Below are 57,671 nucleotides of genomic sequence, written 5' to 3'. Positions count from 1 at the left end.
TTCAAATGCTGGTATACAGTCTTTTTCTTCCTTTTCATTCCACTTTTATCATTGATATTAGCTTTTTCCTGCTTTTAATCAAACGTTTGATTAAAAAATAAAAACGTTTTCAGGCAAATAAAGAAAACTCGCCGATTGGCGAGCCTTGGAAAGGCGAAGACAGAGGCGTAGTTGAACTTATCGCTCTCATACATGCCACGTCCTGTGGCATTCGCCCGACTAGGACATCCTGCCCGTTGTACTTAATTCCTAAAATTGGCAACTGCGTCGAATCATCTTCTGCGCTGACAATTTATACTTAACGTGTAAAAAAGAAGCGAGACAACACATTATTTTTTTGAGAATATCTCGTATTTTCATGATCTCTTTATATTAAAAGAGGACTCCTACAAAGTAGAAATCCTCTCAACATTTTGTTTAATATTTCGCTTAGACTCTATTCCTTTTCACAATTCGGTTACCGACTAATTTCCACTGAAATGTTAGCCTGCATGTGGTTTAGATTTATTTCCATATTGTTTTGGTGTAATGAATCTATTTAATACTATATCAACAATTTTAGGTAAGAATAGTATTAGTAGAACAGCTAATACAATGAAAATAGACGATAAAATCATCGCGTGTGTACCATTTTCGGGTATATTCATCATAGATCCAGTTTTAGGAAGTTCCTGTCCGCCAATAATGATATTGAGACGTAAGAAGAAAACACCAATTAAACTTAAGAAGCTTGAAATACCCATAATTATTTTCGAATTGCTTATTAACAATAGGATTAACGGTAACACCATTCCAATTGCAATTTGAATGACTAAGAATGAAACCATTCTATCGCCTGTGGCTAAATGAGTGAATACCGCTTTGCCTGAATCTGAAACAAATAATGTAAGCAAATGTGCTCCTAATAAAGTCAATTCAAGTAGAATAAACCAAGTTTTAAGATGGTGCATTACCTCTTCCGAATTCTTGTCACTTAACCCGGTCAGCTTAGGGAAGAATACCGCACATACACTAATTATGCTTAATCCTGAGATCAATCCTGATACCAAGAATAGAACTGGTATAATCGCTGAATTCCATAACGGATGTGCGGGCGCTAATGCAATCAAAAATCCTGTATACAAACCTAATGCTATTGCAAACACAAGACCTGCGATTCCAAAATACTTAGCTTTCTTACTGTCTTTTTTCCATAAAAAGAAAATATAGAATAGAGTCAAAATCGAAAATATTGTTAAGATATAGGTTCCCCAGCTCATCGCAGAGCTTGGATTAAACCTGAACAATAAAGTATAGAATCTTAAAGGCTGACCTAAATCAACAATTAATGCAAGGACACCAGGTATAACTGCAGCTAACGCCATAACACTAGCTGGTTTTGCAAGGGGCTCCATTTTCTTTATTCCAAATACGGGACCGAGGGTTGAAAAAAAATATAGCCCTGCACTCATCCCTGCTATAAAAATATAGAAAACAATAACCATACCAAATGGAATTTGGTGTTGAATGTCTAGTATGATAGTTTCGTTCATTTTAATTGGCCTCCTTGTCTCTTAAGATTTGAAAATCTGGAGTTGCAAAGACTTTATCAAGGCCAATATAATATACTTTTGACTTCGTTCCATATTCCGGATTTAAGGTTTGAATCGAATTCTCACTCAATAATTTGCTTACTTCACTATTTGGATCATTTAAATCCCCGAATATACGTGAATGAGCAATACATGTACTAACACAGGCTGGCATTAATCCACTTTCTACTCTATCAAAACAGAAATCACATTTATCTGCTATACCTGTCTCTGGATCCAAATAGCGTGCGTCATACGGACAGGCAGCGATACAATAGCGACAGCCAATACACTTATCCTTATCAACAGTAACAATTCCGTTTTCATTCTTTTTCGTTGCCACAACAGGGCATACTGTTGCACAAGGTGCTTCATCACATTGATTACATAGTCTTGGCAATTTTGCTCTTGTTACATTCGGGTATACACCAACATCCGCCTCAACTACCCAAGAACGAAAATGCCCTTCTGGCACATCATTTTCCATTTTACATGTAATTGAACAAGCATGACATCCTACACATTTTCTTAAATCTATGACCATTGCATATCTTGGGTTTGTACTCATGATAACTCTCCTCTCTTTTGATTTGCCAATTCCTCTAAAATCTTAAGATCTTCTAAAACCACTTTGTGTGTTGCACTTGCGCACTTATGATAAAAGCCAGCTGAATTATTAGAAATAGCTAATGAGAAATTTCCAATCCACTCGCTGAGATGCTCAGATAGAAACTCGTATTCAAGCATCTGCCATTGAAAAGCTTTATCTTCCTCATTTCTGGAAGCAAACTCGTTTGCGCATAATACAGACATGAAGGCCAGTTCAAAACCAATATGGTCTGGGAACTTTACATCCTCTAATGGTTTGAAGATTTTCAATTTCCAAGGTTTAAAGCCAACAGCATCATAGCAAGATTGTACATGGATAGCATCATTGCTAAAAAGCTTCCCATACGGCTTCTTTTTCTTTGGCTGATAGTTTCTCAAAGCTGATTCAAAAGGAGGTACATATTGTCCTGAAGATGGGACAAAGAACAGGTCATAATATTCCTGAATTAAATCATCCACTTCTTCTGAGGACGTTATCAATACTTGATCCATATTATTTATTAAATCGTTTAGTTTTTGTTGAATTTCCTCGATATTTTCCTTTTCAGGTTCCTGTAAAAATAGGCTGGCAAGAAATCCATACGTATTTTGTCTTGCAAGGGTTTCTTGATCATTTGTCGTCAGATTCATGGCGCCACACCTACGCTTTCTCAATACGGTAGAGCCCGCCGTTACGGCTAACGCTACCTGTCATCATTTCACTTAAAGCAAATGGATATTCGAAAGTAGGATCCATTAAACTTATTTCAGTTAAATTCACTCCATCTCCAATATCCTTAACTCCACCAATCGTTTTATCCCCTAATTTGTGTTTTTTTGCACCATATTCCCAGTGTCCATAGCCAAATTCTACAGCTACAGTACCTTTTGAAACACCTTGACGAACAAGCAGCTCTCCTGTAACTTCTCCTCCGGTTGCAGCAATTAGCTTCACTTTGTCTCCAGTTTTTAGTCCTAATTTTTTTGCATCATCTGTATTTATTTCTAAATAGTTTGTTTTACTTAGATCCCTTAGTCTTGTGTTTGCTAACATAGTTACACTTCTGAATTTTGGCTTATAATTAGCTCCTCTAAACGGCCATTCTGTTTCAGAATATTTTTCTGTCAGAAGCGTTCCATCAGCAAAGGTTTCTGGATACCAGCCAGGTACCCCAGAATAATATTCACCTGTATAGCTGTCTTTTGCTGAGCCCGCTTCTTCAGCATAAATCTTGAAGCAGCCCTCAAACGGGTATTTGAAATTGCTTTTATCCTCTCCGACATACCCATTCTCAAGGTTTTCAAATCTTCCACCTCTGGAAATGACATAGGCTACTTTTCGAAGCTCTTCTTGTTTAAGACTTGATTTCCATTTTTCCATTTTAGATTTTAAGCCCTGTAGCTCAATCTCATGATCACTAATATCTGGTACAGGCTCTTCATCAAAAGCTACGTTTGCGATTACAGGAAGGAAAAAATCCTCTGGATTATTAACTGCATAGACATTACCATCTTTGTCTGAAAATGCTTTATCACCAAATCCAGGAATACCAACCTTTTTACATACATCGATAAGATAGTTTTCTATACAAGCATATCTGTTATCAGAGATTTTCGTTGTCATTGGCTCTACTACCGGCCAGCGGACTTTACTCAATTTCACAGGAATAGTACCCTCTGAAAAACCTATTCCCCAGTTCTCAAACTGAGTTGTGTCAGGAATAACATAATCTGCTATCGCTGTCATTTCGCCCATAAAAGCATCAGACGAAATAAACAAAGGAACGATATTTACATCGCACAGCTTCTCGATCACTTCTTTTCTAGCAGCAGAAGGTGTCGATAATAACGGGTTAAACATCCAGTTCATGACGATTTTTGCTTGATATGGATATTGATTAATAATCGAAAAAATGGCTTGGTTATCTGAAGCGCTTCCTACAGGATGCCACGGAAATTTTGACGGATAAGGGTTTTCACCGCGAGCAACTATATTTTTATATTCTGTAGTGTCCTCATATCGAACACCAGTACGACTTATGACGACACCTGATGTCTTAGTTGCTCCTTCAATCGTTTTCATGTTGTATCTCGGACCATCTACAAAACTGGCAAACATTTTCCGTCTATCCATCATTCCGCCTTTTTTATTATAGCTGCCAATTAAAGCTGGAAGGATTTGCATTGCGAATGCCAATTGAACACCGTTTGAAGCAGAAGTTCCGCCAAAACCACCCTCCGCTCCAACTTTAACTCCGTGGGAAGTAAATTTCTTCGCTATTTCCTCAATTGTTTGTACAGGAATGCCACATTCCTTCGAATATGTTTCCATATCATGTGCATAAGCGCTTTCCTTAAGGAAGTCTAAACTTGTGCGAACTGTTATTGTTTGCCCATCAATTGTTTTTATTTTTCCATTATAGAGAATCTCTGCTTCATCTACCGCTGTATGGAGCGCAGGTTGACCTGTTTTCTTATCAATCACGATGAATATTTCCTCTTCATCTGAAGCAGGCATCCCTAAATCAGCAGGGCGAAGCATTTTTCTATAATTAGGATGCTCCGGATCTGTTATGACAAGTTGACAACCATTTGTCCAACTGTTGTAGCCAAGAAGTCTGGCTTTGTCTAATGATGGTGCAGATAAAAATTCTTCATTATACTTTTTATTTTCAAATATCCATTGAATGAGTGCCATGACAAAGGCACCATCTGTAGTCGGCTTTATCGGAACCCACTTCGCTTTATCTCCTATAGGTCCAACAGCACCCCCACACATCACTGGGTCTACTACAGTAAACTTCAGTACTCCATCAGTAGTAGCACCTACAGCCCGTCGTGCTATCGTTTGCGTTGGCTTTCCACTATGACCTGGAAAAGCTCCAACATACAGAATATACTCAGCATGATTCATGTCAGGCTTAAGAATTGCTCCTTTATTGACCCCCGAACCGGGAGTTTTAGAACCTCCTCATGAATAGCCATGACCATAGTAGTTGACCGAACTAAATGCGTCGGAAAATCTGCTATAAATTTGATTCCGTCCATCGCCGCGCCCGCCAAATAGGACTAATTGATTGGATTTCGGACCAAATTCCGGCTGTTTTGGATCAATTAAAGTTTTAGTATCATACACTTGACGGAATCCTTCAATTTTCTGAGTTTCTCCTATATCAGAAAAAAGTTGTCCACCCTCGACAGTTTCAGTAACTGCCTCTTCCCACGTAATCGGTTTCCACTTTCCTTTTCCTCTTTTATCTGTACGTTTTAAGGGGACGAGTATCCGATCTGGATCGTAATGTGCATCTATTGTTGCATTCCCCCGTTGACAGACAGTAGCACGATTCTTATTGCCCATACCCTTATATTGGCTGAAAGCTAGATAAGCATTTTCTAATGGCTCGTCCATACCAAGTGGATATTCGGCATTTTCCGGGTTGTAAGGATTTCCCGTTACGCTAAGAATCTTGCCTTTACGATCTACCTTAATTCTGTTTCCACAGTTACCATAACAGGCCACACAATTACTATTCCTCATAAAAATGTTTGGGTTAACTTCTACTTTTCCTGTTTTAGTATCGATGATCGCTTCTAATTCTTTAACTTTAGATTTCTTAGGCTCAAATTTTGGTGGATCACCTGCAAAAGTGAACGATGAAGAAATCCCAAGTGGATCCACTGCTACTATCCCGGTAACCGCTGATAATTTCAAGAAAGCTCTACGCTTCATGCTGATACTTCCCTTCTTTTATTTTGGTCAAAGAGATTCTCTTGTTACAGATTTGTGAATAACTTCACAATAAATCCGAGAATTACTATAACAAAAATCCCCTTTCATAATTCATTCTATATTTAGTTGTACAAATCGCATATTGGAGACCTAAACAGTTTTAATCGTCCTCAAATTGTACTATTCTTCAAAACTTATAGAAGAGAAGTGACTAACTTATGAAAATTGATATTTGATTTCATTTAGGCAACAAATTTCTTAAGTTAATGAAATAATTGAGATACTGAATCTTGAATTCCACAAATATATGTATTTTCTTTGAATATAGGATAAAGATGGGTTTTATATAAACATAATTCAGCCAAACTGATTAAAAACATTCTACACATCCTTAAGAAAATAAAATAATCTTACAGCTATCTCTAGATTCATTGCATCATTTGTATCATTTAGTTGGAGTCCCGTTGTATCCTCAATCTTTTTTAAGCGGTACCGTATTGTGTTAGGATGGATGTATAAAATTTCAGAAAGTTCATTAATTCTTCTGTGATTTTGAAAATATACCTTTAATGTATAAAGATAGTCAGTTTCATTTTTCTGATTAGAGTCAATTAATGCGCCTAAATACCTTTCAATATAATCGTAAAGGAAGTCATTATCTAAATTGATAATAAGCTGAAGAATCCCTAGGTCTTGAATATGAATAACTTTCTTATTCTCAAACCAATTTTTCCCAAATCTCATAGCCATTTTTGCTTCCTGATAACTTTTATTTAAATAAGTAGAATCTTCATACAATTCCCCTATCCCAATATAAAATTCATAACCAGTCCAATTAGCTGATAGGGCCTCTTCTATTTGGTTTCCAATTTCTACAATATATCTTTTGATTTCTCCCTTTAACTGGGCTTCCATAGCTTCGACTAATACAACGATTTCACCTTGAAATGGAAATACGATTAATGATTCATTATGCTCCTTTATGAAAGACGAAATTACTTCCAACGAATTTACCTCTTTACAATCATCTAAAAGTTTCATATTTACTATTAATAAATAATGTGGCCTCTCTAAGTTCCAACCCCATATTTTTCCTTGTTTGATCATAAACGATCTCGATTCAAATTTACTATAAAGAAGTTCATAAACAAAAATATCTTGAATTTGCTCTTGCTGTGCCTGAAATAATTCTTCGATTTGCAATAAGAGAGCTGTTAAGCCTATGAATTTATCAATCATTTCTTTTTGCCAATCCACTAGATCTCCGGAGACAATTAAAGTTTGTTGGGATAAACCCCCTATATTAATAAAGTAGGGTTTAAAAAAATGCGCTTCTTCTTTTGATTTACCACTATCATTGGAGGGGGTATTCAAAGAAGTGTCATTTTTTAGATTTCTATAGAAAACATTTAACCAGCGATTAGCCTCCTTTAAACTATCTTCCTTTCCCTTCTGCCAAACTAACTGATCACGACTATCCAAATACAACATAGGTGTATCTAATGCCTTTACAAGTTCCGATGCAATATTCACAAAACCTTTTTGGATAAATCCACTTAATTCCAGACTTAATTGATTATGGTTATAAAGTTTTTCATCTACTTTCTGAAACAATGAAGATAAAGAAGGATCATATAGAATGATAATAGGTAATTGGAATTGTTGAAAAAGGGATTGCATTTGGGTTGGAATAAAAACTGGGTTATAAGAACATATCACTAGGCCAACAAAATTTGAATCCTGCATTAATGTATTGAATATTTTATATGTTCTAATCTCATTTAGACATTCGTGACATTTAATCATAAGTAAAGTTGGTTCCTGAAGCCAGCCATCAGGAACATCTTCTATAATTGTTTTATAATAAACCTTTTCCTTGGGTAAATGGGTAACAAAACTTAGCTGGTTGAGTGGAAGAGTAAGTAATATGTCTTGTAACGAATTTTTCATGGTGAGATTTCATCCTTTTTTTAAAAAATTTCATATGTATTTGTAATATTGTCCTACATAAAAACGGATGGTCGGAGAACATTTCGAAAGGGTAAAAGTTAAGGTATGTGTTGAGATTTAATTACTTATTAGAAAAACTTGGCGTTCGCCAAGTCCTTTTTGGTGAGTGCCTTAGTTTTCCTTATGCGATCTTATTAGAAGATATTTAATTGAACACACACTTTACTTTAGTACGTTAATAAACTTAAATTTTCCTATTAGCTAAAAAATTCCATACAAAATATCAGCATTCCCTTAGAAATGTCTTCCCGGTTTGTTTTTTTGTAACAAAAATTGATGGTTTTGTATAATCCTTAATAGGAATATCAGTGTTATTAAAAGCATAGTTGTTTATATCATCAGGGTTAACAACTATGATACCAAGAGCCTTAGTAATACAGTTTTCCACACAGACAGGCTTTAGACCTCTATCAATTCTTTCAACGCACAAGTTACATTTATCAGCCCTTTTTTTTCTTGGATTTAATTTAGGAGCATGAAAAGGACAAGCCTTTATACAACGCATGCAAGCACGGCAATTATCCGCGTGATGAACCACAATGCCATCTCTTCGTTTTTTAAAATTGTTCTCTGGACAAATTGAAACACACACAGGATTTGCACAATGATTGCAAGAAATAGACAAATGAACCCATTCTTTCTCTTCCGTTTTATAAGAAACTACATTTCTCCTGTGCATATCTGTCAAACCATGATATTCATTACAGGCCATCTCACATGTCTTGCAATTGATACATCTACTTAGATCTACAGAGAATATAACCTGACTTATCATCTAACATTCCTTCTCTCGTCTTATTGCAGATTCCTCATATTTCCATCTGTTTAACAATAGTTTATAATGAAAATATAATATTTCTTATACTTTTAGCGACAATCTTGTGAATGTTTTCACAGAATTTACACCTTAAACACTGACTTTTTAGGAGGAGAATCATCATGAATGGTTTCGGTTCTAAAACGTATAAAAACGTTTGTCCTGTCAACTGCCCAAGTTCTTGTACAATGATTTCTCATGTCGAAAATAACCATCTTGTTCACATAACTGGTGATCCTCGTAATCCATATTCAAAAGGGTATTTGTGTTCAAAAGGATTTTCTTATATTGAAAAAAACTATCATCGTGATCGGTTAAAATTTCCTTATTATCAAGAAGTAAAAGGTTCAGGTAATCTTAAACAAATTACTTGGAACAAAGCCTTTGAACTTATATTGAGTGAAATGATCAAAATAAATGAGTATTTCGGAAACTTTCTTCCTCTAGCATTATATAAAGGTTCGGGAAATACAGGTGTACATCATTATGTGACAGATAATTTTTTTTCAAGTATTGGTAAATCAACGAGAGTGAATGGTTCACCGTTCCCCACTACTGGGACAAAAGCAATGCAATATGATATGGGAGCAGTTCAAATGTCAGACCCTATTATGATTAGATTTGCTTCTATGATTATGATTTGGGGCTCCAATCCTGCTGCCACTAATAATCATCTCATTCCTAATTTAATGGAAGCAAAAGTAAAGGGGACCAAGATTATCGTTATCGATCCAATCTATACACAAACTGCTGAAATAGCTGATGTATATATTCAGATCGTTCCTGGTACAGATGGAGCATTTGCTAATGTACTAATGAAAGGAATAATAGAGGCGGATTTGATTGACCATGATTTTCTGGAAAATCACTCCTTTGGATTTGATGCGTTTGTAGAGTCAATGAGAAGTATAGATACAGAGGAATATTTACTAAAGTGTGGTGTTTCCAACGAAGCCATCAACTTAATGCTTAGCTATTTTAAAAATGCCAAATCTGTTTCACACATAATTGGTTGTGGCTTACAAAAACATTCCAATGGCGGACAAACGGTTCGAGCTATAGAGGCTTTAGCTGCGATTTGCGGAGACATAGGTAGGACTGGCGGTGGAATTTTTTTTAAACAGGGAGAATCATTGTTATTTAAAAATCAACAATCTGGAGATACGAAAAACCAAATAGTATCTTTAAATCAACTACAATTCTCAAACCTGCAGCCACCTATTGAAATGATGTGGATTTCCTGTGCAAATCCTATCACACAAGATCCAGATTCAAGATTTACTAAGCAGTTTATCAAAAATATTCCATTCGTTGTGACAGTTGATCAATTTTTAACCCCTACAGCACAAATGTCGAATCTAATTTTGCCTACTACGACACAGTTTGAGGAGCTTGATATTGTTACAAACTCCTGGCATAAGGCTATCGCATTAAATGAAAAGGCGATCTCTCCATACTACGAGAGTATCAGTGAATGGAATATAATGAACGAATTAGCCATACGACTTAATCAATATCGGGATGGAATCTGTTCTTTCCCTATTTTATCTTCAGAAGAAGAGTATCTAAATGCACAATTTAATGAACAGGTGTTTGAGCTATACAATATTCGGTCAATTGCTGATTTGACTGAAAAGCCAATAACAAAGTATAAGCCAAAAGTGGCCTGGATGGACCGAAAATTTGCCACTGAAACAGGCAAGTACCAATTTTACTCAACAGAAGCCGAACAAAACGGTCTTCCACCAATACCAATATACAAAAAAGGAGAAGCACCGTCGGCGGAATATCCTTTTTGGCTGATAACACCTCACCATCCCTATAGGCTAAATTCTCAATTCCATTATCTTGATTATTTTGAAGAAGAAGCATACATAGAAATTAATTCAGAAGTTGCAAAAACTCTGGGGATTCTTGATGGAGAAGTCATAAAAATCTTTAACGCTCAAGATACTATTGAAATTATGGCTGTATATAGTAATAAAGTACCAAAAGACGTTCTTTTGGTTTACCAAGGCTGGTATCCCCAATCCGAAGTTAATGTAAATCGATTGGTTCACATTTTAAGGACAGATATGGGGGAAAACAACGTTGCCTTTTATGATACGTTTGTGAATATAGGAAAGTGGTAGTAAGAACACAAGTGAATGTTCCCTTTCAGAAAAGTAGTCCAGAAAGTGTTTAGCAAATATAAATAACTGTATATATAACAAAAATATTATCTATATATCCTTAAGATATATAGATAATATTTCTAAAACTCCCCATCTACATTCTTTAATAATAAAAATTGATTAGAAATAACAATAATGAATAGTTACCGTGCCTAGGCTCGTCCTTACTTCCAGCCCCATTTTTGAAAGATTTGGTGAGATTTATCCGTTTTTAAATAATCTATGAATTGCTGTGCCTCTTTTTTCTGATCGGTGATTTTCGTCAGGGCGATCGGCGTTCCACGATAGAGCTTTTCTTCTTCGGGCAGTTCGACCAGGTCGGTCACATCCTGGAGCCGGTAATGCCACGATTCATAGGTAATCCAGGCATCCAGGCTGGAATTCGATTTCCATAGTTCAATGGCTTCGGCACTCGACTTTACAGAAAGGGTAATATTTTGGGAAATTCCTTCGATTAGCCCTTTTCTGCCTGCCATGTCTTCCCACAGGCCAAGCTGGCCAGCCCCATTCACATCGAGTATTTTCACTCCATTTTTCGTTAAATCCTCCAGGCTTTCAATCTTCTTAGGATTCCCTTTCCTCACCAATATTCCTGCAGCACGCGGGTAAAGCTCCGTTCGTGATTTCGTGTCAATCATTTCGGGGTGGTTAAAGATGAAGTCCTGCAGCATATACTCGGAGCCACCGAAAATAATATCTGCATCTTGCTTTGCCTGGTCGATCCATTTGCCCTCTGGTCCGGCTGTTACCTCCACCTTGATACCCGTTTCAGCTGAAAAATGTTCAGCAGCTTCCTTGATCGGTCCAAGTGGTCCGCCCGGTCCGTACACCCGGATGACATGATCACTTTGACTGGAAATTGTTGTTGCCTGGGACACCGGTTTACGGTCCATTTTTGCATAAGCTAAAAATCCGGCAGCCGTAATGACAAAGAGTAGTAGAGCTGATAGAAACACGATCTTCTTCATAATTCTTCCTCCATTTCATAATTGATTATTACCAGTACTATTAAAGGAAACGAAGGGAGGCTGTAAACGGTTTGAATATCATTGCAAAATAGTAATAAAGTTTCATAAATCTATTAAAGAAAGAAGTTGAAACATTTCTAAGGGTAAAAACGTACTTAAAATATGAGAACTGGGAGGTGAAATTGTATGTATGAATATAAGTTTGTAGAGACTTCTCTGGGGGGATTTTTTTCTTCTCCAACACATAGAGAAACCATTAATGCTTATGCATCCGAGGGTTGGAGATTAGTCCAGGTCTTGCCATTGGAATATAATGGACACGGAAAACCTATGTCTTATGAAATAATATTCGAAAGACTTATTAAAGACTAGTTTTATCATTAAAGAATTTTTGCTTTTTCTCATTTACGTGTAAAGGGTACAATCCTTCAAGTGTTATAAGACAAAAAAGTTACTGAACGGTATGAACCTCTTCAATAAGTTCATTATTTCTGGATATATAATATAGATATTTTATTTTCTGATTATTTTTCAATATTACAACACACATATACGCAGTTGGTCCCCTTTTAAATTTAGGATTATAATAAACCTCTATAAGTTTAATATCAGGTATCCCTATGCCTTTGTATTCCAAATGTTGGACGACCCTACGTTCTAAAATCTCCATTTTTTCTTTTTTTGGTATTTTTATAAACCAAAATGTCCAAAAAAAAATAAGAAATAAAGTTATTATTATTATTATTATACTTTTTTTCAAATTCATCTCTCCCTTGTCTTACTTTTCAAAGGTTTGTACTGATTGACTTGAAAAAAATAATCACACAAGTGTAATATTACACCATTATGAGATAATGGTAAATATATATAGTTTTTTTAATATTCTAATTTTTACAAAGGGTACACTTTAAATATCTGGATGACCTTATTATAAGTACAGGTGCGATACTTCAATAACGAAGATCGCTTTTTCTTGTTCAACTTAATGGCAGGTTAGTTTGCAAGTCGTGAGTTCAGAAATCCTAAATGGAAATTAAGGATAAAATTATGTATTATTTGTAAGAATTTCTATATAATAGATGCAAATAGGAGCACTACAGTGTATCTAGTGCTCTATTATTCTTAGATTAAAAGATGGAGGCGAAACATTGAATGTCCAATGAAAATGAAGTTTTATTAGAAAAAGGAAAACGAAATGATTTAAAAGTGAAAGAAGAAAGGAAAGAGGGAGAACCGACTTCAGCCTTCAAAGGGGCTTCTTGGGCAGCGCTATTAATAGGTGTTGCGTCTTATCTTATAGGTTTGTTTAACGCAAATATGCAATTGAACGAAAAAGGATATTACTTTGCAGTTTTAGTATTCGGACTTTATTCGGCGATATCTTTACAAAAAGCAGTTCGAGATAAAGATGAGGGAATACCAGTTACTCCTATTTATTATGGTATTAGTTGGTTCGCACTTATTGTATCTATTTCATTAATGGCCATCGGTTTATACAATGCAGGAAGTATTGTTTTAAGCGAAAAAGGATTTTATGGTATGGCATTTGTTCTTAGTTTATTTGCAGCTATAACGGTTCAGAAAAATATAAGAGATACACAGAGGGCAAGAGAAAAAAATTGAGTTAACGCAACAATCGGTCGCTTTAATTGAGCAGGGTCATAAATTATCAAACTTTTTTATAGAAGAATGTTTCAATTGAATATAGAAAAAGCGTGTTTTGATCAATCTTTTTTTAAAACACGCTTTTTCTTATGTTCAAACCTCATAAATTTCTAACACCAACAACCTCTCTTTTCATTCCCTTTCAAATTGAAAAATATCTTGATTAATTAGCTGACGGAAGTATCTATCCATTTCTTCTGCTGAAACACTTTTTCTATTCTGTAACCACCATGCGCTTAACGTTGCAATTACACCCGTATGGAATTCGATAATTAACTCATCTGGTATCGTATGATTTTTAAAGGATTGGTTATATGAAAAAGTTTAATATAGTTTTTAGCATAATATTAATAAGTGGAATAGGAATCTTCCCGCTTTTTCCATTCAAAAAAACCGAAGGATAACCAGGCATTTCACCCGATTTTCCTTCGATCTTGATCATACTTTTTTATCTAAGGACAATGTTTTTTAGGTGTGGACAAGTATAGCTGTAAAACTATCACTAAATCATGGAATCATGGAATGCTTTTCATTAATACTGTTTGTATCTTCCTTTCCATACAATACTTTCTTTGGATTTATAATGATGATTAAAACAGCTGCTGCGAAATAAAAAATTGCGCTATACATGATTAAATCGATTAAGTTTCCCTTTATGATGCCAATAAAGAAATTAAAGAATTGGTGGATGGTAATGGGGATGATTAAATTCTGATTTAAGTTATAAAATGCGGTCATGATGATCGTAGTGGATAGGATTGAAATCATAAAGAATAGAATATATTTGATTAAATCAATGCCCACATACCCTGTAGTAAACCATATAGGAAGATGCCACATCCCCCACCAAAATCCGATGATGATCGAAGTTTTTAATGGCGAATTCTTCTTTTGAAGCTCCATTAGAGCGAAACCTCTCCACCCTATTTCTTCTCCTAGTGGGCCTGACAGAAGATTTTTCAAAAAGAAATATATCAGCATTCCCCATGAAGATATCGTAAAAATTGAGTCTGCTTCACTGTTATTAGATACGAGAAACATAATTATCAAAAATATGAAAGCTTGAATCATACTTACCGTGAGAATCACAGAAAATTTAAGTTTATTCTTGAATTTATCTTTTACAAATTGTATAAAACGCTGCCCAGGATAGATTTTTTTAAATAACGCTGCAAAAGCAAAGGTTGAGGACCAAGCTGATATACAGTGCATAACATCAAAGACCCATGCAGGAAATCCTAACATCCTTGTGGCTCCTACAAGAAAAAAAAGTGGCAAAAAGATGATATTGGTTAGTAGAATAAAACTTGCTATTGGATTTTTAAGTTTCTTTTCTCTGTTCATGTATAATCCCCTCTTCAAACTAAGTATTTTGTAAATATAATAACGCTCATATTTACGAATACCTTCAGCTTAAACCTAGGGGTTACTCATAGGTCAATACGTATCTGCATTATTTTGTCCCGCATTAACGGGCAGTAAGACTCCCACCTTAAAGTTCAGCGAAAGCCAAGATGGTAGGTGGAAATCAACTGCCCGTAAAAGCCCGATTCGTTCAACTAATAATCAGCGGGGGATGACGCCGACTAAGATCGCCACGTCCTGTGGCAACGTCGGCACTAGCACATCCTGTGCGTCGAAAAATCCCCACTGATTAAAGTTTCACTTTATAGGTGCATACATTTCTAAAAATACACGTTCAAGTCCATCTTCATAAGTGGTAAGTAATAGATTTATATAAACTAGCCCCAAAAGTTCATACCCATTTTCTATTGCTGCTTTTCTTAAACTAGCTTCCACTTTATGGTCAGTGTTGTTTCCACCAGTTGACCATCTTCCATCTTCAATAACGGTATACATACATTTTGGATGAGATAGAATTTCACCTTCAATTTCTTTATGAAAGTCTTCTACTTTTCTTACAATGATAAACTTATCTTCTAGAATACCTTCGTCATTGAATCTTATGACTCTTCTTAAAGAGGTTAGAGTAACTGCTTTTTTCAAGCTGTCCGTGTTCTCTTTAAGAGTTTCATATTCATCATACGCAGTGAAATGCTCTATTTCTCCTTTTATTTCTAAAGGCTTCATTTCTTTTACTGTGTACTCTCCTAAGTATTGTTTAATTTTTTCGCAATCTTCTTTTACGATCTGAAGCTTTTTTAAAAGAAGCTTTTTATATTCTATTTCTTCTAAAACCTCTTGTTCTTTCTCTTCTAATAATGATTTTATTCCCTCTATACTCTTGCTTTTTCTTAATTCCTGGATTTTTTTTATTTCAATATCCATTTCTCTATAGAAATTTACTGTGGTTATATCATATATATCAAAACGATTATATTTTCTATACCCATTCTCAATATTTTGCTTAGGCTTAACTAATTCCTTTTCTTCATAAAATTTTAAGGTATCTCTAGATACACCTAAAAATTTAGCTACTTGTCCAATTGTGTACATTATACTCTCCTTTATCATTGATACATATTCTTTATGATATTTCATATTATCAGTACGTCGATAAATAATAATATATGTTTTATTATATTAACTAAGTTAGGTATCAAAAAAGTAGACAACTAACAAAATTATAAACGTCAACCTAAATATGTACATTTTTGATCGTTTTAAAATCCGATTTAAGGGAGAAAAATTCTTTCTTTTCGTGCTGCCTTAAGAATTTTTTCCTTCAAGCGAAAAAAACTATGAATCACATTCCAACTGAAATGTAATCCATAGTTCCCTACGAAAGAGCACTACCCCCTGTAAATTCTTCTAAAGCATGCATGGCAAACCTCGCGTTGGGATAAGTGATTGAGCCGCCACCAATCACAACAATTTTGAGGGTTTCCATGATTTCGTCGATGGTTTCCCCAGCATTTAAGCAGCCTTCCATGTGATAGCAAATGGATTCATCGCAGCGGCTGACTATTGATACGGCAAATCCCATAATGATGTCCTTACCCTAACTGGCGTTTAAATGTATTACTGGCGAAGAAGTAAGCGATGACCATGATGCCGACGCACCAGGCAAGCGCGATCCAGATATCGTTGCCAACAGACCCTTCATACAAGAGGGCACGAATCGCATTCACGATTGAAGTCACGGGCTGGTTCTCAGCGAACGCACGGACAATTTTAGGCATGGTTTCGGTTGGGACAAAGGCCGAACTGATAAACGGCAGGAAAATCAACGGGTACGAGTAAGCAGTCGCCCCTTCCATAGACTTAGCTGTCAATCCAGGAATGACCGCCAACCATGTCAGCGCCAGCGTAAACAGCACGAGTATCCCAGCTACCGCGAGCCAATCCAGGATATCAGCGCTGGAACGGAAGCCCATCAAGAGCGCGATAAGGATAACCACCACGACAGTAAGCACATTGGAAACAAGCGAGGTCAACACGTGAGCCCACAATACCGACGAGCGCTTGATGGGCATGGTAATGAAACGTGCCATCAGCCCGCTCTTTACATCGTTAAACAGCCGCAAGGAAGTGTAAGCGACGCCGGATGCGATAGCCATCAGCAAGATTCCCGGCAATAAATAATTGACGTAGTTGTCCGTGCCTGTCTCTATGGCGCCGCCAAATACGTAGACAAACAGCAGCATCATCATAATCGGCGTAATCGCCACCGTGATAATCGTATCCGGGCTACGCATGATGTTGCGCATTAAACGCCCTAGTAATACCCCTGTTTTGCTTTTCATTTACATCTCCTCCTTTTTGCCGATAATCGCGAGGAAAATTTCCTCCAATGTCGGCTGCTTCTCGATATACTCCACTTTCGCTGGCGGGAACATCTCTTTGAGTTCGGTAAGGGTACCGGTCGTGATGATTTTTCCACCATGCAGGATGGCGATACGGTCCGCCAGTTGTTCGGCCTCCTCCAGGTACTGGGTCGTCAGCAAGATGGTCGTGCCGCCGCCAGCAAGCTCCTTGACGGTATCCCAGACTTCAAGCCGCGCTTCAGGGTCAAGCCCTGTCGTCGGTTCGTCGAGAAAAATGACTGCTGGCGTCCCGATCAGGCTCATGGCGATGTCAAGCCGGCGCTTCATCCCGCCGGAATACTGATCCGCCCGGCGGTTAGCCGCATCAGTCAGGCTGAATCTTGCAAGCAGATTGTCGGCGACTTGAGCGGGATTGGAAACTCCCCGCAACTTGGCGATCATCATCAGATTTTCCCTTCCTGTGAGTATACCGTCTAATGCTGCGAACTGCCCTGTCAGGCTGATGCTCTGGCGAACATGATCCGGTTGACGCTGGACGTCAAAGCCGCAAATACCTACTTCGCCGCCATCGGGCTTCATCAGTGTCGAGAGGATGTTGACCGTCGTCGTCTTGCCCGCTCCATTTGAGCCCAGCAGTGCGAAAATTTCGCCAGGTCGCACCTCAAAATCCACCCCCTTTAAGACTTCCTTGTCTTTAAAGGATTTTTTTAACCCTTTTACAGAAATCGCTGCATTGCCCATACTTTTTTCCTCCTTATAAAACTATTTAGTCTGACTGATAATCTGTATTACTTATTACTAAGCTAAAAATATAACTGAATAGCAAAGGTGGCAATTCACATTTATAACCAGCTAATCAGTCGGTATTATCTATTGAATTTATTTTTTTCCCAATCGCTTCATGATACTCTTATTCAAATCTTCACGATACTTGGCGACATAGGTTTTAGCGTTTGCCACTAGTTCGTCGGCAAAGGACGCCACGTCTTCCCCAGTGATTTCCAGCACTTGTCTACCTTCCGCCGCACCTGCTTCGAACAACTCGATTAATTCATACTGCATGTGCAGCATATCCATCCCGCTGCCCCCTGCTGAGAAACTCCACATGTAGTTTTGAATTTTCTTAAATACAAACTGGTAGTCCTCTGGCAGGGCTTCAACCCGTGCCATCATCATTTTGTACTCTTTTTTATCACCAATCATTTTTTTAAACATTTCCAACATGTTATTTTTCCTCCTTTTTTATAAAGCTGAACAAGACACTTCAAAAATATCGTACGGAATATCTTATGAAGCTAGATTGACTTTAAGACGTTGATTTTTGATGATACAAAATCCCATTTTTTCCAAAACAATTCAAGTTCCTGGCGGCCAGCCTCATTAAGTGAGTAAAACTTGCGGGGCGGCCCCATATCTGACGGTTTCTTTTCAATGGTCACCAGTTTTTTCTTTTCTAATCGCACGAGAATGGTGTAGACCGTCCCTTCCACAACTTCGGTAAACCCAAGCTCGTTCAGGCGGCGGGTAATCTCGTAGCCATAGGTTTCATGACGGCTGATGATTTCCAACACGCAGCCTTCCAGCGAACCTTTCAGCATTTCAGTTAAATTTTCCATGTTCAGATTCTCCTTTACCTCCCTATTTTGTCTGACTTATATTCAGTATAACATAGTACTAAGGGAAATTTTTACTGAATAGCTTTTTGGAATCACGCTATTCAGTATTGCTTATTACATGTACATTGTAACACTGAGTAGTAGGGGTGTCAACTATTTTTCTTAAAAATATTTATGCAATCTCACTATTCAGTGGTGTTGGTATCCAGTGTGACCTACTACAAGTATATCGTAACACGTAGTAGAACGGACTGTCAACTGGATTTTCTAAATATTATTAAAATCAGCTATCCCCATTGGATACAGCCGATTTTCTTTATGGAGCTTTTATTGCTGCTGACGGGATTTACTTCCACGGGTGCGGCGTTCTACCCCGACTACCGTAATAATAAGATCATATAGAAAAAGGTCAACCAGAAATCTGGCTAACCTTATATTACGAAAGGGTGCTTTTGTTTAAGATGGAAATTAAATATTTCTAGTTAGTCAAAAGGAATGTCTCCAAAATCGAGACATTCCCTTTGATTTTCTAGAGTACAACTTACTTTCAATAAGACAAAATTGTGGATTTTAATATGAAATGACACAAAAATGCCCCAAAAAGGGGCATTTTTTTAATATAAAAGTGACATTATTTTTAACATCAAATGGCATAAAACCGGATATTTTTAATATCCAATGTCACTTTTCTCCTGAGACTGTACCAAGGTATTATGTTCCTTTCGCATTTCTGAAAAAAGATATGCAAGTTCCGGATGATTTCTCCAAACTATTGTCCTTCCAACCCCCAAGTAATTGTATAAATCACCGTTAAGAATTTTCTTCTTATCATTGCTTTTGAAAAAGGACTTAGCCCTTGAGTTTAATTCATTTTTTTGTTTCTCCAGACGACTCTCTTTTTGCATATTCTTATAAGTAGAAATTAATTCATTTCCTCCCCAAGACCGAATAGTTTCAGGGCTTACCTTGAGTTCACTACACACATTATTGATTGTAATATCTTTATCGTTAGTTAGGAATTGTTTTAAAGTATCCTCTACTGTTGTTAATTGATTGATTTTATTTGATTTTTCTACTGGAGCATCTTTTTGTTTTTTTACTTTACTTTTTTCAACTGCAAGAACAGCATGATGGTAACGATAAGATAAGAATTCTTGATAATTGTTCCAGATTGACCATTTTTTTATTACGTTAATATTAGTACCATCTTTTATTGCTGCTTCAAAAAGGTTTAGCAAACTTTCTTTACAAATGGCATGATTTATATTAATTTCAAAAACATTCCGCGTTGAAAAATATCCAATACACCTTTTTAATTGGTCTATTGACAAACCACTTTTGTATGAAATATCGTGGAAATTAACATGTTTTAAATCTTTTAGTGCATTGTAGCCCATTATAAAATTTGTCCGTTCCACAGTCTCTCCGTTAACATTAAGAGCATATTCACAGAAACAAGAAGGACAATACATATAGTACAGTAGGTCATTTGAATCTGCTCTTCTTTTAAAGTTAGTTACCAACTTTTCAAGACAACCAGTTTTTTCAAAATTACTACACCAAGGGGCAATACATGAAATCGAAGCTAACTTTATTTTTTTCTTCATTAATATTGATTGTTTAAATGTATCCGGAACTTGCAAAGTAATTAACTCATTAATATCAATTCTGTACTCACACAACACTTCTTTAATAAAAGAAAGGTGCAATGTCCGCTTATTAGATAAAGACCCCCGTGCATGTTGTAAAATTACAGGTATTTTGCCCGGATTTTTCAATTTTTTTAGTAATTGCTTTTTATCAAATTCACTATTTTTGTTTGATAAAATAAACAAAATCTTAATAGCCAGCTCATCTGGAAAGATAATATCACTTCTTGGTTTTCTTACTTCACTCCAAAATGTTGTTAGCCACTTGTCTTTGTCATTGGGAACTACTTTTTCAATGTCTGCATCAATTAAAGAATGGTAACAGTATGGGCAGCTACCGATTGCCTTAATATCCTTAAAGTGCATCTTTTTGAAACAACGTGGGCAGCTTTCTTGCAATTTAGTGGAATGTTCCATACAAACATTTATTTCATCAATCTTCCATAATAAGTTATAATACCTTTTCTCCTTCAAGCAACAAGGACAATAACTTAAGAAACTACGAAAAACTCCAGACATTAACCTTGCCCGTTCAAGATTATCACTATCGGAAAACAAATTTAAACTATGAAAAAATGTATTACTTAATAGAATTTCTTTATTTAAATTTGTCAAATACGCTAATTTATCAATATCAATATTATTCACTGGGGTTAAATCAAGTAAATTGAATTCAGACATTTGAAAATATCCCTTTTTAACCCTTAAGTAATTTAGTAAGGATAAAAGTGCAATTTCGTTACAATTAGATAACCTTATTAAATAACTTGTTAACGACTCACAAGAATTTGGTTTTATTCTTATAGTTAATTTAGGTTGCTCCATAAAAAAACCTCCTTCAAAATTTTCGCCAAAATATGAAGGAGACATACATTATCTTATTCCGATTCTAATTCATCAATAGTAGTTCTTATTAACTCACCTATACCTTTAAAGACTCCTCTATATGACGATATATACCAAACTGATACATTCATATAGAGAGCAATGTTTTCGAAATTTACTTCCAAATTATTAGTATATAAATAAATAATAACTTCCTTTAGTTTCTGGGATTTAAAAACCCTTTGCTTTTCCTTACTTTCCTTTGCAACTTTGGATATATATTTATAAATCATGGGATAATGATTTCTTATATATTTGGGTGTTTTCCCAATATGTTTGTATATTTGTTTAACAAAAATTTGTTCCTGAGATTTGCCTTTCAAACCAACAAACACTTTTATGCTTTTTTTAATTTCATTCTCTTCGATATTTGACAAGGCTTTCCTTTTTTCATCATTATGCTCTTGGATAGCTTTATTAATATTATGGTAATTTAAAGTTCTTGGATTTATTTGTACATAGCTTGCAACCTCTTCCATAGATACTTCAGCGTCTACGCTTTTTAAATTATCAAGAACTTCTTTTGTCTTAGCTTCAAGTAACTCCTTATTTTCTAGCCTAACATTCCTTTCATTAGATTGGAATATAATGTATTCCTGAACCTTTGAATGCCAATAGGCGGTAAAGACCTCTTCATTTTTCCAACCAAATAACTCCTTAGCTTTTTGGGCTAATGTTTCACGATTTCTTTCAAAATTACGTAATAGCTTAAAACTCTGAATTAATTCATTTTCATGCGAGTTTAAATAATCGATAAATTTCTCCATAGCATTTTTTGATAATAAGTTATTATATGTAAGGTAGCCTAAATAATACTCTAGCGTGTAATAAGATAAGCCACTTTTTCTCGAAATTACAGCTTTAGGATAGCCCTTGTTGAATAAGGTTATTAATCCATTTATTATGTCTACGTCACCATGAAGACATTCCCACTTCTTTTCCTTTTTACAAAAACCAAACTTCATCCAGCATTCTGTACATACCGAGATTCGAGAATATAGATTTTTCCCCAGAATTGATTTACCTTTTGCATGTTCTGATATCAGTTTTAACTTTTCTTTAGTTCCCTGATACTTACACCAGGGAGTTAAACAATCACCTATCTCCTTTTTGTTACTCTTTAAAATCTTACGTACATAGGATAACGGTACTTTAACCTCAGACAATTGTTTAAATGTAATATTTACTTTTCGTATAATGCTTAAACAATTCCGTAAGGAAATGGTTTCGTCAATATCACCTTTTACTAATTTTACAAACTTACGCATTTGTGAAGGGGAAATATTATTATTGTTATGATTTCTGGATGATATCTTTGGAGATGGGTGTGTTAAGTATAGTAATATTAGAGCTAACTTTCTATGGTTTAAAATTAACCCTTTCTTTCTTGATAAAAGATTTCTTGGTATTCGGAATAAACTTCTCCAATCTTCATAAATCCTTAATTGTGTTTGAATTGTAGCATCAGATATAACCGACTGGATTTGATTAGTCAACAATGCATTACAATCTGAACATTTATAGTAAATAAGGTTGTTATGAAGATATTTTTGTTTAGATGAACATTTAGTACAAGAGTCAGTTAAAGAAGTGAAATGTTTATCACACATTGTAATTTCCTTTACCTGCCAAAGAATATTAAATTGACCATTCTCCTTCAAACACATGGAACAATATTTACGATTTTTCTTTTCAATTTCCTTACCAATTAACTTTTTACCGGATGAACCAATACCATAATAATTTTGGAGAATAGATTTAAAAGTATGATATTGCATCTTTTCAAGTGGAAGCTTACACATTCTAGTTAACTTATCTACTTTAACGATATCTTCAGGATAAATATCAAAATTAAAGCTAAAATTCATATCCACCTTATAAATACTATCATTTTGACATATTCTCCAAATGGTAGGAATATCTACGAAATTTTTGCTACATACTCTGAGTAAATAACCCGTAAGGCTTTCTTCAGCACCTAAAACAGGACGAATTGTGAATCTTTCTGTCACCGTTCCTACTCCTTTACGAATTAGCTTGTTACAAATATAATTTAAAGATTATTTATTTAAAATCTTATTAATATCTTCCTCTGTCATTTCCCCTATGACATTTTGCCTTGCTTTCAATAAAACGTGACCATCTATTTTCTTTAAAATTGAAAAATCATTGAAATCAGACTCAAAAACACCAACTAATTGAAATGTCTCTGTAATTATGGGCACTAACCAACCAACTAACCCAGAACACATTCGATGTAAAAGTATTGGTAATTTACTACCCTCTTTTGCAAACTGAAATATGTCTTGAACACCTAATTTTTCATCGATTAGCTTTAAAAGGTCAATGAAGGAATCATCACATTCACTAAAATGTTTCAATGTCCGTGGAGGGAATCTCCCCATAATTTGCGCATTTATTGTTCTTAGCTCATCAGTTGCTGTAGTTCCAACACACACAACAGCTACATTGGTTGAATTGGATAAATCCTTTATAAGCTCCATTGCCACCTTTTTACTAACATGGGTTGAAGTAAGGATATAGTCCAATTCGTCTAAAATTATCATTTCAACCTTTTGTTTTTTTATTAACCCAAATGCTTTATCCTGTAAAAACTCAACAGTCTTACTCTCATCCATTCTCGGAGCACCTAATGCCTTTATAATCCTTAAATAAAATCCTTTCTTTGTGAACGGTTCTGGCAATAAAACATAAGCAACTGGTACAATATCCTTTTCTTCCTCATTTTCAATTAAAATATAAGAAGGATTGGCAGCAGCATATCGTTTCATAGCTTGAGTTTTGCCAACCCTCGATTTCCCCATTATAAAAAGATTTAGCGGGGATTCATTAGTCTCTATATTTAGAGATAATCTCCTAATAGTTCTCCTATTATCTAATATATTCCATACCTCTTTAATATCTGGATGTTCTACATAAATACTAATGACTTTTAATTGAAATGATTCATATGGATTCACCATAAAAAGCACCCCTTATTTCCCCTCCAACAACTCCTGATTAAACTCATTTATTAAGTCTTCTAGGTCGGTACTACTTTTAATTGTTGGTTTATTTACAGTTAATTGTTCTAATTCCTGATTTGTTACCAGTGTAAAACCAGCTCTTATAGCCTTTCGTTTCATGCTTGAGTTGTTTTTCATTTTGGCTTCATATCTTTCTTTTAGTAGAGCAATTCCCTTTACCAAATCCCTAGAGCCTGGAATTGCCTTTATGTTCATTTTTCCAGTTTCTCTTAGCGTTTTAAGTAAATCATTGTATAAGTATCTATTCATACCTTTTAAGTCCTCATATTTCGGATTTTGGGCAGGTATTGATACATATTCTGAAGTGTCTGGGTCAAGCAAATAAATCGAAGATATGTCATCATCATTATGCTTTATTGTATATTTTTTTTGTTTCCCAATATATTTAGATGCAAATGAAGAATTATATAACACGTTTCCAAATTGTATCCCATCTCTTGAAAATGTCCTAATTACTTTAGGTAGTAATTTAACAGCAAATTCCTCCTCGTCCTGCTCCTCAATGATTTCAGGATATCCTGTAATTTCTATACCCTGGTAATACATTAATGTTGGAGTAGGAAATTCTAGCGGCAGCTCAGAGTGAGGTTTATGATGATAAACGTCCGTAATATATACTGTTAGCAATTCCTCTATATCCTTAAGTGTAAAAATAGCCTCTTTTGATGCGTCATAGTCTCCAAGTTCATGTACATTACTTTTTGTTGTTCCAGCAAGGTTATGGATTAATTGGGCATTTATTGTTCCAAATACACGTTCAATGGTCCCACCATAATTCGGTGTTTCACGAGGTCTATGCATTACTTGAGCCCCTAGATATTCTTCAATTATGGTTCTAACATGAGAATTAAAAAACTCTTTCCCATTGTCTAAATAGAAAATGCTTGGTATTCCAAACATATCCCATTCATTTAAGGTATTGTATCTTTTCTTTGTCTTTTTTGTTAGGATTCCATGAAGTATAGCTTTCTGAACTTTGTTTGCGGATGGTGGTTCAAAAGCTACATGTAAGCACCAAATCATTCGAGTTTTCAAATCAATTCCTAGTGTAATATAGCATCTATCGAGCAACTGACCAGTTCTTTCATCGATTAATTTTATATCGAGTGGTGTATGGTCAATCTCAACGATATGTAAAGGAGCAATAGCTATTTCATTTGTGAATCCTCTTGTGATTGGGTCATATTTTTGCTCCGCAATTTTCCCCAATCTCATCCTTTCCATTACTTTCACGCTTAATCTATGTGTAATAATGTGATACAGCGTTTCATATGGAATAGGTTTCAATCCATTTTTATAACAAAGGATTTCTAGTTGTTGATGCGTACTACTGATATTAGGTCTCCGCTTTTTTAAATAGTAATTTTCAATTACATTTTTTATTAAGTTGCCATATTCCCCATTTAACCTAATCTTTATTGTATCTAACACCAAATTCTTATTATGAGGATGACAAATTTGTATCACTGTTTCATCATTTCGAATTACATCCGTTTTATATCCATCCGGTACAAGTCCCTCTAATCCATTTTTGGGGGAATTAAGTTCCTCCTTCAAATAACTAGACAGGTATCTTTTGAGTTGCCTTACAGATTTTTTATATTTAGCCTTAATTGCTTCTAGGAGCTTTTCCTTTGTAAGAGTAGTGATACATTCGCCTTCAATTAACAGGTCAGAATAATATTCATTAAAAACAGCAACAGATTTTAAATCACCTTGTTTAATTTTTTCAAGCAGAAGAACTGGTTTTATCATCTCAAAACGCTTCTGAATGACTTCCTTTTGTTTGTCAGTCAGATTATCAACAACAGACCGAAGTGTTGTTTCAGTTCCATCCTCTTGTTTAATAATTTTATTTCTTAATACTTTTAATGGATTGAAACTTGGTGAAGTAATTAAATCAATGTACCCAATATCAGTTACAACCATTATCCCATCTAACCTTTGAATTCTAATATTGGGTGGCTCAACTGCAAAGACGGCATATTTCACTCCGTACCATTCAAATTCATCTCCGACTACCAACCTCAAAAACGACATTTTCATCACCTTTAATAGTAAGTTGATTCATAATACTTCCTTGTCTAACCTTGCTATCAATCCCAATAATTTGAGATAAATCAGCGGATAGTAAACTGATAGATATCATGTAATAAATTGCCGGGATTACAAACCGATAATCAGTGCCATTAATTGAATTGGCTAATGCCCTAACCGTAACTTCTTGATTCTTGTTCATTACTTCCTGAATTAAAGGAATTAACCCACTATAATGCGACCTCTCTTTTTTAAAATTCCAAATAAACATCAAGTTCTTTTTCACAACTTCTGGAATCTCTTTGGTCACTATGGTTTGATATTTCCAATCTTGCTTTTTGCAAAATTCCAAGCATCGAAGCTCAATTACCTTATCAATTTTTTCGACTGGAGTTTCTACCTTAACCTGTGCAAGAATCGGCTTTTCGCCTTGTCTAAATATCAATACATCCGGTATATGTATCCAACTGTCGAGTTGTCCATCCTTATCATAGTGAAAAATGGGAACTTGTACAGGCTGTTCATAGTACCTTATCACATTCGGGTCCAGTTCCAGGATATAATAAAAAAGACATTCTCCCCATAACGATTCGTAATACACCGCTCTCCCCATCTTATTGCTGTGGAATGACCCAATATTGTGGTGGATATATTTACTTTGTTTGTTATCCACTTTTCGTTTTGGGGCAAATAATTCGTCCTCTTTAGACCATTCTTTATGTTTCCAATTCAAAATTTTTCTCACATCCTAGCAGAGATTGATAATAGTGGATTCACGGATTAGTTAACATGAGTATATACAATTATTTCACTGAAATGCAAATTTAATTATTTTTTTGCATTATAGTAAAATTTATGTATAATCAAAATAGAGAGTACAGAGTCTAAGAGTGAAGGTGATTAAATGAGTTACATAGGAGAAAATATTAAGAGGTATAGAAAAAAAAAGGGACTTACAATAAAAGAACTATCGGAACTCTGTAAAACAAGTATTTCGGGTATAAGTCAAATAGAATCCGGAAAAAGAGATGTTACATTTGGATTAGTCTTGAAAATCGCTGATGCATTAGATATGGATATATCTGAATTGGTAGCTGCACCCGATAAAGTACCATTTGAACATCATATACAGATGGCTATTAATTTTGAGGATTTTACAATAGTTATGGGGCATTCATCTAGGACATACGCTGAGTTTTACAGTTGGGGGGCTGTATTCGATTTATCAAATGAAAAGGTAATTGAGGTTTTAGAATTCAGTTCAAATACTGAAATAATTACCATTACGGATTTTGTTAATGAAATTTTGCTATCCCATATTTCAGAACAGCGTCTAGCCATACTCGCAGGATATATAAATATTAATGACACCTATGAAAAGATAAAAGAAAACGGTGTAACTTGGGACGATTTCAAATCGTTAATACTTGAATATCATAAAACAAATACAAATAAATAAGTGTAAATTTGGTCATTTGACCAACCTATGCAGAATGATTTCAAACAGTTTCAAGATATGATGACCAAAAAGATTCGCCAAAATGGACAGCAGCAATGAGTTTATATTGCATTATCTTATCTACCCTAAGAGCACATACTCTTAACTCCAATAATATTTATGAAAAACTATAATAAAAATAAGAGGCTCCTAAATGCATAGGAACCTCTACTTCATATTATTATTTACTGTGCTTTTTATTCTTTTTCCCATTGTAGGATAATATCTTATGTTTTGCTTCGTCTATCTTCTCTTCTAATTTAGCATTTTGACTTTGAGTTTTCCCCTGTTGTTCTTTAATCTCATCTAGAAGAGATACAAGAGATTCTTTAAAAGCAGCTTCTTGACTCTCATGACTTCTCTGCTCCCAAACTAAAAATCCAGTTAAACTAAAAGCCATGACTGTTAACCCTTCAACTACTCTAGTTGTTATCTTGTTTATACTTTTTTCCGTATCAGTATCTAAGGTAATATCATTATACATAAAATCAATAATAGAATAACTAAAACCAAAAACATGTAAGATACCCAATACAAAACAAACAAGGCTTGCAATAAACAGCACTTTCCTCATAATGTCCCCCCTCTCAAACAGCAGTATTATACCATAATTTTCTAATTCGTTATATAAAGAGGAACATTTTAGGGTTTATAGATACCTTTCCGTCTACATTAGAATCAGGTATCCAGCTCCAAATCATTTGTTCAAATACGCTATGTTAACTTCTTACTTAAGGCTAGTTGAAATAACTCAACTAGCCTTAACGGAGGTTTCTCTTTCTCTTAAATTTCAAAGGGATTTAATTTATGATTTGGGTTCCTCGATTCCATAAACCATTCATCTTCTCGGTTTATAAATACAATACCCAAGTTATTTGCATATTTATCAAAATGGAATTTATCATCCACTTTAACTTTTACTTTATAAGTATAATCGGGACTACACATATATGTTTCACCATTAAAATACTTAGCCATCAATACATCACAATCCAATTTAAGATTGTCTGTAAACGAAAAGGACGGAATTCTTTCCAAATAATCCAAAGCTTTTGTGTAAGTCTTCTCCAACAAATTTACCCACTGAATAGTATTTGGCTGAGCTTTACTTGCGATTTCATCCGATAATTTCATAATAATGCGCTTCAACATTCTTAAACTTAGTTCTTCGAAACGCGGATTCAAAATAGTGCTCAACTCGGTTGCTGCTACTCGTGATTGTATACCAGCGAGGTATATCTTAGCGGCAAACATATTAGGTACCCCCATTTGAACCAATACAGCTAAAGACTCAAATTCTTTAGCTTCTGTTTCAAAATCTAAAGTTGCTAACATTCTGGAGATTGCATGAATTCCCCACGGAAGCTTAAAGGTAAAATAATTGTTACACTCCATCTTTATACTTTCATCAAGGGAACTTATTGATTGTCCAGATATCCATAATTCCATATAAGCTGTAGCAACTTCATTAATTTCAAATTGTTCAGACGGAAATTTAGAAATAAACTTTTCAGTATGCCTTATTAATGTTAGAAAATCGTTCATATCTTTATTAGAATTTTGATATTCATGAAAATAGTCTAATACAACTGATATCTCATTTCTAATAAATAATCCGGAACGGAAAGGAATGCTGGAAGAAACTAATCCCTTCCATAAAATTGGTTCTCCTGCAAGTTTTAATACTCCCTCATTTCTAGCCTTTAAGAAAGAAATAACATCATTCCCATCTACATTCTCAAAGCGTTCGGCTTGGATATATGCTAGAGAAGTTCTAAAATAATCGTCTATCCAAGCAGATGGGTTTTCATTTTTATAGCTTTCCACTTCTAAATTTAATGCCAATAAAGTGTCATCAATTAAATCAAAAATAGTAGAAAACTCATCTATATGTTCTTTTTTTAAAGCTGAATAGTTATTTTCTGCAATCATTTGTAGTAATGTTTCAAAACTGATATCAACCTCATTTGCAACCTCATAAACATGATGGACAATAAAAAGTAAACCACTTATTGCATCATCTTGATTTCTATGCTCAAAGTATTCCCTTGCTAAACTTCTATCTCTCCTGGCTATGCGGGACCCTCTGCTTGCATCCACTAAAAACAGAATTTTACCTTCTCTGTCAACAAAACTTCTCCCAGCTCGTCCAGCAATATTCCAAAAGTCATTTATGCTAATTCTATTACTTCCATCGTACCAAACATTCGAAAAAATGACGGTTGATACTCCAATGTTAACCCCTTGACCCAATGTAGAAGTAGCTACAATTATTTTGGGATTACTTTTTCTTATTAACCTTTCCATTGAGAGTCTCACTTCGGTAGGTAGACCTGCATGGTGGCACAATACTCCGTATTTTGCACATTTATATACCTTTGATTCCTCACCATAGGCTTCGGAACATGATAATTCAAATATATTCCAATCATCTATACAGGACCATACATGTTCTTCTTTATCATGACCCATTGCCTGAATCACTTCTTCAGCTTGAGACATTACCATATTCTTTCTACAAACAAATATTAATACTGAACCAGAGTAACTTAACTTTAAAGCTGCTGAAGCCACAGCCTGTTTTTTATCCCTTGGAAAGGTATATTCCGAGCGTGGTCTAACTACCTTAAATGGACTTATGAAATTCCGATTATACGATTCAATATCACCTTTCCAAGTAATTGTCACATTACTCCCATTGTATTCGAGAAGACCTAATCTTTGGGATGAGGGTCTCCAATCTGAGTTTACTGCCCTTGTTTCACTGCCAGCTATCCATTTAGCTATCTCTGCTGAATTTGGTAATACAGCTGATAGAAGCATCATTTTCCCTTGATTATTTTCCATATATTTTCTTAATTCTTCAATTAGAACTTCACTTAGAATTTGACGGTCTTCTGGACCAATTAAATGACCTTCATCAATTATTACCAGATTTATTTTTGACTTGACCTCTGAGTTACTACGCAATATAGCCTTCGCCTTCTCCGGAGTTGCGATAATAATATTTGATTCCTGAATGACCATTTCATCTAGCTTACTAAATTGTGTACCTCCGTATAAGTGGGAAATTTCAAAACCTAATGGTTCAAATACCTTTGTAATTGAATCCTCTATTTCATATGCTAAAGAGCGAAATGGAGCTAAATAAAGTATTTTGTTATCAGTTCCACTTGCTAAGCAATCTAAGATTGAAAGCTCCGCTACTCTTGTCTTACCCGAACTTGTTGGGAGACTTACAACAGCACCTTTTTTATCTACTACAGATGGTAAGGCAATTTTTTGAGAATAAAACAGCTCGACTACCGGATTTTTTTGAAAGGCTAGTGATGCAATATAGTTATCTACTAACGTATCTTCCCCAATATATGGAGGTATTACTTTCCACAAAGAATTTTCCTGAAAACCTTCAAATATTAATAATAATAGTCTAACAACCCACCATAAAGATGGTTCTAAATCAATGGATAATAGCTCTAGTAAGTCTTTTAAATACTCTTTAGCTTTATTAAGCCATTCATCTTTCCCTGAGAAAATGAACTCAAGAAGGCTGGCAAAAGACTTGGATAAAATGAGAATATATATACGATTATTAGCAACCGCTTCCTCATCTATGGCAGCAATTGTTTTATCTACATAATCATTGCTCAATAAAATTTCTGAAAGAGATTTATCCAACTCGGTATACTGTCTTCTCAAAAACTTTGAAATAACGTCCCCAATTACGGTATCTACACTAATATTCTTCAATAATGTATATGACTTCGAATACTGATTAGCTGCATAAAATGCTAAAGAACTTGCAAGCACAAAATAAGAACTATAATCATTCCTATTGGCGCTTGGGCTATAAATATTTTCTAATATAGTTGCGCCCTTTTCTAAAGGAAAAATAGACTCTCCTATGATTCCCTGTTCAGCGTACGAACAACCAACAGACAAATAAGACAATGCTGTACTAGTTAATTTTTCATCTAACCCTTGCGAGTATTTGGGGAAATTTTCAATCGGTTCTTGGACATTAAAAAGAATGAAACGTGAATCACTTTGGGCTATAAAGTTTTGTATAAGCGAATCCGCTTCCAACCTTTCTAATATCGCCTTTGCTTTATCAGTCTTCATGGCTAAGCCCTCTTTTCAACTTCTCGTGTGCAAGGGTAAAACTTTGGGAAATAAGTTCTTCCGGCTTATCTACTCCCAAAGATAAGAAGATAAACCTATCGTTCTCTGAATACATATGATTTTCTACGTTAGCAGCAGTATTATGATTGCTTAAGAGGAAACCAACATTGATTATAGGAACTTTTCCGTGTTGGACCTCTAAATTTAATTCTTCCAATTCATCTGCCAGTTCTTCTTCACCTAAGTCACTAAGCCTATTGGCAACAAAAAGAATAGATAATGGCAGCTTAAGCTTTTTCCCAAACTCATCCATTATTTCCTCGACCACAGCCTTATTTGGAGTTTTTCTAAATTTCGATTCACCTAGAATAACCTTTTCCCTCAGATTTTCTTTATTAAAGAGAAGAACATCGTCACCTTTAATAGATTGACTTACATTTGGGTTATATCTTAGTTTATATAATAAAAAATTAAGCTGTGTTGATTCTTGGAGATACTCTGCCAAAACTATCTCTGCCCCATTTCCTCTCATTGTCTTTTCTGCAACTGGAAGCATTTGTTGTTGGCTTAAATATTCTTCTAAACCATATTTTTTTATAATCATTTCTCTCTTTCTTTTTAATCTTTCAATTGTCGACTCTGAAATATGATGTTTGATTATCCAATCGGAAATCTGCTCAATAGCATAGTCTCGCATACCTTCGATTTCTATTAATTTTCTATGTAATTTATTCTGAGAAGCAGGCAAATCTTCATGTTGTAACCATTCAGCAAAAAGAGACTTTTCAGGATGATTTCCCAGAAGTTTACATTGGTTTGATATTGAATCAGACATACTCTAACCCCCCATTACACCTGTTATCTTAAATATTGCAATTCGCTTTTAACTTCAAATTTTTTATAAATTTGTTTATACTATCCTTATCTCATAATTATACCAACTAAATTTAATAAATAATAACACTCTAGGAGAATAGTCTTTGAAAATATCATGAGGTTTAATTTAAACAATGATGTTGAGGGGTAATAAAATGAGGTTTTCAGAAGCATTTAATGAAATGGATAGTTTCATAAAAAACAACTTAGATTCAATAACTTGTAATAAAATTTTCCAGATTAAAGAAGACTTTTACTCGATAGTTCAGAACCTTTGCGGAAGTACAGCAAATTTAACAGGTATCACGGAATTACTGATTTTCCGTTTTCTTTATCATTCACTTGGGTTGACTGAAAAAGTAGAATATAAATCCGCACACAATAAAACTCATAGTTTATTTATTGGAAAGAGATACATTGGCAGTAATGGAAAAATACAAGAACCGGATATCGTTATTGAGGAGACTAATATACTCAAATATCTTGTCTCAATAAAGAATGTTATGAGCACTGTTACACCAACAAAAAATGAAGTTGAAAGTCCTTTAGTCCAGGAACTTATCAAAGAAAATGGTGTTTGCACCACCGCTATCCAAGATATTTTTAGGATAAAAAATATTAGGTATGGTCCAAACAATAACTTTAAATCCATTACGGTAATTTTTTCTGATGTACCCCAAAGACACCGCAAAGCTATTAATTTGATTCATAATAAGTTCAATTGGCATCAATTCTTAATCCTTGAGAATAACAATAAAAAGTTCCTTAACGAACTTAATGAAAGTTTAAGTTTAAAAATACATAAAACAGTCTAGATGCCGATAACTTTAAAATAATTATTGCTTGTATATTGTGGAACTTAAAGTGTGAGTTCTTTGTCAGCTAGATTTTGTCAAATGCCGATATATTTCTTGCATCCTAACGTATCGATTTCGATATGATTTATGTAAAATATATATTGTTAAAGGCAGTAAGTTATATTATGGGGGGATATTACAAATGGATAGGTTAGATGAAATCTCTTTATCACGAATAGCCTCAATATTGGATAAGCAATCTATCATTAGAACTAACAACAATTCTTGTTGGGAACGAATTTTATCAAATGCAGGGCAAAGTGAACTTTATAATAGATTTAGAAGTTCCTTGAATCCCTATATTTATAATGGTTCATGGCAAAATGCTAATAATGGATTCGATGAATTCTATTCAGCTATTAAAAGTATATTAAAAATTGTATATGCTAATGGAGAAAACACTGAGGAATTTATCCTGCTTATTAGTTCCCTAATAGAAGAAATTGATATTCAGGATATTTTTGAAGGTGACATTGAAAACATATTACCGAGAAGATACTATACTTTAAGTGAATTCCTTGAGGAAAAAGCAGATGAAGCATGTTTAGATTTTATTAAAGAAAAATCAAAACCCGATTTCCAGGTATTAATCAACAACTTAAATGTTTTGAATTTTGATGTTACATATTCAAAAGGAAAGCTGAAATTATTACCTTTTACCCAGGAATCTAACAAGATTCCAAGAAATTCTTCTTTATTAGTGGATTGGCTAAGTGATAACTATTCTTCAATTGGGGAGATGTATCAGGAAGCAATAGAAAATTATATAAAGGGTGAATCTGTTTCTTGTATTTCCAACTGTAGAAATATAATTACGGGTTTATTTAGTCACTTTAAAGAAGATGGAAATAAATCATGGGTTAAGGGATTACAAAAACTTAGCACAGACACTAATATCGAAAATATAACAGTGCCTAATAATATTATGCAAGGAAGTGCTAATAAAAATATTCCTTTTGAAACTGATAACGAATTTAAATATCCGAGATTCAAACTTATATACCATCTTTACTCGTTAACTTCAGACTTAGGACCACATATTACTGAAGCGCCTAAAATAGGTGGGGCTTTGTTCCCTGAAAGGACATCGTTAAATGATGCTTTATTATGTCTTCGAATGACCGAAGATGTTTTAATTTGGGTAAAAGAACGTTTGAAGAATTATCAATAATTGTTTACAGTTACTCTTTGACCGAAAAGAAATGCAGTTTATAAGACAGATTAAAGGTAAGTTACATAAATAATAATAAAAAAGCAATGCGTTCTAAGGGAAGCGCATTGCTTTTTTATTTGCGGGTATTCCACATATAAACATTAGAAGATATTGGTAAACAAACAATACTCTTTTCACCCATCTTAACACTGTTTGATTTTAAGTAGTTATTAACTCAGATATTTAGTTCAAACTCCATTTGTGCCATCAACTCAGCCTGCTTAACTACTGTCTCTACTGCTTCCTTCTGTAAATCTGGTGGATAACCGTATTTCTTTAAGAGTCTCTTCACAGTTACTCGCATTTTAGCTCTTGCGGATTCACGTAGGTTCCAGTCAATGCTCATATTCACTTTAATCGACTTTGAAAGCTCGTGTGCGATGAGTTTAAGTGTATCATCGCCTAATACTTGCTCTGCTGTTTCATGTGATGCTAGTGCATCATAAAAGGCAATTTCTTCTTTAACAAGACCTGTTTGCTCTCCTCGTTTATATGCCCCATCCATTTCCTTAGCCAATGCAATCAATTCTTCAATAACCCTTGACGTTTCAATCGCTCTCTTATTGTATTTGTTGAGTGCTCCTTCAAGCATTTCGGAAAATTTACGAGCCTGTATTAAGTTCGTTCGCTGCACACTTTTCACTTTCCCGTTTAACAAACGATTCAGTAACTCAACCGCTAAGTTCTTATGAGGCATTGCCTTCACATCTTCTAAGAACTTATCTGATAAAATTGAAATATCCGGATTCTCTAAGCCAAGTGATTCGTAAATATCCACTACTTCTTCTGAAATGACCGACCTCGAAATCAACTGATTAATTCTTGCTTCCATTTGAGCGTTCGTTTTCTTCTTGCTACCGTCGCCAATGCTCTTTACTAGACTTGCTTTTACAGCCTTAAAGAATCCAATTACTGCATTTAGTTCCTGTGCTTCTGGTGTAGTGGCACATAAAGCAAACGCTTTAGAAAGTTCTGTTACCGTCGTTAAAAAACGTTTCTTTTCTTCTTCACCCAGACCGAGAACAAAGTCCATCGTTGAAATAATGGCATTCATTCGGACCGTTGCCTTATCAGATAAATAGCCACTATAATCATGTTCATACAACATTTCAATAAGCACTTCATGCTTCTCTAGCAAGATATTCACCGCAACAGATGTATCCACACCGGCAGTATTTTTGTCACTTTCCGTGTATTGATGCAACGCTTCTTTCAAGCTTTCTGCTATACCAATATAATCAACAATTAATCCACCAGGCTTGTCCTTGAACACACGATTTACACGAGCAATGGCTTGCATTAAATTATGTCCTTTCATTGGCTTGTCGATATACATAGTGTTCATTGCTGGAACATCAAATCCTGTCAGCCACATATCACGCACAATGACGATTTGTAACGGGTCTTCAATATCTTTCATACGTCTTGCTAAATACTCACGCCTCTTTTTATTCCCAATGAACGGTTGCCATTCTACAGGGTCACTTGAAGCTCCTGTCATGACAATTTTAATCACGCCTTTGTCATCGTCATCGGAATGCCACTCTGGACGCAATGCCACAATCTCTTTATACAAATCAATCGCAATGCGACGAGACATCACGACCACCATCGACTTCCCGAACATCGCTTGTTGTCGTTCTTCATAATGTTTTACAATATCCTCAGCTAAACGTTTTACTCTTGATTCAGCTCCAGCTAATGCTTCAAGTCTTGACCATTTCGACTTCAAACGTTCTTTTACGGATTGCTCTTGGTCTTCAGTGATTTCTTCATACTCATCATCTAATCGAAGGTCACTCGGTAAATCCAGTGGAATAATACGACTCTCATAAAAGATTTTCACTGTTGAACCATCTTCAACAGCTTGCGTCATATCATAAATATCAATGTATTCACCGAAAACAGCAGGTGTATTTTTATCTGTTGCCTCCACAGGTGTTCCAGTGAAGCCCACAAACGAAGCATTCGGAAGAGCATCACGAACATATTTCGCAAATCCATACTTCGTTTCCGCGTCGTTCCCACGAATAGTTGCCCCGAATCCATATTGGGAACGGTGGGCTTCATCCGCCATGACAATGACGTTCGAACGGTCCGTTAAACAAGGCATGATGCCTGTATCTTCATCAGGGGAAAACTTTTGTAGCGTAGTAAAAATAATACCTCCCGATTCGACCGACAGTAATTTTCGAAGTTCATCACGACTATTTGCTTGGTTCGGTGTTTGACGTAAAATCCCATTCGAAATCGAGAACGTATTAAACAGTTGGTCATCTAAATCATTACGGTCAGTCAACACCACAATCGTTGGATTGTTCATAGCTTGGATAAGCTTTCCAGCATAGAACACCATCGATAAACTCTTTCCAGAGCCCTGTGTATGCCACACAACCCCAATTTTATGGTCTCCTTGTACTGCTACTTTCGCTTTGTCTACCGCTTTATTCACAGCATGGAATTGATGATAAGCAGCTAAAATTTTGTATGTATTCTCTCCATCTGTTTGGAACAAAATGAAGTTGCGTAAGATATCCATAAACCGACTTGGTTCGAGCATTCCTTTTAACAAAACCTCTAATTGTGAAAGAGATGTTGGAGCAAGTTCAAGTCCATTAATTGTCCGCCATTTCATAAAACGTTCTTCATTTGCCGTTAAAGAACCGACACGAGCGTTTACCCCATCACTCGATACTAAAAAAGCATTGTAACGGAATAAAGAAGGAATGGCTTGCTTATAGGTTTGAAGCTGATTATAGCCCTCTGAAATGCCTGTTGATTCATTTGTTGCATTCTTTAACTCAATCGCTACTAAAGGTAAACCATTTACGAAAACAAGCACATCAGGACGTTTATTTTGATTTCCTTCAATAATTGTGAACTGATTCACTGCCAAAAAATCATTATTTTCAGGACGTATAAAATCAAACAACCATACTTTTTCCGTTGGATTGTAACCATCTGTGCCTTGCAATTCAATATCTAATCCTTCTGTCACCATACGATGAAATTTTTCATTGTTCACAACCAAACTCGGTGAATCGTTCGCTGCAATTCTCTGAACTGCCAACTCAATAGCATTCATCGGGACATTCGGATTAATCCGTCGAAGTGATTCCGTTAATCGTTCATATAGCACTACATCTTGATAACTGTCCCGTTCCGGATACTCACCATCATGAGCAATATCTGGACCAGCTAAGATGGAATAATCCAACTCAGCTAGCCATTCTAAAGTGGCTTCCTCTAAATCCGACTCTAGATACTTAAACATCTAAACCACCACACTTTCGTCTGGTATTTCAATCTCTCCTGAGAGGAGTTTTGGAAGTAGAGAATTTCGAATATTTATTAAATTAAAATTCTCAAATTCTGTACTTTTAATCTGTTCAAAAAAAGCCTTTACAACATTAGTATATTCTCGAACTAAATTAACTGGTGGAAGAACTATTGCAATTGACTTTAAACCTTGACCAGAAATTTCCTTGAATGTTGAACCCCCAGCGTTGGCTTCAATTGTTGGTAACATCTGATGTAAAACAAAATATATAAAATAATTAGAATATCCTTTATCACATACAACGGATTTAAAGCCTTGATTCGTTGTAACTTCTTTACCCGCAAAAGCAATATAACCAATAGGTGCTCTAGAGCTAAATAACACAGAACCTTCTGGCATTAATTTAGCACTACCTTTAGCCAAGCCTAATTCTGTAATATCAATAGCTCCACGATAAATAAATTTCGATTTATTATTTGATAAATCTTTTGGTGTAATCCAGCTAATACCATTCTCTGTATAATAAGACTCTTCCTTTTTAGACGGAGTTCCCCCACCTATTATAGAACCTATGTCACCTATAGTTCCAAGCTGCCATCCCTCTGGTATCTCCCCTAGCTCACTATCCACCATCTTGGCACCACTTGATTTATAGGGTTGCCCTTCCTCATTCGGATACTCAAAATCAATAAACCAGCGTTTGAAGATGGTTTGTGAAACCTCTTCTAAATTTCGAATAATTGATAAATTATTCGTTAATTTTCTACTGATACTTTCTAAAGTATGAACAATAGTATTTTGTATATTTAATGGTGGAATAGAAATCATAATTTTTTTAAGATTAACCATTGTTAAAGCCTTTTGAGTGGAACCAATCGTAATTCTATCAATTTCAGATTTTCCTACATTAGAGGTAAACCAATAATACAAAAATTTATTATTTAACTTTTTATCAAAATTAGAAAACCATGTTAAATTTCCATCTTTAAAATAAAATTTATCTGAAGCATCCACCAAATAAGGGATGCCTAATGTCCCTACTGAAGTAAGTAAAATATCACCTTCAATCGGAACTCCATACCTTGCTTTAATACTTAAAAATTGTTGTTCTGATATAAATAACTCTGTAGAGATATTTTCTTGATTAGCTTTTTGAATAATTTCTTTAGAACGATAAAAAGGGATACCATCTTCTACATAATCTTTCATATAAATTCGTTTACTTGAACGAATATCACATAAGTCACCTAATTCATATACTTCAAATGACATACCCAATTCCCCCTAAAGCTTGGCGAATTTGGTCTTCTAGCTCTTTTGATTTCACAAATAGCTCTGATAACTCATTTGTTAAACGAGCCATTTTTTCCTCAAATGGTTCCCCATCTTCTCCTGCTTCTTCTAATCCTACATAACGACCAGGCGTTAAGATGTAATCATTGTTTCGTACTTCTTCAAGCGTTGCTGCTTTGCAAAAACCTTGAACATCTTCATATTGTTCATCCACCGTTCCACGCCATGAATGGAAGGCATTAGTAACTTTCTTGAGGTCCTCGCCAGTAAATTCTTTATGGGTGCGGTCTGCCATGAAGCCAAGTTTCCGCGCATCAATAAATAGAATCTCCCCGTTACGAGCACGCCTGCCTGTTTTTGATTTGTTTTTCGATACAAACCAAATACAAACAGGAATTTGTGTGGAATAAAACAATTGCCCTGGTAACGTTACAATACACTCCACTAAATCAGCTTCAATTAAGTTTTTTCGAATTTCGCCTTCACCAGAAGTATTAGAAGACATCGAACCATTTGCTAACACAAAACCTGCTGTTCCTGCTGGTGCTAACTTTGAAACCATATGCTGAATCCATGCATAGTTCGCGTTGCTTGTTGGCGGTGTACCATATTGCCATCGAACATCTTCACGTAATTTATCCCCACCCCAATCTTTAATATTGAATGGTGGATTGGCTAAAATATAATCTGCCTTTAAGCCCTTATGTAAATCATTATGGAAAGTATCAGCATTGTGCGTACCAATGTTTCCATCAATACCACGAATAGCTAAATTCATTTTACAAAGCTTCCACGTTGTAGGATTTGATTCTTGACCATAAACTGCAATATCCCCTAGTTTACCTTGATGTTCTTCAACGAATTTTTCACTTTGCACGAACATCCCACCTGAACCACAACAAGGGTCATAAATACGTCCCTTATATGGCTCTAGCATTTCAACCAACAGACGAACAACTGAGGATGGTGTATAGAACTCACCGCCATTTTTCCCTTCAGCGCTCGCAAACTTACTCAAGAAATATTCATATACTCGTCCTAATACATCTTTTGAACGACTTTCTTCATCCCCTACTTTGAAAGAAAATAAGTCAATTGTTTCTCCAAGACGTACTTTATCTAGTGCTGGACGTGCGTAATCTTTTGGTAAAACACCTTGCAAAGAAGCATTCTCTTTCTCTATTGCAATCATAGCTTTATCAATAATCTGCCCAATCTCCGGCTTCTTTGCGTTATCTTTAATGAATGACCAGCGTGCTTCTTTTGGAACCCAGAAGATATTGTCCATCACATATTCATCTCGGTCTTCTGCATCTGCAAATTCATCAGCCTCAAGTTCCGCATGTCTTTCTTCAAATGCATCTGATACATATTTCAAAAATAATAATCCTAATACAACGTTTTTATATTCACCCGAATCCATTGAACCACGTAATTTATCCGCCATACTCCATAATTGTTCTTCAAAACCAATATTTGCTGTTGCCATATGTATATCCTCCTAGTCAATCCTACTCTTGCAGTGTCAAATATAAATATAATTGTACAGTAAAATTCAGCTTTTGGTAATAATTTACCTAAATTAAAAACAGTAACTCAAAATTGCTATTGTTGTCATTTTTTACACCGCAATAAAGGTATTAATAGCTTAATGTTGATTATATCTTTTAAAGGTGATTATCCATATTCAGTTCGACAATATCCACATTAAACGACTTCATAGCATTTATAGATATTAATATAATCCACGGTGGAAGGTGAATACAGATTCAGAAATATGAATTCAGAATTGAGAATCAAGAAAAAAATCCCTATCCAAACTGAATAGGGATTCAACAAATTTGAAGCATGGAAGGGAAAAGTGTATGAATTACTAAAAGGGATATTTCAGCGTTTTTATTGGAAATAATTTTAATGAAAATAAAAACCAATACCATTTAAGGAGGAGATTACTATGGCATCAACCTTTGCTATGTGTATGAACTGTGGTTGTAATGAAGAAGATGTAGAGGTATACAAGTGTTATGATTGCAATAAAACATATTGTAATGTATGTGCAAACTCTGGTTTCTTTTCAACTAATTGCCCTAACTGCAATAGCGGTGGTACTAGGCTAGGCAAAATTATATAGATGTACTTTTGCTGAAATAAAAAACTGAGCAATGAGAAGAATAGTTAATTCAAATGCCCAGTTTTTTATTTTTATCGAATTTATTGTGTAGCTTCTTTCCTCAGTTAGATTTTTTAAACAAAAAAAGAATCGTGATAAAGTGCCAAGGCACTTATCACGATTCTAAATTACATAGATGGATTTATTTATTATGTCACACGATGTTAAAATCTTGTGTCATTTTAAGTTAAAACTTGTGACATTTTATATTAAAATCCACAAAAATAATCTTTCCCACACTACACCCTACTCCACCGTAACACTCTTCGCCAAATTCCTTGGCTTGTCAACATCACAATCACGGTGTAAGGCAGCATAGTAAGAAATGAGTTGTAATGGAATAACAGAGATAAGAGGTGTTAATAGATCGTGCACTTCTGGAATCACAAAGGTATCTCCTTCCGCTTCCAGTCCTTTCATGGAGATAATGCACGCGTATGCTCCACGGGCAGCTACTTCTTGTACGTTGCCGCGGATACCTAAATTAACACTTTCTTGTGTTGCTAAGGCGATTACTGGAGTGCCTTCTTCGATTAAAGCAATCGTACCGTGCTTTAATTCGCCGCCAGCAAATCCTTCAGCTTGAATATAAGAGATTTCTTTCAGTTTAAGTGCACCTTCAAGGCCAACGTAGAAGTCTAATCCACGGCCGATGAAGAATGCATTGCGGGTAACTGTTAAAAATTCACGGGCAATGGATTCAAATTCTTCTTTTTCATTGCAAAGCACTTCCATAGCATTTGCGATGATTCCTAGCTCATGAACTAGATCAAGTCCTAGCTTCATTCCACGGCGCTTTGCTGTTACCTCTGCCAAAATGACTAAAACGGCCAGCTGAGCTGTATAAGCCTTTGTAGAAGCAACTGCAATTTCCGGGCCTGCATGAAGCAATAGCGTGTAATCCGCTTCACGTGATAATGTAGAACCTGGTACGTTCGTAATGGTGATGGCTTTATAGCCCATTTCCTTCACTTTCACAAGAACCGCACGGCTGTCAGCTGTTTCTCCGCTCTGAGAAATAAAGATAAATAGCGGCTTCTCAGGAAGTAAAGGCATATTATAGCCAAACTCACTGGAAATATGGACTTCCACTGGAATTTTAGCCATCTTTTCGATGAACTGTTTCCCAACTAATCCAGCATGATAAGATGTTCCCGCAGCAATAATATAAATACGGTCGGCATCATTCATTGCATCAATGATCTCTTGGTCAATGGTTAAGTTCCCTTGATCATCTTGGTAATTTTGAATGATCTTACGCATCACTAAAGGCTGCTCATCAATTTCCTTCAGCATATAGTGAGGATATGTGCCTTTTTCAATATCGCTTGCGTCTAATTCCGCCGTATATGGATCACGAGTAATGATCTCGCCATTTAAATTTTGGATGACTACCTTATCTTCTTTCACGATGACCAGTTCCTTGTCCATTAGTTCAACATACTGATCTGTTACTTGAATCATAGCCATTGCGTCTGATGCGACAACATTAAATGTTTCACCTAAGCCAACAAGAAGCGGGCTTTTATTCTTTGCAACGTAAATCGTTTCATTGTCCTGCTCGTCTAAAAGCGCAAGTGCATAGGAGCCTTTTAATAGTGTCAGCGTTTTACGGAACGCTTCATCAGTTGCCAATCCCTCGCCAGCAAATAATCCAATCAGCTGAACGATAACCTCTGTATCTGTATCACTAATAAAAGAAACGCCTTGCAGGTATTCACGCTTTAAGCTTTCATAGTTTTCGATGACACCATTATGAACAAGGGTAAAACGGCCAGATGTACTTTGATGCGGGTGAGCATTTACCGTGCTTGGCACTCCGTGTGTTGCCCAACGAGTATGACCAATCCCTACATGGGCAAGAACATCAAAATCTACAGTATTGCGTAAATCGGCAATGCGGCCTTTTTCTTTAAAAACTTGGACTTTACTCTCATTCAAAACAGCGATTCCTGCTGAATCATACCCTCTATATTCAAGCTTTTCTAAGCCTTTTAGCAAAATTTCTTTCGAATCATTATTTCCAATATATCCTACGATACCACACATACTTCTGTTCCTCCTAAAATAGAAGGGGCAAGAAGCCAAAGGGACATTCTTGCCCCTTATCTCTGTAATGTAATGAATTCATTTTTCTAGTTTTTCAATACCAGAATGCTTTGCATCCGGCTCCTCTACTAGCATTCCCATCCCTTTGTGCATTAGGTTACCCTAATGTTTTAAAGATGAGATATCGGTTTGCTTGAAACCGGGAGGCATCCGCCGAAAACTTCGATAAACCCCCACCTCGTCAACTAATCCATTTGTCGTCCGCGGATTAGTCCTGGCGCTTATATTTGATTAAACCTCTGCCCACCTTTCCTTTCAACATGAAGAGGTGAAAAACATTAATATCATACAACAAGCAAAACTCTTAAGTCAACTAAGAAATGCGGAAATGATTCCTACTATAAAAATATGCATAAGAGAACCATTTCGTTCCCTTATGCATAGCTTGTTTACTCTTCCTTTAAACCCATTTCCTCTACGACGACAGCTGCTATTCTTTCTACATAGGAGTTGCATAGCTCTTCAGTTGGAGCTTCAGCCATAACCCGAACAAGCGGCTCCGTTCCAGAAGGGCGAACTAGAATTCGTCCATTTCCATTCATTTCCTTCTCTACTTCAGAAATGACGGCACTTACTTTTTCATTATCTGTTACATGATGTTTATCCGTTACACGAATATTAACGAGCTTTTGCGGGAATTTCTTCATCTCTTTCGCTAGCTCTGATAATGACTTCTTGGTCATTTTCATAATGTTAACGAGCTGAAGGCCAGTAAGAAGTCCATCACCTGTAGTAATATAATCAAGGAAAATGATATGGCCTGATTGCTCTCCTCCAAGATTATAGCCATTCTTCTTCATCTCTTCTACAACATAACGATCGCCGACGGCAGTTGGGATACTTTGAATTTCATTTGCTTCCAATGCTTTATAAAAACCAAGGTTACTCATCACAGTGGAAACAACGGTACTATGTCTTAATCTGCCCTGTTCCTTCAAGTATTTTCCGCAAATATACATAATTTGGTCGCCATCGACTATTTCTCCATTTTCATCAATCGCAATGAGGCGATCGCCATCCCCATCAAAGGATAAACCAACATCCGCTCCCTTTTCCTTTAGGAAGGCAGCAAGTGTCGCTGGATGAGTACTTCCTACCCCATCATTAATATTTAATCCATTTGGAGAAGCTCCAATCACGGATATATCTGCATCTAAATCAGCAAACAAGTGAGAAGCAAGAGAGGAAGTGGCACCGTGCGCACAATCTAATGCAATATGAATGCCAGAGAAATCCTCATCAACGGTTTGCTTCAAAAATTGAAGGTATTTCTGTCCGCCTTCGAAGTAATCATTCACTTGTCCAATCTCTGCTCCAACAGGTCGTGGAAGCTGATCTTCTTCTAAATCCATAAAACTTTCAATCTCAGCCTCTTGCTCATCAGAAAGCTTAAATCCATCCGGACCGAAAAATTTAATCCCATTGTCTGCCACAGGGTTATGGGATGCTGAAATCATGACACCTGCTTCCGCTCCTAGGGCTTTTGTTAAAAATGCAACTCCTGGTGTTGAAATCACGCCTAAACGCATAACCTCCGCACCAATCGATAATAATCCTGAAACGAGTGCCCCTTCAAGCATATGACCAGAAATACGAGTATCACGCCCAATTAACACCTTTGGACGACTTTTATCCTTTGTCAGAACATATCCTCCAAAACGGCCTAATTTAAAAGCTAATTCAGGTGTGAGCTCACTATTAGCAACTCCACGCACCCCATCGGTACCGAAATATTTTCCCATTTGATTATTCTCTCCTTATCCTTTTGTGTTCTATATATTAGACTTCCTTTTGTGTAATTGATACTTTTGCTACTTCCGTTGCCAGCTTCCACTGCACATCTTCTGGGCCATTTACTTTAATTTTTACATCATGGTCGCCTTCAGTTAAATTAGATAAATCAAGAAAAACTTGGAAATCACTTGCTTTTAGCTGCTCAATCAACCCGCTTTTTCCTGTAACCGTTAGACTAACACCATTAGGAGGTGATTGAACGGATGCCTCAAACTGATTGGAAAGGCCCGTTAGATGAATAGGGAGATTTGAAAATGTTTTGCTTTCAACTTTCTCTTCATCTTGGCCCGTATCTGATTGATTCACACTAGTACTAATTGTTGCCTTCACAACTTTCGGATTCACTTCATTGATTCCATCTGAGATGATAACAGGCACCGTCAGTTCTGTATCTCCATTTATCTGGCTAACATCCACTTCCACTCTAACATTTTCCGTCCGGTCTAAAGCTTCTTGGCTTCCGAAAATTTTTACCTCATTTACATCAAGTGAGATATTATTAATCGTGACGCCTTCTGGTGGACTTCCCTTTTCGATGATCCTTATCGGTACTGTTTTGCTTAAGCTTTTGACAGGGATAATCACATCGACCGTATCATGATTCAACATAACATCAAGCTTATTCATGTCTCGATCTAATACTTGGATTTGGGCTTCTCTTCTAACTGTTTCTTTAATTGGCCTTTTTACATTCACAACAGCTTTCACATAGCTGATTCTTTCAATCACATCTTTTCCACCAGTGATTGTTACATACTTCGGCTCTGCTTCAGGTGGTTCAGAGATATAACCATCCTCTAATAACGCTTGATCAAATTCTACATCCACCTTGAAATCCTTTGTTACCTTTTCTTGTACATTTATGTCCACATTAGCAGGATCCACTGTTGCCTTCAGCTTATCAGAAAGATTTCGAACCTTGATCGGAACTCTTTCAGTGCCTATTTCCGCATCCGACAAATCAACATATACTTCGAAATTTTTTTGTGCTTTCGCCTGTTGAAGAACGTTTATTGGACCCGTTAAGGTTACGTCTACAGTTTCTGGAACACCTGTGACAACGAGATTATCTGTATCATAATAGGTTTTCACCGGAATATCAGATAGAACGACCGAGTCTTGATCGCTTGGAACATTAATATTCGAAACATCCTTGTCAGGGTTATAAACAGAGTCGAATAGCAGTAATGCTAGAATTAACGCAACAATTTTCATAAACCATCGTGTTTCTACAAGCTTATCAAATTTATCCATTTCTCTTCGCCCTCCAATTCCAACGAGCTGAAGAAGTCGATTTCACTTTGTTTTGAGATACTAACTCTTTCGAAAGCATCTCTTTAAATGCATTCAATTTTAAATCACGATGCAACTCTCCATTTTTCGTTAAGGAAATATTTCCTGTTTCTTCTGAGACAATAACTGTAATACTATCTGTCACCTCACTAATGCCTAATGCCGCCCGGTGACGTGTCCCAAGCTCTTTAGAAATAAATGGGCTTTCCGATAATGGAAGATAGCATGCAGCTGCTGCAACATGATTTTTTTGTAAAATCACTGCCCCGTCATGGAGAGGTGTATTGGGAATAAATATATTAATGAGTAATTCAGATGAAATTTTTGATTCAAGCTGAATGCCTGTCTCAATATAGTCGCCCATTCCTGTTTCCCGTTCAATCGAAATAAGCGCCCCAATACGACGTTTTGCCATATAATCGACGGCCTTTACAACCGATTCTATTAATTTTTCCTGTTCATCTGTTTCTTGATTACTAGTTCTTGAAAAGAATCTTCCTCTTCCCAGTTGTTCAAGGGCTCTTCTTAACTCAGGCTGAAAAATTATGGCAATTGCTAAAAATCCCCAAATAAGTACTTGTTGCATCATCCACCCTAATGTTTGGAGGTGGAATTTATCACTGATCACTTTAACAAGGAGTATGACAAAGATTCCTTTTAATAATTGAACAGCTTTCGTTCCTCTCACAATCATAATGAGTTTATAGATGACGTACCATACAAGGAGAATGTCAACAGTATTAGCTAAAAATTTCATTATAGAGAAATCTGAAAACGACATTATCCTTTCCTCCATATAATTTTTATTAGAAAAACTTGGCGTTCGCCAAGTCCTATCGGCGAAGGCCTTAGTTTTACTTATGCGATCTTATTAGCAGTATTTAATTGAAAACACATTTTGCTTTAGTACTTTAATAAACTTAAAATTTCTTATTAGCTTAGAAAAACTTGGCGTTCGCCAAGTCCTATCGGCGAATGCCTTAGTTTTACTTATGCGATCTTATTAGCAGATATTTAATTGAAAACACATTTTTACTTTAGTACGTTAATAAAGTTAAAACTTCTTATTAGCTTAGAAAAACTTGGCGTTCGCCAAGTCCTATCGGCGAATGCCTTAGTTTTACTTATGCGATCTTGTTAGCAGATATTAAAATGAAAACACATTTTTACTTTAGTACGTTAATAAACTTAAAATTTCTTATTAGCTTAGAAAAACTTGGCGTTCGCCAAGTCCTATCGGCGAAGGCCTTAGTTTTACTTATGCGATCTTATTAGCAGTATTTAATTGAAATCACTTTTTGCTTTAGTACGTTAATAAACTTAAACTTTCCTTTTAGCTAAGAAAAGCACAGGCGCCTTCTGAACGATCAACATTTAGATTGATCCTGTGATGATTATTAAAAGTATTTCCCTCGAGGGGTAGACGCTATCGCTAGACATTTAGAAAAAAAAATTCATTGTTTCTAAGTAACGTCAATATTATAACATAAATGAATTAGATACCGCTCGAATTGACTAAGTGCCTTTTAATAAAAAAACGGAACCCTGCCTTTTAAGCAAGATTCCGTTATTCGTATTATTTAACTGTTTCAGGCTCGCTGCCTTCGAATACACTTATTATTTCTTTCGCAGTATTTTTGATATGATACCACATCCAATCAAAAACAGCATTCACCTCATTAATTTCTCCAGTCACATGACCAGCCGAAGCCAAATATTTTTCACCGTTAATTTCACCGTTAATAACGGTCACATTTCCTTCTACTTGGCCTTCTATTTGCAGTTTTCCATTTTTTACAACGACGTCTCCCTTCACGACTTCACCCTCAGGGACAATCACTGTATCATTTTGAACGACAAGGTTTGGCTGCTTTGAAACGGATAATTGACGATCCTGTTCCCAAGAGGAGAAAAAACTCCCTATCATTAATACAAGGAACAGAGAAGCTGCCGTAAACATCGGATGCTGCCTGATCCAGCGCTGAAATCCAACCTTACGCTTCTCCTTAGGCAACTTAGCCATCACATTTGCAGTGAAATTAGATGGCGCCTGTATATGTGAAATGCTTTGAACAAGAGCAATTGTCTTTCTCAATTCATGAAAATGCGCCTGACAATCTTTACAGCTTTGCAGATGTGCTCTTAATTCCTGTTCATGATCGGCTGAGATCTCTTCATCTAAATATTCGTGCATATAAAGAACCACTTCTGCTGGACACTTCAAAGTTCTCACCCTCTTCAAATTATACATATCGTAATTGGGTTCTTAATGCTTCCCTTCCCCGATGAATTCTTGTTTTAACCGTACCTAATGGAAGATCTAATATTTGACTTATTTCATTCAATGAGAGCTCTTCAATATATTTCAAAACAATAACGGTACGGTATTTTTCTGGGAGCTTGGATATTTCTCTTTGAATCGTTTCCTGTAGCTCCAGACTTTCGACATCCTCCTCTGGGAGGCTCGTATCGGCGGCAATTTGTGAGTACATCGTTAACCCATCTGTACCTGCAACCTCAGCATCTAAATAAAAATCTGGCTTTTTCTTTCTAATACGATCGATGCAAAGATTCGTGGCAATTCGATAAAGCCATGAAGAGAATTTCAAATTTATATTAAAGCTGTGAATGTTAACATAAGCTCTTAAAAAAGCTTCCTGTGCAATATCCTCTGCTTCATGTCTATTCCCTAGCATTCTGTAGCAAATGAGAAATACTTTATCTTTATATATTTCAACTATTTCTGCATACGCATCCTGATCCCCTACAAGTACTTGCTTTATCCTTTTCTTTACGATTGCTTCCATTTTTATTTTACCTCCGCTCTATGCGGCTAATTGATATTACGATCTATAGTGAAAAAGGTTTCACTAGTAATAAAAATACTTAATATATCTATTTTAACAAATTTTTACTTACTTGGTTTAATATTTTCCCATATCGGGAATGATAGTACGTAAAACATAGAAAAGGACGATTTTCATGTGTAAAAATGTATTATTAAAAGACATTGAAGATTGCAGAAAGGAAATGATCAAGTTAGCCTCTCATTCTTCATTATCTGATAAGCAAGTATTAGACATGAGTAAAAAATTAGATCAATTGCTAAATTTATATGAAAATCATATGAAAAAAAACTAAGCAATGTCCTTATTAAAAGTGTCTGCTTAGTTTTTTTATTTTAGGCCATGTTAAACTTCCCTGTTGATTTCCGCTGCAGGCAGATCGCGGGCAGTCCGGAAGCCTCCTCGTCGCTATCGCTCCTGCGGGGTCTCCCTTTGACTTGCTTCTCCCGCAGGACATTGAATAAGCTTCCTAGAATGATCATGCGTTAGCATTTTCGAGGATCTCGCGCCTGCAGCGAGAATCAACAACAAAATAGCATTTTCAACACTGTGCTTTAACACAGACTTATTTTATAAAAGCTTTTCGCCAAATAATGATCCCATTAAAGCTACTGCGACGGATGCGGTTTTATTTTTATCATCCAATATAGGATTGACTTCAACAAATTCTGCAGACGTGATAATTCCTGATTCAGCCAGCATTTCCATTGCTAAATGGCTTTCTCTGTAGCTAATTCCACCAATGACTGGCGTTCCCACTCCTGGTGCATCATGTGGATCTAAACCGTCTAAATCAAGAGATAGATGAACACCATCTGTTTTTTCCGATAAATATTCAATCGCCTCTTCCATCACTTTTGTCATTCCTAGACGATCAATTTCATGCATCGTATATACTTTAATTCCATGCTTCTTAATAAGCTCGCGCTCACCATCATCTAAAGAACGTGCACCAATTATGACAATATTTTCGGCCTTCACTTTTGGACCATATCCGCCTACATTTGTTAATAATGGGTGACCTAAGCCAATACTCACAGCAAGCGGCATTCCATGTATATTACCTGTTGGAGAGGTCTCAGCTGTATTTAAATCTCCATGGGCATCATACCAAATCACACCTAGGTTTTTATAATGCTTCGCTACACCAGCTAATGTTCCAATGGCGATGCTATGGTCTCCTCCAAGAACAAGTGGAAACGCTTTATCTTCAATTGCTTTATCTACTTCATTCGCTAATAACTCAGTCTTTTCAGCGATTAGATTTAAATTACGGAGATTTGAAACAGGGTCCACTTCTACTTCAGGTCTTCCAACCGCAATATCCCCTTTATCATGTACCTCATCGAATAACTCTTTTAAACGCTCCGTCACACCTGCATATCGAATGGCACTTGGCCCCATATCTACCCCACGTCTCATTTGCCCTAAATCCATAGGCATGCCAATAATCGCCAGCTTCTTCATAAAAAAAATCCTCCTTCAACCCCTAAATCATTTCTAACTTTATTTTAACCCCTTTTAAAGAAATGACTCAACTCGACAAAACCGTGAATATATATGCGAGAGTCATTCCTTACTTTACTACTAAGGTCTTTATAAAATCAACTAACTGAAAACTCCCACATTCTATCAAAGTTAACTTCAATGACTTTAGAAAATTCAAGATGTTATAAACACAAATAAAGAAGACTTTTAGGGATCCCTAAAAGTCTTCTTTATTTAATATGAGTGAGCCATGAAGGACTCGAACCTTCGACCCTCTGATTAAAAGTCAGATGCTCTACCGACTGAGCTAATGGCTCATATTAATTCAAAAAAAATGGCTGGGCTAGCTGGATTCGAACCAACGCATGTCGCAGTCAAAGTGCGATGCCTTACCGCTTGGCTATAGCCCAATGAATTCATGAAATACTTCTACGAATAAAATAAAAAGGACTAATACTATCTTGTCCATTTTTAAAGTTTTTATAAAAAATGGTGGTGGGGGACGGATTCGAACCGCCGAACCCACAGGGAGCGGATTTACAGTCCGCCGCGTTTAGCCACTTCGCTACCCCACCGTTTGTAAGTTGTGTTGCTTCTTAATAAATTATACTTCTATTTAAAACTTCTGCTTAAAATCCCTTCCGGGATTTTTCGCATGCTTCCACTGAAGTTTCTCATGGAAGTTAGAAGCATGGTGCCGGCCAGAGGACTTGAACCCCCAACCTACTGATTACAAGTCAGTTGCTCTACCAATTGAGCTAGGCCGGCATTTAAATCATGGTGGAGGATGACGGGATCGAACCGCCGACCCCCTGCTTGTAAGGCAGGTGCTCTCCCAGCTGAGCTAATCCTCCATATTGGTGACCCGTACGGGATTCGAACCCGTGTTACCGCCGTGAAAGGGCGGTGTCTTAACCGCTTGACCAACGGGCCATTTAAATAATATTATGGTAAGCTTCCAAGCGGGCTCGAACCGCTGACCTCTTCCTTACCATGGAAGTGCTCTACCTGCTGAGCTATGGAAGCATAAAAACTACCTGCTCAAATAGATCTTCTAGAAAAATGGCTCCGCAGGTAGGACTCGAACCTACGACCGATCGGTTAACAGCCGATAGCTCTACCACTGAGCTACTGCGGAATAATTCTTTAGCCTAGCGACGTCCTACTCTCACAAGGGGACAGCCCCTAACTACCATCGGCGCTGAGAAGCTTAACTTCCGTGTTCGGGATGGGAACGGGTGTGACCTTCTCGCTATCGCCACTAGACTGTATAAAATTGAGGTTTTGTTCCCTCAAAACTAGATAATGTTGAAGAAGAATTCGAGTAATCAATTTGGTTAAGTCCTCGACCGATTAGTATTTGTCAGCTCCACGTGTCACCACGCTTCCACCTCAAACCTATCAACCTGATCATCTTTCAGGGGTCTTACTAGCTTGACGCTATGGGAAATCTCATCTCGAGGGGGGCTTCATGCTTAGATGCTTTCAGCACTTATCCCTTCCGCACATAGCTACCCAGCGATGCTCTTGGCAGAACAACTGGTACACCAGCGGTGCGTCCATCCCGGTCCTCTCGTACTAAGGACAGCTCCTCTCAAATTTCCTGCGCCCACGACGGATAGGGACCGAACTGTCTCACGACGTTCTGAACCCAGCTCGCGTACCGCTTTAATGGGCGAACAGCCCAACCCTTGGGACCGACTACAGCCCCAGGATGCGATGAGCCGACATCGAGGTGCCAAACCTCCCCGTCGATGTGGACTCTTGGGGGAGATAAGCCTGTTATCCCCGGGGTAGCTTTTATCCGTTGAGCGATGGCCCTTCCATGCGGAACCACCGGATCACTAAGCCCGACTTTCGTCCCTGCTCGACTTGTAGGTCTCGCAGTCAAGCTCCCTTATGCCTTTACACTCTTCGAATGATTTCCAACCATTCTGAGGGAACCTTTGGGCGCCTCCGTTACTTTTTAGGAGGCGACCGCCCCAGTCAAACTGCCCACCTGACACTGTCTCCCACCCCGATCAGGGGTGCGGGTTAGAATTTCAATACAGCCAGGGTAGTATCCCACCGATGCCTCCACCGAAGCTAGCGCTCCGGCTTCCAAGGCTCCTACCTATCCTGTACAAGCTGTACCGAAATTCAATATCAGGCTACAGTAAAGCTCCACGGGGTCTTTCCGTCCTGTCGCGGGTAACCTGCATCTTCACAGGTACTATAATTTCACCGAGTCTCTCGTTGAGACAGTGCCCAGATCGTTACGCCTTTCGTGCGGGTCGGAACTTACCCGACAAGGAATTTCGCTACCTTAGGACCGTTATAGTTACGGCCGCCGTTTACTGGGGCTTCAATTCAGAGCTTCGCTTGCGCTAACCCCTCCTCTTAACCTTCCAGCACCGGGCAGGCGTCAGCCCCTATACTTCGCCTTACGGCTTCGCAGAGACCTGTGTTTTTGCTAAACAGTCGCCTGGGCCTATTCACTGCGGCTCATCCGGGCTATTCACCCAAATGAGCACCCCTTCTCCCGAAGTTACGGGGTGATTTTGCCGAGTTCCTTAACGAGAGTTCTCTCGCTCACCTTAGGATTCTCTCCTCGCCTACCTGTGTCGGTTTGCGGTACGGGCACCTTTTCCCTCGCTAGAGGCTTTTCTTGGCAGTGTGGATTCAGGAACTTCGGTACTTTATTTCCCTCGCCGTCACAGCTCAGCCTTTATGCAAGCGGGATTTGCCTCGCTTGCAGCCTAACTGCTTGGACGCGCTATTCCAGCAGCGCGCTTACCCTATCCTCCTGCGTCCCCCCATTGCTCAAACGGTAAAGAGGTGGTACAGGAATATCAACCTGTTGTCCATCGCCTACGCTTTTCAGCCTCGGCTTAGGTCCCGACTAACCCTGAGCGGACGAGCCTTCCTCAGGAAACCTTAGGCATTCGGTGGATGGGATTCTCACCCATCTTTCGCTACTCATACCGGCATTCTCACTTCTAAGCGCTCCACCAGTCCTTACGGTCTAGCTTCAACGCCCTTAGAACGCTCTCCTACCACTGACATCGTAGATGTCAATCCACAGCTTCGGTGATACGTTTAGCCCCGGTACATTTTCGGCGCAGAGTCACTCGACCAGTGAGCTATTACGCACTCTTTAAATGGTGGCTGCTTCTAAGCCAACATCCTGGTTGTCTAAGCAACTCCACATCCTTTTCCACTTAACGTATACTTTGGGACCTTAGCTGGTGGTCTGGGCTGTTTCCCTCTTGACTACGGATCTTATCACTCGCAGTCTGACTCCCATGGATAAGTCTTTGGCATTCGGAGTTTGTCTGAATTCGGTAACCCGATGAGGGCCCCTAGTCCAAACAGTGCTCTACCTCCAAGACTCTTACTACATGAGGCTAGCCCTAAAGCTATTTCGGAGAGAACCAGCTATCTCCAAGTTCGATTGGAATTTCTCCGCTACCCACACCTCATCCCCGCACTTTTCAACGTGCGTGGGTTCGGTCCTCCATCCAGTGTTACCTGGACTTCAACCTGGACATGGGTAGGTCACCTGGTTTCGGGTCTACGACCACATACTCATTCGCCCTATTCAGACTCGCTTTCGCTGCGGCTCCGTCTCTTCAACTTAACCTCGCATGTAATCGTAACTCGCCGGTTCATTCTACAAAAGGCACGCCATCACCCGTTAATGGGCTCTGACTACTTGTAGGCACACGGTTTCAGGATCTCTTTCACTCCCCTTCCGGGGTGCTTTTCACCTTTCCCTCACGGTACTGGTTCACTATCGGTCACTAGGGAGTATTTAGCCTTGGGAGATGGTCCTCCCTGCTTCCGACGGGATTTCACGTGTCCCGCCGTACTCAGGATCCACTCTGGAGGGAACGAAGTTTCAACTACAGGGCTTTTACCTTCTATGGCCGGCCTTTCCAGACCTGTTCATTTACCTCGTTCCTTTGTAACTCCGTGTAGAGTGTCCTACAACCCCAAGAGGCAAGCCTCTTGGTTTGGGCTAATCCCGTTTCGCTCGCCGCTACTCAGGGAATCGCGTTTGCTTTCTCTTCCTCCGGGTACTTAGATGTTTCAGTTCCCCGGGTCTGCCTTCAATACCCTATGTATTCAGGTAAAGATCCTATCCCATTACGGATAGGGGGTTCCCCCATTCGGAAATCTCCGGATCAAAGCTTACTTACAGCTCCCCGAAGCATATCGGTGTTAGTCCCGTCCTTCATCGGCTCCTAGTGCCTAGGCATTCACCGTGCGCCCTTTCTAACTTAACCTACTTCGGTCAACGATTAACGTTGTCCTCATGGTTTGTACTCTTACTCAATGAATAAATAAGAGAGAAAACTAAAATGGCGATTACTCGGTTATTCTTCTTCATTTCATTATCTAGTTTTCAAAGAACAAAAGTTTTGAGAGATTATTCTCTCAAAACTGAACGAACAAGAAACGTCTTATTTAAGAAGTATGAAATACTTCTATATATCCTTAGAAAGGAGGTGATCCAGCCGCACCTTCCGATACGGCTACCTTGTTACGACTTCACCCCAATCATCTGTCCCACCTTAGGCGGCTGGCTCCTTACGGTTACCCCACCGACTTCGGGTGTTACAAACTCTCGTGGTGTGACGGGCGGTGTGTACAAGGCCCGGGAACGTATTCACCGCGGCATGCTGATCCGCGATTACTAGCGATTCCGGCTTCATGCAGGCGAGTTGCAGCCTGCAATCCGAACTGAGAATGGTTTTATGGGATTCGCTTAACCTCGCGGTCTCGCAGCCCTTTGTACCATCCATTGTAGCACGTGTGTAGCCCAGGTCATAAGGGGCATGATGATTTGACGTCATCCCCACCTTCCTCCGGTTTGTCACCGGCAGTCACCTTAGAGTGCCCAACTGAATGCTGGCAACTAAGATCAAGGGTTGCGCTCGTTGCGGGACTTAACCCAACATCTCACGACACGAGCTGACGACAACCATGCACCACCTGTCACTCTGTCCCCCGAAGGGGAACGCCCTATCTCTAGGGTTGGCAGAGGATGTCAAGACCTGGTAAGGTTCTTCGCGTTGCTTCGAATTAAACCACATGCTCCACCGCTTGTGCGGGCCCCCGTCAATTCCTTTGAGTTTCAGCCTTGCGGCCGTACTCCCCAGGCGGAGTGCTTAATGCGTTAGCTGCAGCACTAAGGGGCGGAAACCCCCTAACACTTAGCACTCATCGTTTACGGCGTGGACTACCAGGGTATCTAATCCTGTTCGCTCCCCACGCTTTCGCGCCTCAGTGTCAGTTACAGACCAGAAAGTCGCCTTCGCCACTGGTGTTCCTCCACATCTCTACGCATTTCACCGCTACACGTGGAATTCCACTTTCCTCTTCTGCACTCAAGTTCCCCAGTTTCCAATGACCCTCCACGGTTGAGCCGTGGGCTTTCACATCAGACTTAAGGAACCACCTGCGCGCGCTTTACGCCCAATAATTCCGGACAACGCTTGCCACCTACGTATTACCGCGGCTGCTGGCACGTAGTTAGCCGTGGCTTTCTGGTTAGGTACCGTCAAGGTACCGCCCTATTCGAACGGTACTTGTTCTTCCCTAACAACAGAGTTTTACGATCCGAAAACCTTCATCACTCACGCGGCGTTGCTCCGTCAGACTTTCGTCCATTGCGGAAGATTCCCTACTGCTGCCTCCCGTAGGAGTCTGGGCCGTGTCTCAGTCCCAGTGTGGCCGATCACCCTCTCAGGTCGGCTACGCATCGTTGCCTTGGTGAGCCGTTACCTCACCAACTAGCTAATGCGCCGCGGGCCCATCTGTAAGTGATAGCCGAAGCCATCTTTCAGCTTTCCTACATGTGTAGAAAAGAATTATCCGGTATTAGCTCCGGTTTCCCGAAGTTATCCCAGTCTTACAGGCAGGTTGCCCACGTGTTACTCACCCGTCCGCCGCTAACTTGCGAGAGCAAGCTCTCACAAGTCCGCTCGACTTGCATGTATTAGGCACGCCGCCAGCGTTCGTCCTGAGCCAGGATCAAACTCTCCAATAAAGAGTAAGATTAGCTCTTAAAAATGTCTTATAAAAAGACTTAGAATTAACGTTGACGTTTTTGTTCGCTCAGTTTTCAAAGAACAATGTTTTTCATGTTTATCGCTCAGAGGCGACTTTATTAATATATCATCCTTCGCTTTTGACGTCAACAACTTTTTTTAAGTTGTTTTTTATCATGTCAGCAGCGACGTTTATTAATATATCAACAAACTATAAATAAGTCAATCATTTATTCGTATTTTTTTCAAAACCTTTTACCCTTTTTGTTCATTACATTGACTATTACGCATGTACTTAAGACAGTCATTCGG

42 protein-coding genes, 8 tRNA genes, 3 rRNA genes and 1 pseudogene (1 of these 54 only partly in view) are annotated in these 57,671 nt (G+C 37.3%); 7 read left to right on the top strand and 47 right to left on the bottom strand.

Annotated elements, in window-relative coordinates; all coding sequences use genetic code 11:
• Positions 1-482: 482 nt before the first annotated feature.
• The 7 genes from nrfD to FSZ17_RS01170 form a co-directional block, all read right to left on the bottom strand.
• A complete protein-coding gene (nrfD, locus tag FSZ17_RS01195) occupies positions 483-1,532 on the bottom strand; it encodes an NrfD/PsrC family molybdoenzyme membrane anchor subunit (RefSeq protein ID WP_057776101.1) in 1,050 nt (349 codons plus the stop codon).
• Between the two features lies 1 nt (position 1,533).
• Positions 1,534-2,139: a 4Fe-4S dicluster domain-containing protein gene (locus tag FSZ17_RS01190; RefSeq protein WP_057776100.1), complete on the bottom strand. Its 606-nt coding sequence runs from the start codon at positions 2,137-2,139 to the stop codon at positions 1,534-1,536.
• Positions 2,136-2,810, bottom strand: a complete 675-nt coding sequence (locus tag FSZ17_RS01185; protein WP_057776099.1) for a TorD/DmsD family molecular chaperone — start codon at positions 2,808-2,810, stop codon at positions 2,136-2,138. Before FSZ17_RS01185 ends, FSZ17_RS01190 begins: the two co-directional genes overlap by 4 nt.
• Positions 2,811-2,820: 10 nt before the next feature.
• Entirely contained in the window at positions 2,821-5,073 is a 2,253-nt protein-coding gene (locus tag FSZ17_RS01180) for a molybdopterin dinucleotide binding domain-containing protein (RefSeq protein ID WP_057776098.1), read from the bottom strand.
• A gap of 57 nt (positions 5,074-5,130) precedes the next feature.
• The gene (locus tag FSZ17_RS23595) at positions 5,131-5,889 is read right to left on the bottom strand and encodes a molybdopterin-binding domain-containing protein (RefSeq protein WP_057776097.1); all 759 of its coding nucleotides are present in this window, start codon (positions 5,887-5,889) and stop codon (positions 5,131-5,133) included.
• 381 nt (positions 5,890-6,270) lie between these two features.
• Entirely contained in the window at positions 6,271-7,839 is a 1,569-nt protein-coding gene (locus FSZ17_RS01175; protein WP_057776096.1) for a PucR family transcriptional regulator, read from the bottom strand.
• Positions 7,840-8,122: 283 nt separating this feature from the next.
• A complete protein-coding gene (locus FSZ17_RS01170; protein ID WP_057776095.1) occupies positions 8,123-8,674 on the bottom strand; it encodes a 4Fe-4S dicluster domain-containing protein in 552 nt (183 codons plus the stop codon).
• Positions 8,675-8,838: 164 nt separating this feature from the next.
• On the opposite strand from FSZ17_RS01170, the gene FSZ17_RS01165 reads away from it, so the two are divergent.
• The gene (locus FSZ17_RS01165) at positions 8,839-10,848 is read left to right on the top strand and encodes a molybdopterin-containing oxidoreductase family protein (protein ID WP_057776094.1); all 2,010 of its coding nucleotides are present in this window, start codon (positions 8,839-8,841) and stop codon (positions 10,846-10,848) included.
• Between the two features lie 206 nt (positions 10,849-11,054).
• Here FSZ17_RS01165 and FSZ17_RS01160 read toward each other — a convergent pair whose 3' ends face one another.
• Positions 11,055-11,858 carry an extracellular solute-binding protein gene (locus FSZ17_RS01160; RefSeq protein WP_057776093.1) on the bottom strand — a complete coding sequence of 268 codons (804 nt, stop codon included), beginning with the start codon at positions 11,856-11,858 and terminating at the stop codon, positions 11,055-11,057.
• A gap of 186 nt (positions 11,859-12,044) precedes the next feature.
• On the opposite strand from FSZ17_RS01160, the gene FSZ17_RS01155 reads away from it, so the two are divergent.
• On the top strand, positions 12,045-12,230 hold the full coding sequence (locus tag FSZ17_RS01155) for a DUF4177 domain-containing protein (RefSeq protein WP_057776092.1): 186 nt from the start codon (positions 12,045-12,047) through the stop codon (positions 12,228-12,230).
• 79 nt (positions 12,231-12,309) lie between these two features.
• On the opposite strand, the gene FSZ17_RS01150 is transcribed toward FSZ17_RS01155, so the two are convergent.
• On the bottom strand, positions 12,310-12,618 hold the full coding sequence (locus FSZ17_RS01150) for a hypothetical protein (protein WP_057776091.1): 309 nt from the start codon (positions 12,616-12,618) through the stop codon (positions 12,310-12,312).
• Positions 12,619-13,010: 392 nt separating this feature from the next.
• Between FSZ17_RS01150 and yiaA the strand changes: the two genes are divergently transcribed.
• Positions 13,011-13,481, top strand: a complete 471-nt coding sequence (gene yiaA, locus FSZ17_RS01145) for an inner membrane protein YiaA (RefSeq protein ID WP_057776090.1) — start codon at positions 13,011-13,013, stop codon at positions 13,479-13,481.
• Between the two features lie 174 nt (positions 13,482-13,655).
• Here yiaA and FSZ17_RS24055 read toward each other — a convergent pair.
• The 13 genes and pseudogenes from FSZ17_RS24055 to FSZ17_RS01085 all read right to left on the bottom strand — a co-directional run.
• A pseudogene (locus FSZ17_RS24055) lies at positions 13,656-13,829 on the bottom strand (TetR/AcrR family transcriptional regulator); the annotation flags it as partial.
• Between the two features lie 201 nt (positions 13,830-14,030).
• On the bottom strand, positions 14,031-14,867 hold the full coding sequence (locus FSZ17_RS01140) for a CPBP family intramembrane glutamic endopeptidase (protein WP_057776089.1): 837 nt from the start codon (positions 14,865-14,867) through the stop codon (positions 14,031-14,033).
• 318 nt (positions 14,868-15,185) lie between these two features.
• Positions 15,186-15,980 (bottom strand): MerR family transcriptional regulator, encoded by a 795-nt coding sequence (locus FSZ17_RS01135; RefSeq protein ID WP_057776088.1) that lies wholly within the window; start codon positions 15,978-15,980, stop codon positions 15,186-15,188.
• A gap of 283 nt (positions 15,981-16,263) precedes the next feature.
• On the bottom strand, positions 16,264-16,470 hold the full coding sequence (locus FSZ17_RS01130) for a carboxymuconolactone decarboxylase family protein (protein ID WP_082625404.1): 207 nt from the start codon (positions 16,468-16,470) through the stop codon (positions 16,264-16,266).
• Positions 16,471-16,480: 10 nt separating this feature from the next.
• On the bottom strand, positions 16,481-17,230 hold the full coding sequence (locus tag FSZ17_RS01125; RefSeq protein ID WP_057776087.1) for an ABC transporter permease: 750 nt from the start codon (positions 17,228-17,230) through the stop codon (positions 16,481-16,483).
• Positions 17,231-17,992 (bottom strand): ABC transporter ATP-binding protein, encoded by a 762-nt coding sequence (locus tag FSZ17_RS01120; RefSeq protein ID WP_057776086.1) that lies wholly within the window; start codon positions 17,990-17,992, stop codon positions 17,231-17,233.
• A 138-nt stretch (positions 17,993-18,130) separates the two neighbouring features.
• A complete protein-coding gene (locus FSZ17_RS01115; protein WP_057776085.1) occupies positions 18,131-18,475 on the bottom strand; it encodes a DUF1048 domain-containing protein in 345 nt (114 codons plus the stop codon).
• A gap of 71 nt (positions 18,476-18,546) precedes the next feature.
• Positions 18,547-18,867 (bottom strand): PadR family transcriptional regulator, encoded by a 321-nt coding sequence (locus FSZ17_RS01110; RefSeq protein ID WP_057776084.1) that lies wholly within the window; start codon positions 18,865-18,867, stop codon positions 18,547-18,549.
• Positions 18,868-19,535: 668 nt separating this feature from the next.
• Positions 19,536-21,341 carry a TniQ family protein gene (locus FSZ17_RS01105; RefSeq protein WP_057776083.1) on the bottom strand — a complete coding sequence of 602 codons (1,806 nt, stop codon included), beginning with the start codon at positions 21,339-21,341 and terminating at the stop codon, positions 19,536-19,538.
• 53 nt (positions 21,342-21,394) lie between these two features.
• Positions 21,395-23,413, bottom strand: a complete 2,019-nt coding sequence (locus FSZ17_RS01100; protein ID WP_057776082.1) for a TniQ family protein — start codon at positions 23,411-23,413, stop codon at positions 21,395-21,397.
• Positions 23,414-23,461: 48 nt separating this feature from the next.
• Entirely contained in the window at positions 23,462-24,385 is a 924-nt protein-coding gene (locus FSZ17_RS01095; RefSeq protein ID WP_057776081.1) for a TniB family NTP-binding protein, read from the bottom strand.
• A 12-nt stretch (positions 24,386-24,397) separates the two neighbouring features.
• A complete protein-coding gene (locus FSZ17_RS01090; protein ID WP_057776080.1) occupies positions 24,398-26,488 on the bottom strand; it encodes a TnsB C-terminal domain-containing protein in 2,091 nt (696 codons plus the stop codon).
• A complete protein-coding gene (locus tag FSZ17_RS01085; RefSeq protein ID WP_057776079.1) occupies positions 26,457-27,218 on the bottom strand; it encodes a TnsA endonuclease N-terminal domain-containing protein in 762 nt (253 codons plus the stop codon). Before FSZ17_RS01085 ends, FSZ17_RS01090 begins: the two co-directional genes overlap by 32 nt.
• Before the next feature lie 171 nt (positions 27,219-27,389).
• Between FSZ17_RS01085 and FSZ17_RS01080 the strand changes: the two genes are divergently transcribed.
• Positions 27,390-27,944 (top strand): helix-turn-helix domain-containing protein, encoded by a 555-nt coding sequence (locus tag FSZ17_RS01080; protein WP_082625400.1) that lies wholly within the window; start codon positions 27,390-27,392, stop codon positions 27,942-27,944.
• Between the two features lie 220 nt (positions 27,945-28,164).
• On the opposite strand, the gene FSZ17_RS01075 is transcribed toward FSZ17_RS01080, so the two are convergent.
• The 3 genes from FSZ17_RS01075 to FSZ17_RS01065 all read right to left on the bottom strand — a co-directional run bounded on the left by FSZ17_RS01075 (position 28,165) and on the right by FSZ17_RS01065 (position 32,940).
• The gene (locus FSZ17_RS01075) at positions 28,165-28,557 is read right to left on the bottom strand and encodes a hypothetical protein (RefSeq protein ID WP_057776078.1); all 393 of its coding nucleotides are present in this window, start codon (positions 28,555-28,557) and stop codon (positions 28,165-28,167) included.
• A gap of 209 nt (positions 28,558-28,766) precedes the next feature.
• Positions 28,767-32,105 carry a DEAD/DEAH box helicase gene (locus tag FSZ17_RS01070; protein ID WP_057776077.1) on the bottom strand — a complete coding sequence of 1,113 codons (3,339 nt, stop codon included), beginning with the start codon at positions 32,103-32,105 and terminating at the stop codon, positions 28,767-28,769.
• Positions 32,095-32,940 carry a Hachiman antiphage defense system protein HamA gene (locus FSZ17_RS01065; RefSeq protein ID WP_057776076.1) on the bottom strand — a complete coding sequence of 282 codons (846 nt, stop codon included), beginning with the start codon at positions 32,938-32,940 and terminating at the stop codon, positions 32,095-32,097. Before FSZ17_RS01065 ends, FSZ17_RS01070 begins: the two co-directional genes overlap by 11 nt.
• A gap of 196 nt (positions 32,941-33,136) precedes the next feature.
• On the opposite strand from FSZ17_RS01065, the gene FSZ17_RS01060 reads away from it, so the two are divergent.
• Positions 33,137-33,796 carry a hypothetical protein gene (locus tag FSZ17_RS01060; RefSeq protein WP_057776075.1) on the top strand — a complete coding sequence of 220 codons (660 nt, stop codon included), beginning with the start codon at positions 33,137-33,139 and terminating at the stop codon, positions 33,794-33,796.
• 184 nt (positions 33,797-33,980) lie between these two features.
• Positions 33,981-35,009, top strand: a complete 1,029-nt coding sequence (locus tag FSZ17_RS01055) for a hypothetical protein (protein WP_057776074.1) — start codon at positions 33,981-33,983, stop codon at positions 35,007-35,009.
• 217 nt (positions 35,010-35,226) lie between these two features.
• Here FSZ17_RS01055 and FSZ17_RS01050 read toward each other — a convergent pair whose 3' ends face one another.
• The 9 genes from FSZ17_RS01050 to sigW form a co-directional block, all read right to left on the bottom strand.
• A complete protein-coding gene (locus tag FSZ17_RS01050) occupies positions 35,227-38,325 on the bottom strand; it encodes a type I restriction endonuclease subunit R (protein WP_057776073.1) in 3,099 nt (1,032 codons plus the stop codon).
• Entirely contained in the window at positions 38,326-39,603 is a 1,278-nt protein-coding gene (locus FSZ17_RS01045; protein ID WP_057776072.1) for a restriction endonuclease subunit S, read from the bottom strand. It lies immediately after the preceding gene.
• The gene (locus tag FSZ17_RS01040; protein ID WP_057776071.1) at positions 39,593-41,113 is read right to left on the bottom strand and encodes a class I SAM-dependent DNA methyltransferase; all 1,521 of its coding nucleotides are present in this window, start codon (positions 41,111-41,113) and stop codon (positions 39,593-39,595) included. Before FSZ17_RS01040 ends, FSZ17_RS01045 begins: the two co-directional genes overlap by 11 nt.
• A gap of 927 nt (positions 41,114-42,040) precedes the next feature.
• Positions 42,041-43,843 (bottom strand): glutamine--fructose-6-phosphate transaminase (isomerizing), encoded by a 1,803-nt coding sequence (gene glmS, locus FSZ17_RS01035; RefSeq protein ID WP_057776070.1) that lies wholly within the window; start codon positions 43,841-43,843, stop codon positions 42,041-42,043.
• 449 nt (positions 43,844-44,292) lie between these two features.
• Positions 44,293-45,645, bottom strand: coding sequence for a phosphoglucosamine mutase (gene glmM / locus FSZ17_RS01030; protein WP_057776069.1), 1,353 nt, complete (start codon positions 45,643-45,645; stop codon positions 44,293-44,295).
• 37 nt (positions 45,646-45,682) lie between these two features.
• Positions 45,683-46,951 carry a CdaR family protein gene (locus FSZ17_RS01025; RefSeq protein WP_057776068.1) on the bottom strand — a complete coding sequence of 423 codons (1,269 nt, stop codon included), beginning with the start codon at positions 46,949-46,951 and terminating at the stop codon, positions 45,683-45,685.
• Positions 46,944-47,771: a diadenylate cyclase CdaA gene (gene cdaA, locus FSZ17_RS01020; RefSeq protein ID WP_057776067.1), complete on the bottom strand. Its 828-nt coding sequence runs from the start codon at positions 47,769-47,771 to the stop codon at positions 46,944-46,946. The genes FSZ17_RS01025 and cdaA overlap by 8 nt, the downstream gene beginning before the upstream one ends.
• A 795-nt stretch (positions 47,772-48,566) precedes the next feature.
• Positions 48,567-49,214: an anti-sigma factor family protein gene (locus FSZ17_RS01015; protein WP_057776066.1), complete on the bottom strand. Its 648-nt coding sequence runs from the start codon at positions 49,212-49,214 to the stop codon at positions 48,567-48,569.
• A 19-nt stretch (positions 49,215-49,233) separates the two neighbouring features.
• Complete coding sequence (gene sigW, locus FSZ17_RS01010; RefSeq protein ID WP_057776065.1) at positions 49,234-49,797, bottom strand: RNA polymerase sigma factor SigW; 564 nt, start codon at positions 49,795-49,797, stop codon at positions 49,234-49,236.
• Positions 49,798-49,972: 175 nt separating this feature from the next.
• Between sigW and FSZ17_RS01005 the strand changes: the two genes are divergently transcribed.
• A complete protein-coding gene (locus tag FSZ17_RS01005; RefSeq protein ID WP_082625399.1) occupies positions 49,973-50,131 on the top strand; it encodes an aspartyl-phosphate phosphatase Spo0E family protein in 159 nt (52 codons plus the stop codon).
• A gap of 275 nt (positions 50,132-50,406) precedes the next feature.
• Here FSZ17_RS01005 and rocF read toward each other — a convergent pair whose 3' ends face one another.
• The 13 genes from rocF to FSZ17_RS00940 form a co-directional block, all read right to left on the bottom strand.
• Entirely contained in the window at positions 50,407-51,303 is an 897-nt protein-coding gene (rocF, locus tag FSZ17_RS01000; RefSeq protein ID WP_057776064.1) for an arginase, read from the bottom strand.
• 265 nt (positions 51,304-51,568) lie between these two features.
• A tRNA-Lys gene (locus FSZ17_RS00995) sits at positions 51,569-51,641 on the bottom strand.
• Between the two features lie 18 nt (positions 51,642-51,659).
• Positions 51,660-51,734 (bottom strand) — tRNA-Gln (locus FSZ17_RS00990).
• Positions 51,735-51,814: 80 nt separating this feature from the next.
• Positions 51,815-51,899: transfer RNA gene (locus tag FSZ17_RS00985), tRNA-Tyr, on the bottom strand.
• Positions 51,900-52,016: 117 nt separating this feature from the next.
• A tRNA-Thr gene (locus FSZ17_RS00980) sits at positions 52,017-52,092 on the bottom strand.
• Positions 52,093-52,102: 10 nt separating this feature from the next.
• Positions 52,103-52,178, bottom strand: a tRNA-Val gene (locus tag FSZ17_RS00975).
• A 4-nt stretch (positions 52,179-52,182) separates the two neighbouring features.
• Positions 52,183-52,257 (bottom strand) — tRNA-Glu (locus tag FSZ17_RS00970).
• Between the two features lie 20 nt (positions 52,258-52,277).
• Positions 52,278-52,350: transfer RNA gene (locus FSZ17_RS00965), tRNA-Thr, on the bottom strand.
• A gap of 37 nt (positions 52,351-52,387) precedes the next feature.
• Positions 52,388-52,462, bottom strand: a tRNA-Asn gene (locus FSZ17_RS00960).
• An 11-nt stretch (positions 52,463-52,473) separates the two neighbouring features.
• A 5S ribosomal RNA gene (gene rrf, locus FSZ17_RS00955) occupies positions 52,474-52,590 on the bottom strand.
• A gap of 67 nt (positions 52,591-52,657) precedes the next feature.
• A 23S ribosomal RNA gene (locus tag FSZ17_RS00950) occupies positions 52,658-55,592 on the bottom strand.
• A 215-nt stretch (positions 55,593-55,807) separates the two neighbouring features.
• A 16S ribosomal RNA gene (locus FSZ17_RS00945) occupies positions 55,808-57,358 on the bottom strand.
• The 16S, 23S and 5S rRNA genes sit together here with 8 tRNA genes alongside, the layout of an rRNA operon.
• Before the next feature lie 256 nt (positions 57,359-57,614).
• On the bottom strand, positions 57,615-57,671 hold the 3' end of the coding sequence (locus tag FSZ17_RS00940) for a hypothetical protein (protein ID WP_057776581.1). The gene runs 174 nt beyond the window's last position; 57 of the gene's 231 nt are visible here — the last part of the coding sequence; its start codon lies off the right edge, out of view; its stop codon occupies positions 57,615-57,617.

The organism is Cytobacillus dafuensis (assembly GCF_007995155.1).
Taxonomy (GTDB): Bacteria; Bacillota; Bacilli; order Bacillales; family Cytobacillaceae; genus Cytobacillus; species Cytobacillus dafuensis.
The sequence above is the reverse complement of the archived record's forward strand: the minus strand, read 5'-3'. Positions and strand labels throughout refer to the sequence as shown.

Excerpts from the sequence above, each read along its gene's own strand:
- nrfD (WP_057776101.1), bottom strand. The coding sequence starts at position 1,532 with ATGAACGAAACTATCATACTAGACATTCAACACCAAATTCCATTTGGT.
- FSZ17_RS01190 (WP_057776100.1), bottom strand. The coding sequence starts at position 2,139 with ATGAGTACAAACCCAAGATATGCAATGGTCATAGATTTAAGAAAATGT.
- FSZ17_RS01185 (WP_057776099.1), bottom strand. The coding sequence starts at position 2,810 with ATGAATCTGACGACAAATGATCAAGAAACCCTTGCAAGACAAAATACG.
- FSZ17_RS01180 (WP_057776098.1), bottom strand. The coding sequence starts at position 5,073 with ATGAATCATGCTGAGTATATTCTGTATGTTGGAGCTTTTCCAGGTCAT.
- FSZ17_RS23595 (WP_057776097.1), bottom strand. The coding sequence starts at position 5,889 with ATGAAGCGTAGAGCTTTCTTGAAATTATCAGCGGTTACCGGGATAGTA.
- FSZ17_RS01175 (WP_057776096.1), bottom strand. The coding sequence starts at position 7,839 with ATGAAAAATTCGTTACAAGACATATTACTTACTCTTCCACTCAACCAG.
- FSZ17_RS01170 (WP_057776095.1), bottom strand. The coding sequence starts at position 8,674 with ATGATAAGTCAGGTTATATTCTCTGTAGATCTAAGTAGATGTATCAAT.
- FSZ17_RS01165 (WP_057776094.1), top strand. The coding sequence starts at position 8,839 with ATGAATGGTTTCGGTTCTAAAACGTATAAAAACGTTTGTCCTGTCAAC.
- FSZ17_RS01160 (WP_057776093.1), bottom strand. The coding sequence starts at position 11,858 with ATGAAGAAGATCGTGTTTCTATCAGCTCTACTACTCTTTGTCATTACG.
- FSZ17_RS01155 (WP_057776092.1), top strand. The coding sequence starts at position 12,045 with ATGTATGAATATAAGTTTGTAGAGACTTCTCTGGGGGGATTTTTTTCT.
- yiaA (WP_057776090.1), top strand. The coding sequence starts at position 13,011 with ATGTCCAATGAAAATGAAGTTTTATTAGAAAAAGGAAAACGAAATGAT.
- FSZ17_RS01140 (WP_057776089.1), bottom strand. The coding sequence starts at position 14,867 with ATGAACAGAGAAAAGAAACTTAAAAATCCAATAGCAAGTTTTATTCTA.
- FSZ17_RS01135 (WP_057776088.1), bottom strand. The coding sequence starts at position 15,980 with ATGTACACAATTGGACAAGTAGCTAAATTTTTAGGTGTATCTAGAGAT.
- FSZ17_RS01130 (WP_082625404.1), bottom strand. The coding sequence starts at position 16,470 with ATGGGATTTGCCGTATCAATAGTCAGCCGCTGCGATGAATCCATTTGC.
- FSZ17_RS01125 (WP_057776087.1), bottom strand. The coding sequence starts at position 17,230 with ATGAAAAGCAAAACAGGGGTATTACTAGGGCGTTTAATGCGCAACATC.
- FSZ17_RS01120 (WP_057776086.1), bottom strand. The coding sequence starts at position 17,992 with ATGGGCAATGCAGCGATTTCTGTAAAAGGGTTAAAAAAATCCTTTAAA.
- FSZ17_RS01115 (WP_057776085.1), bottom strand. The coding sequence starts at position 18,475 with ATGTTGGAAATGTTTAAAAAAATGATTGGTGATAAAAAAGAGTACAAA.
- FSZ17_RS01110 (WP_057776084.1), bottom strand. The coding sequence starts at position 18,867 with ATGGAAAATTTAACTGAAATGCTGAAAGGTTCGCTGGAAGGCTGCGTG.
- FSZ17_RS01105 (WP_057776083.1), bottom strand. The coding sequence starts at position 21,341 with ATGGAGCAACCTAAATTAACTATAAGAATAAAACCAAATTCTTGTGAG.
- FSZ17_RS01095 (WP_057776081.1), bottom strand. The coding sequence starts at position 24,385 with ATGGTGAATCCATATGAATCATTTCAATTAAAAGTCATTAGTATTTAT.
- FSZ17_RS01090 (WP_057776080.1), bottom strand. The coding sequence starts at position 26,488 with ATGTCGTTTTTGAGGTTGGTAGTCGGAGATGAATTTGAATGGTACGGA.
- FSZ17_RS01080 (WP_082625400.1), top strand. The coding sequence starts at position 27,390 with ATGAGTTACATAGGAGAAAATATTAAGAGGTATAGAAAAAAAAAGGGA.
- FSZ17_RS01075 (WP_057776078.1), bottom strand. The coding sequence starts at position 28,557 with ATGAGGAAAGTGCTGTTTATTGCAAGCCTTGTTTGTTTTGTATTGGGT.
- FSZ17_RS01070 (WP_057776077.1), bottom strand. The coding sequence starts at position 32,105 with ATGAAGACTGATAAAGCAAAGGCGATATTAGAAAGGTTGGAAGCGGAT.
- FSZ17_RS01065 (WP_057776076.1), bottom strand. The coding sequence starts at position 32,940 with ATGTCTGATTCAATATCAAACCAATGTAAACTTCTGGGAAATCATCCT.
- FSZ17_RS01060 (WP_057776075.1), top strand. The coding sequence starts at position 33,137 with ATGAGGTTTTCAGAAGCATTTAATGAAATGGATAGTTTCATAAAAAAC.
- FSZ17_RS01055 (WP_057776074.1), top strand. The coding sequence starts at position 33,981 with ATGGATAGGTTAGATGAAATCTCTTTATCACGAATAGCCTCAATATTG.
- FSZ17_RS01050 (WP_057776073.1), bottom strand. The coding sequence starts at position 38,325 with ATGTTTAAGTATCTAGAGTCGGATTTAGAGGAAGCCACTTTAGAATGG.
- FSZ17_RS01045 (WP_057776072.1), bottom strand. The coding sequence starts at position 39,603 with ATGTCATTTGAAGTATATGAATTAGGTGACTTATGTGATATTCGTTCA.
- FSZ17_RS01040 (WP_057776071.1), bottom strand. The coding sequence starts at position 41,113 with ATGGCAACAGCAAATATTGGTTTTGAAGAACAATTATGGAGTATGGCG.
- glmS (WP_057776070.1), bottom strand. The coding sequence starts at position 43,843 with ATGTGTGGTATCGTAGGATATATTGGAAATAATGATTCGAAAGAAATT.
- glmM (WP_057776069.1), bottom strand. The coding sequence starts at position 45,645 with ATGGGAAAATATTTCGGTACCGATGGGGTGCGTGGAGTTGCTAATAGT.
- FSZ17_RS01025 (WP_057776068.1), bottom strand. The coding sequence starts at position 46,951 with ATGGATAAATTTGATAAGCTTGTAGAAACACGATGGTTTATGAAAATT.
- cdaA (WP_057776067.1), bottom strand. The coding sequence starts at position 47,771 with ATGTCGTTTTCAGATTTCTCTATAATGAAATTTTTAGCTAATACTGTT.
- sigW (WP_057776065.1), bottom strand. The coding sequence starts at position 49,797 with ATGGAAGCAATCGTAAAGAAAAGGATAAAGCAAGTACTTGTAGGGGAT.
- FSZ17_RS01005 (WP_082625399.1), top strand. The coding sequence starts at position 49,973 with ATGTGTAAAAATGTATTATTAAAAGACATTGAAGATTGCAGAAAGGAA.
- rocF (WP_057776064.1), bottom strand. The coding sequence starts at position 51,303 with ATGAAGAAGCTGGCGATTATTGGCATGCCTATGGATTTAGGGCAAATG.